Origin of the sequence: Clostridium pacaense, from assembly GCF_020709765.2 — a bacterium.
GTDB lineage: Bacteria > Bacillota > Clostridia > Lachnospirales > Lachnospiraceae > Enterocloster > Enterocloster hominis.
In genome coordinates this window covers 57,672-107,439 of the sequence record NZ_JAJFEB020000016.1, presented here as the reverse complement: position 1 = coordinate 107,439, position 49,768 = coordinate 57,672, and the positions used below count along the sequence as shown (strand labels likewise).

At 49.3% G+C, this 49,768-nt stretch carries 48 protein-coding genes (1 of these 48 running past the window's edge); 35 read left to right on the top strand and 13 right to left on the bottom strand.

The genetic code is table 11. The features are described from left to right. Positions 1-391 precede the first annotated feature (391 nt). Entirely contained in the window at positions 392-1,216 is an 825-nt protein-coding gene (locus LK536_RS51235) for an SDR family NAD(P)-dependent oxidoreductase (protein ID WP_130790368.1), read from the bottom strand. A 223-nt stretch (positions 1,217-1,439) separates the two neighbouring features. On the opposite strand from LK536_RS51235, the gene LK536_RS51230 reads away from it, so the two are divergent. The 3 genes from LK536_RS51230 to LK536_RS51220 all read left to right on the top strand — a co-directional run bounded on the left by LK536_RS51230 (position 1,440) and on the right by LK536_RS51220 (position 6,509). Further along, entirely contained in the window at positions 1,440-3,062 is a 1,623-nt protein-coding gene (locus LK536_RS51230; protein ID WP_330507700.1) for a C40 family peptidase, read from the top strand. A 115-nt stretch (positions 3,063-3,177) separates the two neighbouring features. After that, complete coding sequence (locus tag LK536_RS51225; protein WP_025485033.1) at positions 3,178-3,873, top strand: response regulator transcription factor; 696 nt, start codon at positions 3,178-3,180, stop codon at positions 3,871-3,873. A gap of 8 nt (positions 3,874-3,881) precedes the next feature. Next, positions 3,882-6,509 (top strand): sensor histidine kinase, encoded by a 2,628-nt coding sequence (locus LK536_RS51220; protein WP_227795600.1) that lies wholly within the window; start codon positions 3,882-3,884, stop codon positions 6,507-6,509. A gap of 143 nt (positions 6,510-6,652) precedes the next feature. On the opposite strand, the gene LK536_RS51215 is transcribed toward LK536_RS51220, so the two are convergent. The 5 genes from LK536_RS51215 to LK536_RS51195 all read right to left on the bottom strand — a co-directional run bounded on the left by LK536_RS51215 (position 6,653) and on the right by LK536_RS51195 (position 11,645). Continuing rightward, positions 6,653-7,402, bottom strand: coding sequence for a phosphotransferase family protein (locus LK536_RS51215; protein ID WP_008720753.1), 750 nt, complete (start codon positions 7,400-7,402; stop codon positions 6,653-6,655). A gap of 158 nt (positions 7,403-7,560) precedes the next feature. Then, positions 7,561-9,540 (bottom strand): 1,4-alpha-glucan branching protein GlgB, encoded by a 1,980-nt coding sequence (gene glgB / locus LK536_RS51210; protein ID WP_227795601.1) that lies wholly within the window; start codon positions 9,538-9,540, stop codon positions 7,561-7,563. Between the two features lies 1 nt (position 9,541). Beyond that, positions 9,542-10,891, bottom strand: a complete 1,350-nt coding sequence (locus tag LK536_RS51205) for an alpha-amylase family glycosyl hydrolase (RefSeq protein WP_227795602.1) — start codon at positions 10,889-10,891, stop codon at positions 9,542-9,544. Between the two features lie 75 nt (positions 10,892-10,966). Further along, on the bottom strand, positions 10,967-11,221 hold the full coding sequence (locus LK536_RS51200) for a YaaL family protein (RefSeq protein ID WP_025485038.1): 255 nt from the start codon (positions 11,219-11,221) through the stop codon (positions 10,967-10,969). A gap of 70 nt (positions 11,222-11,291) precedes the next feature. Beyond that, positions 11,292-11,645, bottom strand: a complete 354-nt coding sequence (locus LK536_RS51195; RefSeq protein WP_008720746.1) for an ArsR/SmtB family transcription factor — start codon at positions 11,643-11,645, stop codon at positions 11,292-11,294. 289 nt (positions 11,646-11,934) lie between these two features. Between LK536_RS51195 and LK536_RS51190 the strand changes: the two genes are divergently transcribed. The 14 genes from LK536_RS51190 to LK536_RS51125 all read left to right on the top strand — a co-directional run bounded on the left by LK536_RS51190 (position 11,935) and on the right by LK536_RS51125 (position 24,377). Further along, a complete protein-coding gene (locus tag LK536_RS51190) occupies positions 11,935-12,618 on the top strand; it encodes an A24 family peptidase (RefSeq protein WP_227795603.1) in 684 nt (227 codons plus the stop codon). Positions 12,619-12,624: 6 nt separating this feature from the next. Beyond that, positions 12,625-13,662 carry a P-loop NTPase family protein gene (locus tag LK536_RS51185; protein WP_330507699.1) on the top strand — a complete coding sequence of 346 codons (1,038 nt, stop codon included), beginning with the start codon at positions 12,625-12,627 and terminating at the stop codon, positions 13,660-13,662. 156 nt (positions 13,663-13,818) lie between these two features. Then, positions 13,819-14,952, top strand: coding sequence for a TadA family conjugal transfer-associated ATPase (locus LK536_RS51180; RefSeq protein WP_474912565.1), 1,134 nt, complete (start codon positions 13,819-13,821; stop codon positions 14,950-14,952). A gap of 7 nt (positions 14,953-14,959) precedes the next feature. Beyond that, the gene (locus LK536_RS51175; protein ID WP_506092210.1) at positions 14,960-15,787 is read left to right on the top strand and encodes a type II secretion system F family protein; all 828 of its coding nucleotides are present in this window, start codon (positions 14,960-14,962) and stop codon (positions 15,785-15,787) included. 48 nt (positions 15,788-15,835) lie between these two features. Next, on the top strand, positions 15,836-17,050 hold the full coding sequence (locus LK536_RS51170) for a type II secretion system F family protein (RefSeq protein ID WP_331472122.1): 1,215 nt from the start codon (positions 15,836-15,838) through the stop codon (positions 17,048-17,050). Positions 17,051-17,067: 17 nt separating this feature from the next. After that, positions 17,068-17,247 (top strand): Flp1 family type IVb pilin, encoded by a 180-nt coding sequence (locus tag LK536_RS51165; protein ID WP_008720736.1) that lies wholly within the window; start codon positions 17,068-17,070, stop codon positions 17,245-17,247. Next, positions 17,247-19,214 (top strand): DUF5702 domain-containing protein, encoded by a 1,968-nt coding sequence (locus LK536_RS51160; RefSeq protein ID WP_227795605.1) that lies wholly within the window; start codon positions 17,247-17,249, stop codon positions 19,212-19,214. Before LK536_RS51165 ends, LK536_RS51160 begins: the two co-directional genes overlap by 1 nt. A 253-nt stretch (positions 19,215-19,467) precedes the next feature. After that, complete coding sequence (locus LK536_RS51155) at positions 19,468-20,193, top strand: hypothetical protein (RefSeq protein WP_506092209.1); 726 nt, start codon at positions 19,468-19,470, stop codon at positions 20,191-20,193. Between the two features lies 1 nt (position 20,194). Next, positions 20,195-20,719: a hypothetical protein gene (locus LK536_RS51150; RefSeq protein WP_130790362.1), complete on the top strand. Its 525-nt coding sequence runs from the start codon at positions 20,195-20,197 to the stop codon at positions 20,717-20,719. After that, positions 20,716-21,114, top strand: a complete 399-nt coding sequence (locus tag LK536_RS51145) for a hypothetical protein (RefSeq protein ID WP_227795607.1) — start codon at positions 20,716-20,718, stop codon at positions 21,112-21,114. Before LK536_RS51150 ends, LK536_RS51145 begins: the two co-directional genes overlap by 4 nt. Then, positions 21,104-22,555 (top strand): DUF6382 domain-containing protein, encoded by a 1,452-nt coding sequence (locus tag LK536_RS51140; protein WP_227795608.1) that lies wholly within the window; start codon positions 21,104-21,106, stop codon positions 22,553-22,555. The genes LK536_RS51145 and LK536_RS51140 overlap by 11 nt, the downstream gene beginning before the upstream one ends. Positions 22,556-22,733: 178 nt before the next feature. Continuing rightward, complete coding sequence (locus LK536_RS51135; RefSeq protein WP_008720730.1) at positions 22,734-23,354, top strand: rhomboid family intramembrane serine protease; 621 nt, start codon at positions 22,734-22,736, stop codon at positions 23,352-23,354. A 44-nt stretch (positions 23,355-23,398) separates the two neighbouring features. After that, positions 23,399-23,815: an HIT family protein gene (locus tag LK536_RS51130; protein WP_025485050.1), complete on the top strand. Its 417-nt coding sequence runs from the start codon at positions 23,399-23,401 to the stop codon at positions 23,813-23,815. Between the two features lie 13 nt (positions 23,816-23,828). Further along, positions 23,829-24,377, top strand: a complete 549-nt coding sequence (locus LK536_RS51125) for an RNA polymerase sigma factor (protein ID WP_008720728.1) — start codon at positions 23,829-23,831, stop codon at positions 24,375-24,377. Here the strand turns inward: LK536_RS51125 and murG are convergent. Further along, positions 24,374-25,444 (bottom strand): undecaprenyldiphospho-muramoylpentapeptide beta-N-acetylglucosaminyltransferase, encoded by a 1,071-nt coding sequence (murG, locus tag LK536_RS51120; protein WP_025485051.1) that lies wholly within the window; start codon positions 25,442-25,444, stop codon positions 24,374-24,376. The genes LK536_RS51125 and murG overlap by 4 nt on opposite strands. A 138-nt stretch (positions 25,445-25,582) precedes the next feature. Here murG and LK536_RS51115 point away from each other — a divergent pair, with 138 nt between their 5' ends. Both LK536_RS51115 and LK536_RS51110 read left to right on the top strand, forming a co-directional pair. Further along, positions 25,583-26,416, top strand: a complete 834-nt coding sequence (locus LK536_RS51115; RefSeq protein ID WP_329602217.1) for a hypothetical protein — start codon at positions 25,583-25,585, stop codon at positions 26,414-26,416. A gap of 15 nt (positions 26,417-26,431) precedes the next feature. After that, positions 26,432-26,950, top strand: coding sequence for a DUF6147 family protein (locus tag LK536_RS51110; RefSeq protein ID WP_227795609.1), 519 nt, complete (start codon positions 26,432-26,434; stop codon positions 26,948-26,950). Between the two features lie 72 nt (positions 26,951-27,022). Here LK536_RS51110 and LK536_RS51105 read toward each other — a convergent pair whose 3' ends face one another. Continuing rightward, positions 27,023-27,265: a TIGR03905 family TSCPD domain-containing protein gene (locus LK536_RS51105; protein ID WP_008720724.1), complete on the bottom strand. Its 243-nt coding sequence runs from the start codon at positions 27,263-27,265 to the stop codon at positions 27,023-27,025. A gap of 154 nt (positions 27,266-27,419) precedes the next feature. Here LK536_RS51105 and LK536_RS51100 point away from each other — a divergent pair, with 154 nt between their 5' ends. Further along, complete coding sequence (locus LK536_RS51100) at positions 27,420-28,112, top strand: 5'-methylthioadenosine/adenosylhomocysteine nucleosidase (protein WP_008720723.1); 693 nt, start codon at positions 27,420-27,422, stop codon at positions 28,110-28,112. 370 nt (positions 28,113-28,482) lie between these two features. On the opposite strand, the gene LK536_RS51095 is transcribed toward LK536_RS51100, so the two are convergent. Further along, the gene (locus LK536_RS51095) at positions 28,483-28,758 is read right to left on the bottom strand and encodes a hypothetical protein (RefSeq protein WP_227795610.1); all 276 of its coding nucleotides are present in this window, start codon (positions 28,756-28,758) and stop codon (positions 28,483-28,485) included. Between the two features lie 691 nt (positions 28,759-29,449). On the opposite strand from LK536_RS51095, the gene LK536_RS51090 reads away from it, so the two are divergent. Then, positions 29,450-30,196: a hypothetical protein gene (locus LK536_RS51090; protein ID WP_506092208.1), complete on the top strand. Its 747-nt coding sequence runs from the start codon at positions 29,450-29,452 to the stop codon at positions 30,194-30,196. Between the two features lie 197 nt (positions 30,197-30,393). Next, the gene (locus LK536_RS51085; RefSeq protein ID WP_040380463.1) at positions 30,394-31,743 is read left to right on the top strand and encodes a glucose-6-phosphate isomerase; all 1,350 of its coding nucleotides are present in this window, start codon (positions 30,394-30,396) and stop codon (positions 31,741-31,743) included. Positions 31,744-31,849: 106 nt separating this feature from the next. Here LK536_RS51085 and LK536_RS51080 read toward each other — a convergent pair whose 3' ends face one another. Both LK536_RS51080 and LK536_RS51075 read right to left on the bottom strand, forming a co-directional pair. Further along, a complete protein-coding gene (locus tag LK536_RS51080) occupies positions 31,850-32,116 on the bottom strand; it encodes a hypothetical protein (protein WP_008720717.1) in 267 nt (88 codons plus the stop codon). A 189-nt stretch (positions 32,117-32,305) separates the two neighbouring features. Then, positions 32,306-33,340, bottom strand: a complete 1,035-nt coding sequence (locus tag LK536_RS51075) for a LacI family DNA-binding transcriptional regulator (protein ID WP_227795611.1) — start codon at positions 33,338-33,340, stop codon at positions 32,306-32,308. 321 nt (positions 33,341-33,661) lie between these two features. Between LK536_RS51075 and LK536_RS51070 the strand changes: the two genes are divergently transcribed. The 7 genes from LK536_RS51070 (at position 33,662) to LK536_RS51040 (ending at position 41,757) form a co-directional block, all read left to right on the top strand. After that, the gene (locus LK536_RS51070) at positions 33,662-35,107 is read left to right on the top strand and encodes a glycoside hydrolase family 32 protein (RefSeq protein WP_227795612.1); all 1,446 of its coding nucleotides are present in this window, start codon (positions 33,662-33,664) and stop codon (positions 35,105-35,107) included. A gap of 27 nt (positions 35,108-35,134) precedes the next feature. Beyond that, positions 35,135-36,454: an ABC transporter substrate-binding protein gene (locus tag LK536_RS51065; protein WP_025485061.1), complete on the top strand. Its 1,320-nt coding sequence runs from the start codon at positions 35,135-35,137 to the stop codon at positions 36,452-36,454. Between the two features lie 68 nt (positions 36,455-36,522). Beyond that, positions 36,523-37,425: a carbohydrate ABC transporter permease gene (locus LK536_RS51060; RefSeq protein WP_120058611.1), complete on the top strand. Its 903-nt coding sequence runs from the start codon at positions 36,523-36,525 to the stop codon at positions 37,423-37,425. A gap of 1 nt (position 37,426) precedes the next feature. Beyond that, positions 37,427-38,257 carry a carbohydrate ABC transporter permease gene (locus tag LK536_RS51055; protein ID WP_025485063.1) on the top strand — a complete coding sequence of 277 codons (831 nt, stop codon included), beginning with the start codon at positions 37,427-37,429 and terminating at the stop codon, positions 38,255-38,257. A 53-nt stretch (positions 38,258-38,310) separates the two neighbouring features. Next, positions 38,311-39,423 carry a glycoside hydrolase family 172 protein gene (locus LK536_RS51050; RefSeq protein WP_227795613.1) on the top strand — a complete coding sequence of 371 codons (1,113 nt, stop codon included), beginning with the start codon at positions 38,311-38,313 and terminating at the stop codon, positions 39,421-39,423. A 279-nt stretch (positions 39,424-39,702) separates the two neighbouring features. Next, positions 39,703-40,473 carry an SDR family NAD(P)-dependent oxidoreductase gene (locus LK536_RS51045; protein WP_008720703.1) on the top strand — a complete coding sequence of 257 codons (771 nt, stop codon included), beginning with the start codon at positions 39,703-39,705 and terminating at the stop codon, positions 40,471-40,473. A 174-nt stretch (positions 40,474-40,647) separates the two neighbouring features. Further along, positions 40,648-41,757, top strand: coding sequence for a hypothetical protein (locus LK536_RS51040; protein WP_008720702.1), 1,110 nt, complete (start codon positions 40,648-40,650; stop codon positions 41,755-41,757). 183 nt (positions 41,758-41,940) lie between these two features. Here LK536_RS51040 and LK536_RS51035 read toward each other — a convergent pair whose 3' ends face one another. After that, positions 41,941-42,108, bottom strand: a complete 168-nt coding sequence (locus tag LK536_RS51035; protein WP_008720698.1) for a hypothetical protein — start codon at positions 42,106-42,108, stop codon at positions 41,941-41,943. A gap of 176 nt (positions 42,109-42,284) precedes the next feature. Between LK536_RS51035 and LK536_RS51030 the strand changes: the two genes are divergently transcribed. Genes LK536_RS51030 through LK536_RS51005 form a run of 6 tightly spaced genes read left to right on the top strand, consistent with a single transcriptional unit; the run spans position 42,285 to position 48,713 of the window. Beyond that, positions 42,285-42,476, top strand: coding sequence for a hypothetical protein (locus LK536_RS51030; protein WP_025485066.1), 192 nt, complete (start codon positions 42,285-42,287; stop codon positions 42,474-42,476). Positions 42,477-42,513: 37 nt separating this feature from the next. Then, positions 42,514-43,881: an ABC transporter substrate-binding protein gene (locus LK536_RS51025; protein ID WP_227795614.1), complete on the top strand. Its 1,368-nt coding sequence runs from the start codon at positions 42,514-42,516 to the stop codon at positions 43,879-43,881. 35 nt (positions 43,882-43,916) lie between these two features. Continuing rightward, positions 43,917-44,888 carry a carbohydrate ABC transporter permease gene (locus LK536_RS51020; protein ID WP_227795615.1) on the top strand — a complete coding sequence of 324 codons (972 nt, stop codon included), beginning with the start codon at positions 43,917-43,919 and terminating at the stop codon, positions 44,886-44,888. Continuing rightward, positions 44,885-45,724 (top strand): carbohydrate ABC transporter permease, encoded by an 840-nt coding sequence (locus LK536_RS51015; protein ID WP_227795616.1) that lies wholly within the window; start codon positions 44,885-44,887, stop codon positions 45,722-45,724. The genes LK536_RS51020 and LK536_RS51015 overlap by 4 nt, the downstream gene beginning before the upstream one ends. A gap of 47 nt (positions 45,725-45,771) precedes the next feature. Further along, entirely contained in the window at positions 45,772-47,769 is a 1,998-nt protein-coding gene (locus LK536_RS51010; RefSeq protein WP_227795617.1) for a right-handed parallel beta-helix repeat-containing protein, read from the top strand. Further along, positions 47,769-48,713, top strand: a complete 945-nt coding sequence (locus tag LK536_RS51005) for an AEC family transporter (RefSeq protein ID WP_227795618.1) — start codon at positions 47,769-47,771, stop codon at positions 48,711-48,713. The genes LK536_RS51010 and LK536_RS51005 overlap by 1 nt, the downstream gene beginning before the upstream one ends. Positions 48,714-48,907: 194 nt before the next feature. Here LK536_RS51005 and LK536_RS51000 read toward each other — a convergent pair whose 3' ends face one another. Continuing rightward, positions 48,908-49,768: the 3' portion of an alpha-L-arabinofuranosidase family protein gene (locus LK536_RS51000; protein WP_227795619.1), read on the bottom strand. The gene runs 1,620 nt beyond the window's last position; only the last 861 of its 2,481 coding nucleotides appear in the window; its start codon lies beyond the right edge, outside the window; its stop codon occupies positions 48,908-48,910.

Here is a 49,768-nt window from a genome sequence, read left to right as displayed (position 1 = left end):
GTCAATGCTCTGATTTCCGTGAATCTGCGGCCGAACCGGCCATTACCGTGCATAAGCACGCCAGACTGCCATTGGGGGCAGTGAACCTTACTGTGGAAGGAATCCACAGGATATGGAATAGTCTAATATTCCTGTGAATCCAGTATAACACAAATAGGCCAATTGTCCATAGCTCCCCCTCCGGTTTTAGAAAGGGTTAATAAATAGACAGGTTATAAATAAAGAAGACCAGGATTAAGGATTACAGATTACAGGATTGTTAAGAAATATTTTAGTACCTTCATTTTCTTCCGGCCTGTAATGTGACAGCGGGTAATTGAATAAAACCTCTCCCTGACTTCCAGCGAGAGGTTTTTGTGGGATTATGAATGGCTCGGCGCGTATCCCTCCGTTAAAAGGAAGTCCATCCTCCGTCTGTCTGTACGGTGGCCCCGGTCATATGGGATGCGTCTGGGGAGGCCAGGAACAGGATGGATGCGGCCTGTTCCTCGGCAGTGGCTTCACGCTCCAGCATGGAAGTGTGTTTCTGGCCTGCCATGGACTGGGCTTTGGCTGGGTCCATACCGGCTTTGACGGCGGCGTCCCTGCGGGCTTTTACATATTCGAAGGCTTCTGCCACCATGGGTGTGGTGGTTGCCGCCGGATTCACGGAGTTGATGCGGATACCGTATTTTGCATAGTCCAGGGCCAGGTTCTTAGTCAGGCCGTTTACCGCGTGTTTGGATGCCACATAGGCCGGGTTGCCCGGAAGTCCGGTCAGCCCGGCGATGGAAGCGTTATTCACGATTACGCCGCCGTTTCCCTGCTTCATGAATTCACGAAGCTCCTGCCTGCAGCAGTAGAAGACGGAATAGAAATTATTGGCCATGGTGTAGTCCATCTGTTCCCGGGACAGTTCATGGAGCGGGCTGGGATTTCCCATGACCCCGGCATTGTTGATGGCGATATCCAGATGGCCGTAAGTATGGACAGCGGCCTGGACAAGCCTGGCTGCATTTTCCTCCGCTGAAAGGTCCAGATGGAGGAAGACGGCCTCCCCGCCAAGGGCTTTTAACTGGTCCAACACCTGTCCCCCTTCTTTCTCCAGGCGGTCGGCCAGAACCAGCCTTGCTCCTTCCTGGGCAGCCCGCAGGGCCGTGGCTGTCCCGATTCCCCTGGCAGACCCGGTGATTATCATGACTTTGTCTTTAAAACGGTTTGGATAAATCTGTTTCAAACTATATTTCCTCCTTCTGTTCTGTTTTCATTTTCTTTATATAGTCTTTACGATTCTGAAGAAAACATGTTACTTTTTAAAATGGTTAAAAAGTCTGCGGCGCACCCCTTTCAATTTTCTTACGACCTTAAAAATAATATCGCTATTCCTTAAGAAATGTGTTAGAATGAATTTGATTTTAGCGTTTAACACAGGAAGAAGTAAGGAAGGAAATGTACTTCACATGAATTTGAGGAAGCGATATAGAAAATACATTACATATACAGGCACTGCCGGCATGCTGGCCCTGTCCATGGCGTTGTCAGGGTGTTCCAAGGAAACCTCAGGGCCTGCGGACGGGAATGCCACCCCATCGGAAGTGACGGAGATACAGGCGGTTCCGGAGACCATTGCCCAGCTGGGACTTCAGGGGCAGATCCTGCCGGGGCTTAATGACGTTGACCTGCCGGATGCGGAGCCGGCGCCCGAGTATCTGAGGATTGGGGTGAGGCACGAGATTGTTAAGAAGCTGCAGCAGCGTCTTATGGATTTAGGCTTTATGGATAATGATGAGCCAACGGATTATTTTGGCGAGATGACCCAGATGGCTGTTAAGCATTTCCAGAGGCAGAATGAACTGCCCATGGACGGGATTGTGGGTAATGCCACATGGGATGCAATCATGGCAGAGGATGCCAAGTACTACGCTGTGTCCAAGGGGACCCAGGGTGATGATATACAGAGAATCCAGCAGCGTTTATATGAACTGGGGTATCTGGCCTCGGCGGACCTGGTTACCGGTAATTTCGGGGATTCCACAGAGGCTGCAGTACTGAAGCTTCAGGAGGTCAACGGATTGGACCAGGACGGCAAGGTGGGGCAGAGGACCATCAACCTGCTGTACAGTGATGAGATTAAACCTAACTTCCTGGCCTATGGCGAGAAGAGCGATGTGGTCCTGGAATGCCAGAAGCGCCTTAAGGACCTGGGATACCTTACCACGACGCCGGACGGGGCTTATGGCGAGGATACGGTTGTGGCCGTAAAGCAGTTCCAGGCCAGGAACGACCAGGTGGTGGACGGTTATCTTGGGCCATCCACAAGGATTGCCCTTAACAGCCCGGACGCAAGGGCCAACGGCCTGATGCTGGGCGAGAGCGGCGATGCTGTTACCAAGGTCCAGAAGCTGTTAAACAAGCATGGATACCTTGTATCCGGCAATGTGACCGGATACTTTGGCGAGGCAACTGAGCGGGCAATCAAGAACTTCCAGTCCAGGAACGGACTGACATCAGACGGCCTGGTAGGCGTCCAGACCATGGCCAAGCTGACCAGTGATAATGTAAGGCGTCCCGCGGCAGGATCCACCAATACGGGCGGCTCCACAGGTGGAGGCGGTACAGGAGGCGGCGCCCAGGGCGGCAGTAACGGAGGTTCAACCGGAGGCGGCACAGGCGGCTCCGGCAATGCAGGCAATACCCCGCCGCCAGTGAGCAAGCCGGTTGGACAGGGTGCTTCAGCCCTTATATCGGTTGCGTCCTCCAAGCTGGGAAGCCCATACGTATGGGGCGCAAAGGGACCGAATTCATTCGACTGTTCCGGCTTTGTGTACTGGTGTCTGAACCAGGTAGGGGTTAACCAGAGTTATCTTACCTCCTCAGGCTGGAGAAATGCCGGAAGATATACAAAGATTACCAACTTCAACGATATCCAGGCCGGTGATATCGTGGTTGTAAGAGGCCATGTGGGAATCGCGGCAGGAGGCGGAACCGTTATCGATGCTTCCTCCAGTAACGGGCGTGTGGTACACAGAAGCCTGAGCCAGTGGTGGGCCAACAACTTTATCTGCGCATGGAGGATTTTCTAGGGCGTGCCATGTGCGGCCCGGGAAGTTTTAACAGGTTCTGGTAAGCGGGTCCAGTGATGGGATATCCATTATGGAATATTGATTACAGGTGTTCATTATAATAAGGAGGGCGAGGATGCAGACAATACTGGTATGTGATGATGATAAGCAGATTGTGGAGGCAATAGATATTTATCTGACAGGAGAGGGGTTCCAGGTAATCAAGGCGTATGATGGTTATGAGGCTTTGGAGTACCTGGAAGGCAATCAGGTGGATCTGCTGATTGTGGACGTGATGATGCCTGGACTGGACGGTATCCGGACCACGCTTAAGGTGAGGGAGAACAGCAGTATTCCCATCATCATCCTTTCTGCTAAGTCAGAGGATGCGGATAAGATACTGGGACTTAACATCGGTGCGGACGATTATATTACCAAACCGTTTAACCCCCTGGAACTGGTGGCCAGGGTCAAGTCCCAGCTGCGCCGCTATACCCAGCTGGGCAATATGAACCAGCAGGCGGAGGGGCAGGTCTTTAAGTGCGGCGGGCTTCAGATTAATGATGATAATAAAGAGGTCACGGTGGACGGGGACCCCATTAAGCTGACCCCCATTGAGTATAATATCCTCCTGCTGCTGGTTAAGAACGCAGGCAAGGTGTTCTCCATTGATGAGATTTATGAGCAGATATGGAATGAGGAGGCCATTGGGGCGGATAATACCGTTGCGGTCCACATCCGTCATATCCGGGAGAAGATTGAGATTAACCCAAGGGAGCCGAAGTACCTGAAGGTTGTGTGGGGTGTGGGTTATAAGATTGAGAAACAGTAGGTGTCCATATGACAGAAGAAAGAAGACGGTTCAGGCGTAAGAAACAGGCCCTGACCCTGGCCCACATGTTTTTTGTCCTCATAGCCGTGTTTGGGATCAGCGCCATGTACCTGAACTCAAACTATGGCAAGGGCATTAAGTGGGTTTTTGAGGAAGCGTATGAGGATTCCCCCCAGTTTACCAGCCAGCTGAGCAATGACATCGGCCGTATATTCACATATGTGGGATATAAAGGCATGTTCGAGACGGACGGCGCCCTGGATATGAACAAGGTGATTGTGGGTGTGCAGAACGGACCTGGTTACCAGGAAGAGTATACCCTGGATTATATTGTCCGTTATCTGAAGCGCAGAGGTTATTATCTGGATGAGAATTTCTCGGTTCAGGGCTCGCCCCTTACCATGGACGAGGATGATGATGAGATTACGGTTGATTTCCAGAAGTATAACCCGGATTTCCTGGATGCAGATGAAAGCGGGGAACGGATGACGATGGAGGATCTGGCCTTTGACATCGTGAATCATCTGGGGGAATATTATATAATCCGTAATAATTATATTGAAAATAAAACCAATCTCCGGTTCCGCATTGTTTACAGGGATGACCAGGGAAAAGAAAATATATTTACCAATGCAGATGGCATGGGCCTGGAGGATTTGAAGGGTTCAGGCAAATACGTCTATATTCCCGGCGACAGCATTAAGATGGAGAGCAACATACCATCCGTGCCGGAAAATGCGGCCACACTGCTGGAAATCTGGAACCCTAACAATAATGATAATTATTACATGGTGGTCTCAGTGGATACCTCTTATCCTGAAACGGACACATACTCCACAGCGGCGCAGGAGTACAGCAGCGCCAGACGCAATTTCATCCTGGGCATAGGCGGCGTGCTTGTGGGCCTTATGGGCTGTCTTGCAACCCTAGCATTCCTTATGCTGGGTTCAGGGCATATGACGGAAGGCAGCGAGGATATACGCCTGTTCCCCATTGACGAGGTGCATACGGAACTGAGCCTGGTTCTGTGGGCGGCCGCCACGGCCCTGTTCCTGTATGTGGGGCGATACGTGGGAATCCGCCTGTTCAGCCTGTTTGTGGCCGAAGGCCAGTGGCCTTACTGGAATAAGGTAATCAAGGCAGTAATCCTTTACGGGAGTTCAACCCTCTGTGTGTTCAGCATGCTGAGACGTTATAAGGCCAGGACCCTGTGGAGCGGTAGCCTTGCAAAGAAGGCCATTGATGCGGCAAAGCTTTATGTGGGCCATATATCCTTTGCGGCCGGTGCCGTATTCTGCTATACGTTATTTGTATCAGCCAATGCCGCCATGCTTTGGGGAATCATTTTCCTTTTTGCATACAGGGAAGATTCACTGAGTTACAGGATATTGTTATATGCCCTGATTGCCTTCTTTATCGGGCTGGACGGGTACATTTTCCATCAGATGTTTAAAAAGGCGATGCAGAGGGATGTGTTGGACACAGCAATCAGCAGCATTGCCGGGGGCAATACCCACTATAAGATAGAGACGGTCCGCCTCAGCGGCAAGGAAAAGGATATGGGAGAGCATATCAACAATATCAGCAGCGGACTGGACACAGCCCTTGTGCAGCAGGTTAAGAGCGAACGTCTGAAGGCGGATTTGATAACCAATGTATCCCATGATATCAAGACGCCCCTTACATCCATCATCAATTATGTGGATTTGCTGAAGCGTGAAAAGATACAGGACCCCAAGATAGCGGCTTATCTGGAGGTCCTGGATCAGAAATCCCAGCGCCTTAAGACCCTGACCGAGGATTTGGTGGAAGCTTCCAAGGCCAGTTCCGGCAACATGAAGCTGGAGATGTCGGATATTGACCTGGTGGAACTGGTACAGCAGACCAACGGTGAATTTGAAGAGCGGTTTACCATGCGCCGCCTGGACCTGGTGTGCAGCGTGCCGGATGAAGTGTTGATGATACGGGCTGACGGACGGCGGCTGTGGAGGGTTCTGGAGAATCTGTATACCAATGCCTTTAAGTATGCCATGGAGCACAGCCGGGTGTACGTGGATGTGCTGGAGGAGGAAGGCCAGGCCATCTTCACCATTAAGAATGTGTCTGAGAATCCGTTAAACATTAAGCCGGATGAGCTGACCGAGCGTTTTGTCCGGGGAGATGTGGCCAGGACCACGGAAGGCAGCGGCCTGGGCCTCTCCATTGCAAAGAGCCTGACCGAGCTTCAGGACGGTGTGTTCGAGGTCGTGATTGACGGGGATCTGTTTAAGGCCATGGTGTCATTCCCGATTATGCGGGCAGAGCATAAGCTGGAGCGTGGGACCTTGGGATTGGCTGAGGCTGGGGCGGATGGAACCGGGACTGCCGGAGAGAGGATGGCTGTTGCAGAGGATGCAGAGGCCATGGCTGCCGGAAGCGGGACGGATGGAACTGGGACTGTTGGAACGGAGACTGTTTGGACGGGGGGTGTCGGAGCTGGGACTGCCGGAACTGGGACTATCAAATCTGAGACTGTCCGATTCAAGGCTGAGGAACCGTCCGGGACACAAGCCGATGCTGTAAAGGAAGATGAGGCCGGTTTTTCAGTGGAAGTGGAAGCGGACGTAATGACTTCATATACAGGCCTAAAAGAATGATAAAATTTTCACGAAAAATTTGACAATTACTACAAAAATGTAAAAAATATACAATTACAATTGTCTATTATGCCATTCAAAAAAGCCCTTGGGAATTGCTTCCCAAGGGCCTTTTTGAACCTTAAATAATGTGTAAGCAGATTTTATTGGTAGTCAAATACGTTAATCCAACTCTCCAACAGTTCCTTTTCCTCCGGACGTTTATAGTACAGCTGGGCGGCAGCCACGATGGGCAGCCATCCCTGTACATAGCGTTTTTCCGTGCCTGTTTTCTCACAGAACATATCCATGTACATCTCAGCTTTCTTTTTGTCCTTTAAGGAGAGAAGAAGGTAGGTCCTGGCAACATCGGCGCTTGCGTTGCCCTGGGAAGCATGTACCCAGTCAACTACATACCACTTGCCGTCATTACCTACAATGATATTGCTTGGATCAAAATCGCCGTGGCACAGCTTGGTGTGCTTTGGCATCCCGTCCAGTCTGGTCATCAGTTCATAACGCAGGTTCTCGTCCAGCTGAACCTCTGATTTTAAAGCGCGCATGGTTTTTTCCTTTAACTTGTTAAGGAGCGGGCATGCCTGTGCATGGATTAAGATATGCAGGTCTACCATCTGCTCCATGTACTCCTCAAGTTTGTCAGGATTCTCATCCATCAGCTGCTGCAGGGTCTTGCCTTCCACCAGTTCCCTGATTATGGACCATTTGCCGTCCACAACTGCTACCCCCAGGACCTTCGGGACATTAAGTGCTTCGATGTCCTCGACACGTGCGTTGCACAGTGCTTCATTGAGGACTTCGGCCTTTGGAAAACCTTCACAGAATTCCTTGATGGCAGTATTTCCGTCGCGGTAGACGGATTTGGTTGCACTACTGGAAATTAGTTCTTTTGCCATAATTATACTCTCCTTCCACACATTATAAACGGTGCTGCGACGAAGTATCCATCGCACTGCCTTTATTCTACTACAACCAGGACAAAAAGTACATACCCAATTTGATAAATTTTTAACGTACTTTTGCCTTTCCAATCACCATTTTTTCTTTTAATTTCCTAAAAACGGAAAATAGCAGTACCGTAAGCAGGAAGGGGATAGGAAAATGAATAGGGCTGTCCATCACACTCGCCTTTGGCAGATGAAAAGCCAGGCGCTTCGCTGGCCTTATAGGCGCCATGGGTGCTGTCTAAAAGCAGGGTGTATTTGCCCCGCTTGGGAACCCCAACCCTGTAATCCGGGCGTTCCACCGGCGTGAAATTGATTATGAACAGCAGGTTCTTTTTGCCTGTCTCATCCCGGCGCAGGAAACTGAAGATACTCCTGTCCGCGTCATTGGCATTAATCCACTGGAATCCGTTCCAGTCATTGTCCTGGCGGTAAAGGGCGGGATACTTTTTGTATAAATGCAGCAGGTCCTTTACATAATCCTGCAGGTCCTTGTGGTCATCCTGGTCCGCCAGATACCAGTCCAGTGAAACCTTTTCATCCCATTCATGCAGCTGTCCGAAATCCTGGCCCATGAACAGCAGCTTCTTGCCCGGATGCCCCATCATGAAGGTGTATCCGGCTTTGAGGTTGGCGAACTTGTCCTCCCCAAGGCCCGGCATCTTGTTGATCATGGAGCATTTTAAATGTACCACTTCATCATGGGACAGGACCAGGATATAGTTTTCACTGGTAAAATAAGTAAGGCCGAAGGTCATGCGTTGATGGTTGTATTTGCGGAAATAGGGGTCCAGCTTCATGTATTCCAGGAAATCGTGCATCCATCCCATGTTCCACTTAAATGTGAAGCCAAGGCCGTCCTGCTCCGGGTGGGTTGTGACCTTGGGCCATGCGGTGGATTCCTCGGCAATGACCAGCGCGCCGTGGTTGCGCCCTTGCACCACGGTATTTAAATGCTTAAAGAATTCAATGGCCTCCAGATTCTGGTTGCCTCCGTCCTTATTGGGAACCCACTGGCCTTCCTGGCGTCCATAGTCCAGGTAGAGCATGGATGCAACGGCATCCACCCGCAGGCCGTCCACATGGTACTGCTCCACCCAGTAAAGGGCGTTGCTGATCAGGAAATCCTTTACTTCATTTTTGCCGTAGTCAAACACCTTGGTGCCCCAGTCCGGGTGTTCGCCCTTGCGGGGGTCAGCGTATTCGAACAGGGGCTGTCCGTCAAAATCAGCCAGTCCATGGGCGTCCTTGGGGAAATGGGCCGGAACCCAGTCCAGGATGACGCCGATTCCGGCGCGGTGGAGATAATTCACAAAATACATGAAGTCCTTTGGCGAGCCGTACCTGGAGGTGGGTGCAAAATATCCGGTTACCTGATAACCCCAGGAACCGTCAAATGGATGTTCTGCGATGCCCATCAATTCAACATGGGTATAACCCATCTCCTTCACATAGGCCGCCAGTTCATGGGCCGCCTCGGAGTATGTATAGAACCCGTCCTTTTCTTCCCTGTTTTTCTTGCGCCACGAACCAAGGTGTACCTCGTAAATGCTCATGGGAAGCTTCTGCACATCCTGGGCGGTACGCTTGGTGACCCAGTCGCTGTCCGTCCAGTTAAAACCCTCAATATCCGCGGTCACGGAAGCAGTACCCGGCCGGTATTCGGCGCTGAATGCAAATGGGTCGGCTTTATAGAGTATCTTGCCGGATTCGGTGGTGATGGCGAATTTATATAGCTCGCCCACCTTCATGCCTGCATTGAAATACTCCCATATGCCGGAATCCGGTATCTTAACCATGGGATTGGCCTCAGGATTCCAGCCGTTAAAATCCCCCACCAGGTGCACTTCCCGGGCGTGGGGGGCCCAGACCGCAAAATAGATGCCGTCCTTTCCCTTGTATGTCCTGGGATGGGCGCCCAGTTTCTGATAAATATCATAGTGTGTCCCGGCTCCGAACAGATAACAGTCCAGGTCGGAGATATATCCCGTGGTCCGGGCCTTTTTCTTTTTGGTCCCGGCATCTGTTGCGAGCGTGGATTTCGCATTTGCCCTGGCTTTTGTACCCGAATTGCGTTTGTTTACAGCCATATCAGTTCTCCCCCTTTAGTTTTAGGACAGCGCCCCGGTTGCCCCTTAATTTTATATGGACCTTTCCGTCGGACACAGGCAGGACGGCTTCGCCGGATCCATCCTCCAGCAGGCTCACCGCCTCCCTGGCCGGGACTGGTACAGGTACATCAATCTCCACCTCATTGTCATCATTGTTTACCGCGGTGATGATGACCGAGTCCTCCCCATGCCGTGCGAATGCATACTGGCGGTTGGTCAGCAGCAGTTCCTGGTAGCGGCCGCCGTGAAGCGCCTCATTCTCATCGTGGATGCGGCCAATGGCGGAGATGAATTCCGTAAGCTCACACTTGAGTCCATCTGACTGGCTGATGGAAATGGCTGGGCGGAGCGCCTCGTCGCTGGTATTGGTCCTCTTTCCCTCCACGCCCCATTCCCCGCCGTAATAGATGGATGGGATACCGGGCAGGGTAAAAAGGCAGAGATAAATGGGAATCAGGTGCTCCTTCAGCTTCAGTTTGCTGGCAATCCTGTCCTCGTCATGATTGTCAACAAAGGTATAAAGCTGCCTTCCGATTGCTTCCAACCGTCTTACATTGTGGGCAATTTCAAAGAAATTGTGGTCATTAAAGCCGGAGTAGAGGCTCTTGTGCAGCTCGTAGTTGGTCACGGAGTGAAGCATTTCCGGGTTGACCCACCGGCTGTAATCGCCGTGGATCACCTCGCCCATAAGCCAGAAATCTTCCTTCATCCGTGCGGTTTCCTGACGCATCTCCTTCATGAAATTAAAGTCCAGCACATTGGCGCAGTCCAGCCGGATACCGTCAATATCAAATTCGTCAACCCAGAACCGGATTACATCAAACAGATAGGCCCGGACCGCCGGGTTAAAAAGGTTGAGACAGGGAAGTTCAAAATGTCCCTGCCATGCATCATATCCGAACGGATCCCCGCATGGACTCTGCCAGTCAAAGTTAACCCCTCTGTACCAGTCCCTGTAAGGGGAATCCCACTTCTTCTCCTGGATATCCTTAAATGCAAAAAACTCCCGTCCCGTGTGGTTGAATACCCCGTCTACCACCACGCGGATACCGCTGTCATGGCACTGCTCCACAAAATCCTTAAAGGTCCCATTATCCCCCAGGCGTCTGTCGACCAGCTTGTAATCCCTGGTATCATAGCCGTGGCTGGTGGATTCAAACAGAGGCCCTATGTATACGGCGTTGCATCCAAGGGAGCGGATATGGGGAATCCACTGGGATAATTCTTCAAAACGGTCGGTTACTTCTGTGGCGTCATTGTGTTTAGGGGCTCCCGTCATCCCCAGGGGATACATGTGATAGAAAACTCCCCGCTCATACCAGGTGCTCATGTTGTTGTCCTCGCAATCTTTTCGTTTTATTTTTAATGCTTATGATGTTTTATATGTGTTGATGCCGGGAGGGGGTTAATCCTCCTGGCTTTTGAATTTCCGAAGCAGGAACTGGTAGCGCAGCTGCGCGGCGTTCAGCTCATAGATATAGCAGTCAATGAGGGTGGGATCAACCGCCTGCTCAAAATGGTTCCTGGCAGCATCGATGGCGCACTTGGTGCGGTCGATTTCGAATTTCAGATGGATAAGTTCAGGACGTATCCTTCTTGCAGCGGCAGCGCCTGTCCTTGAAGCAGCTGTCTCCCTGACCGCTTTAAAAAAATCAAACATGCTTTTCATCTCCCAGATATTGATAGAAATAGTATATCTGGAAAATGCGGTCTTATGCATATACTGGAATTTAATATATAAATTCTTCCAGCCGGTACCCAAGTTCCATCAGCTTGCGGTTGGATTCCCTGAGGGTCAGGTAATAATAATTGGCAGTGCCTTCCTGGCGGATGTCCACGATGCCGGCTTCCTTCAAAATCTTCAGATGATGTGAAATCGCAGGCCGGGAAAGGCTGGTGCGCTTTGTGATCTCATTGACATTGAGGGCATGGTCTTCGAATATGATTGGCCCGGCCTGCCGTCCGCGGTCCATGGCTTCCGCTGTCAGTACTTCAATGATGGACAGACGCATCTCATCGCCCAAGGCGATGAAAAGAGGCATACATTGATGAAACCGTTCCTTAAGTTCCTGGGCAGTTGTCATCTGCCATTCCTCCTTTGGTTTAAAAATTTGAACCAATATCATTTTACCATTTATATAGGAGGAGGTCAAGGAAATCAGAAGGGAAATATATAAAATTCACCCTTGACATTTATGCCCAAATCCTTCATAATGGAAAAACATTCAAGATATTCTTTTTTTATAATTCTAAACAGTAAGACATTGTTAATTGCCTGAATCAGGCAGGAATCTCCAAGTGAAGGAACGTAACTCATAAGGTTGTAAATCGGGGAACAGGATAGAACGATGGGAAGGAGGAAGGATTCTGTAATTGTCTGAATTTATATTGCTTACCGTACTTGCATTATGCGCTGCCGCAGATGTGAGGACACACCGGATACCCAACCGGTATGTGGGGTGCGGGGCTGTTGCGGAGCTTTTATGTATTTGTCTGGAGCAGGTGTATGGGATGGGACTTGGAGCTGGGGTGGGACTTGGAGCCGAGGTGGGACTTGAGGCCGGATTAGGACTTGGAGCCGGGGTGGGACTCGGTGCCGGGATGGAACTTGAGGCCGGATTAGGACTTGGAGCCGGATTGGGTCCTGGAGCCGGACTGGGAGCAGGGCTGGTATGTATCCTGACTGCTGCAGTTGGATTCGCAGCCAGGATGGCCCTTGTGTGGGCATTGGGGTTCCCGTTTTTTGTCCTGGGTATGACCGGGGCAGGGGACATTAAGATGGCAGGACTTATTGCCGCGTCCCTGGGAATCAGGGACAGTGTGACGGCCGTTATGGCCGGATTGGTTCTGGGAGCTGTTCTGGCTCTTGGAAGGATGCTGCATCAGGGCAGTATCTGTCAAAGATTTTCGTATTTATCAGCCTATATCAGGCGCACGGTTCAAACCAGGAAAGCAGAAAAGTATTACTGTCCCCAGCGGGACGGTTATGGGTGTGTCATTCCCTTTGGGGCCTGTCTGTATGCGGGGACGCTGTTAACGGTCTTATGGAGAGGATAGCTGGATGTGGAAATATTAAAGGAGGTGACAGAGGGTTTCATGATGAGGGTTTTAGCGGTGTATGGGATTGATTCCTCATATGGGGAACGCTTTGCCGATTATGTCAATCAAAAGGAGAAGATACCTTTCACCGCAATGGCATTTTCCAATCTGGAAAAGCTTTTGCAGTACAGTGAGGAACATACGGTTGAAATACTTCTTGTGGATGAGGAGGCCAGGGAGCAGGTCAGGGATGTAAAGGCAAAACAGGTGATGGTGCTCTGCCAGGGGGAACTGGTGGAACAAAAGGAGGAGCTGCCGTCCATTTACAAGTATCAGTCGGGAGACTGTGTCATGCGTGAGGTGATGGCCCGCTACTGCAGTCAGCCAGTGGAACCGGGACTGGCCCTGCTTGGGACCAGGGCGGTAGTCATGGGTATATACTCGCCTGTGAACCGGTGCTTTAAGTCCTCCCTGGCATTGACTCTGAGCCAGCAGCTGGCCCGGGATGAATCCGTGCTGTATATGAACCTGGAAGAGTATTCCGGATTCTCAAGACTGGTAAGCAGTGATTATGAGATGGATCTGTCGGATGTCCTGTACCTGTATAAACAGGGCGCTTATAACTGGATGCGGCTTAAATCCATGGTATATAACTGGGGCAACATGGATTATATCCCGCCTGTCAGGTATGCGGAGGACCTGAGCCAGGTGTCACCGGATGAGATGGCCATGCTGATTGACAGGATTTCCAGGGAAAGCGGTTATGACAAGGTGGTTGTGGATGTGGGACAGATGGGACGGGGCGCCCTTCCGGTACTTTCGGTCTGCGATGTGGTTTATATGCCGGTAAGGGAGGATATGGTGTCCGCGGCCAAGCTGGAGGAATTTGATGAATATCTGGAGGAGGCGGATGACGGTTCTGTGCGGGACAAGATACAGAGGCTGAAGCTTCCGTCCCCCGGCAGGATCGGAAGGCGCGAGGGGTACCTGGAACAGCTCCTGTTTGGGGAAATGGGGGATTATGTCAGGCAGCTGTTAAAGGGCAGAGGACCGGAACATTGACAGCGGGTATGGGGAGTGAAGATGAAAAAGGAACATGAGGGCAGGATGCTGCAGGAGAAAAGAATTAGGATCCAGCAGGAAAATGAAGGAAACAGGGAAGGAATCCGTTCCAGGCTGCGCCGCCGGATTATGGAGGAACTGACAGAAAGCCGTAACATGGACGATGAGCAGCTGCTGGAGCGGATTGACACTGCTATCCGTGATATGGGGCAGGGAATCTATCTTCCTTTGAAGGAGAGGATATGGCTGAGAGGAAGCCTGTTTGACAGCTTCCGCAGGCTGGATATCCTGCAGGAACTGGTGGATGACAAAACCGTGTCGGAGATCATGGTCAACGGTGCCGGGAAAATATTCATAGAACGCAATGGAAAAACAGAAGTATGGGAAAGGCGGTTTGAGAAACCGGAGCAGCTGGAAGACATCATCCAGCAGATTGTGGGCCGGGTCAACCGGGTGGTCAATGTATCCTCGCCCATTGTAGATGCAAGGCTGGAGGATGGTTCCAGGGTACATATCGTGCTTCCGCCGGTGTCCCTGAACGGGCCGGTGGTAACCATCCGCAAATTCCCTGAGCCAATTACCATGGAGAAGTTAATACGTTTCGGGGCCGTAACCGGGGAGGCGGCTGGCTTCCTGAAGGAACTGGTGGGAGCCGGATACAATATTTTTATAAGCGGGGGCACCAATTCAGGCAAGACCACATTCCTGAATGCCCTGTCCTCCTGGATACCGCCCCATGAGCGTGTCATCACCATTGAGGATTCCGCGGAACTGCAGATTACCCAGGTGCCCAATCTGGTACGCCTGGAGACAAGGAACGCCAATACGGAAGGGGAAGGCGAGATAACCATGAGCCAGCTGATACGGGCGTCCCTCCGGATGAATCCCAATCGGATAATTGTAGGGGAAGTCAGGGGACGGGAGACCCTGGACATGCTGCAGGCCATGAATACCGGGCATGACGGTTCCCTCTCCACGGGCCATGGGAACAGTGCCCGGGATATGCTCAGCCGGCTGGAAACCATGGTGCTGATGGCAGCAGATCTTCCGCTGCCCGCAATCAGAAGCCAGATTGCATCTGCCCTTGATATCATGGTGCATCTGGGACGCCTCAGGGATGGGAGCAGGAAAGTACTTAGTATTGCAGAGATTGGGGGATGTACGGATGGAGAAGTGGAGATGGAATCCTTATATGAATATGACAGGAAAACAGGGAGACTGGAAGCAAAGAGGCGGCTTAAGAACAGGGAAAAGCTTGGAGCTGCAGGATATTGCCAGGGGCGGGAATAGAGGAAGTATGGCTGTTAGGGGAAAGCGGAGAAGGGAGATGAAAACGGGCAGGACATCGGGACCAGCCCAAAAAGCCGGCCCCGGACCGCCTGACATAAGGGATTACCGTGTTTACCGGCTTTCAACCAGGGAGTGGATTTTATATGGGTGCATGGGAATCGGCGCCTGCGCCGTTGTAGCTTACACATTTTACAGGAGTTTGATAGCCTTCCTGCTTATGATGCCGGTTGGAATGCTCTATCCACTGTATAAGAAAAGGGATTTAAGACAGGAACGGATCCGGCAGCTGCGGCTGCAGTTCAAAGAGGGAATCCTTGTGCTGGCCTCCTATCTTGGGGCAGGATATTCGCTGGAGAATGGACTTGCCATGTGCACGGGGGAACTGGAGGGAATCTATGGAAAACAGGGGATGATTACAGAAGAATTCGCCACCCTGACCAACGGCGTCAGGATGAACCGGCCAGTGGAGCTGCTTTTGATGGAATTTGGGGCCAGAAGCGGTCTTGAGGATGTGGACCATTTTGCCCAGGTATTTGCAGCGGCCAGAAGAAGCGGCGGCGAACTGGTTGGGATTATCAATTATACAGCCGGAATCATACGTGATAAGGTGCAGGTACAGGAGGAAATCCATACCATGACAGCGGCCCGGGTGTTTGAGCAGAAAATCATGAATGGCATCCCATTCCTGATTGTACTGTACATAGACCTGACATCGCCGGGATTCTTCCGGGTAATGTATGAAACCATGATGGGCCGGGCTGTCATGACCATATGCCTGGCAGTGTATCTTGGCGCCTGGATGCTTTCCAAAAAGATACTTGAGATTGAGGTGTAGCAGGAAATGGGATGTAAGCAGGGATGGTGGAGCGCGCGGTGGAAGAAATTGAAATGGAAAAAACAGATTGGATGTGTGGCAATGGGCGTAATCCTGGGAGCCGCGGCCCAGGTCCAGTCCGGAGCAGGACAGGGATTTGGGCAGGATTATGTGCTGAAGAGAAATGGATATGGGCAGGGTGAGGCTTTTTACCAGATTAATGTAGAAGGTCTTGAGGAGGAGACGGTTTCCTTAGATATCAAGCTGTCGGAGCGGATTTACACAAAGGAGGAGGCCCATAAGGCATATGAGGCTGTCATGGAAGATCTTCCCCGATATATTCTCGGGGATAATGAATCATTAACTGAGGTAAGGACCAGCCTTAACCTGGTGACATCCCTGAACCAATATGGAATACGTCTCAGGTGGGAGTCCGATAATCCGGAGCTGGTGGATTCTTTTGGTCAGGTAAATAATAGGGGAGTAGAAGAATCCGGACACGAAGTATGTCTGAGTGTACGGATGACCGATGGTACATGGCCTGAGGAATTTATCATACCGGTTATGGTAAAGCCGCCTTTGCTTACAGAAGAGCAGATACAGCAGGATCATTTCCTTAAAATGCTGTCCATGGAGGATGAACGGCAGAGATCTACGGAGATTATGAAGCTGCCCGAATCATTCCAAGGCAGGGAACTGCGCTATCACATGAAGGATGACCCGGTTTTCCTGCCGCTGGCAGGCCTGGGCGCGGTGTTTGCTGTTTTACTTACCTTAAAAGACCAGAGTGATATTAAGAAGGGGGAGAACAAAAGGAAACACCAGCTGTTACTGGACTATTCGGAAGTCCTGTCCCGGCTCATCATCTTCCTTGGCGCAGGTATGAGCATCAGGACTGCATGGGATAAGGTTGCGTTTGGTTATCAGAAGCTGGTGGATGACGGAAAACAAAAGCCCAGGTATGCATATCAGGAGATGTATGAGACCAGCTGCCAGATGCGGGGAGGCGTACCGGAGGGAAGGGCTTTCATGGATTTTGGAAGGCGCTGCAGTCTGCAGCAATATATGAAGCTCGGCAGCCTTTTGGAACAGAACCGCAAGAACGGGTCAAAGAACCTGAGGGACACATTGAAGGTTGAGATGGCAGAGGCCTTTGAACAGCGCAAGCATCAGGCAAGAAGGCTGGGGGAGGAAGCGGGAACGAAGCTGTTGCTGCCATTGTTCATGATGCTGTCCGTTGTCATGGTTGTGATTGCGGTTCCGGCGCTGATGGAGTTTGGATAGGAAAGAGAGGTGAGTACATGGAATTAAGGAATGAATGGAAGGCATTCATGGAGGAGGACCAGGGCGTGGGGGTCATAGAATTGGTATTGGTCCTGGTGGTCCTCATAGGCCTGGTGATTATTTTCAAAAAGCAGATAACCACCCTTCTGGAGAACATTTTCAAGGAGATTAACAGCCAGTCGAAAGAGGTGTACTGATGGACAGGAAAGGGGAGATAACCATATTCCTGGCCATGATACTGGTAAGTGTCTGCGCCCTGCTGTGCGGACTTGCGGAATCAGTCCGGACCGCAGGGGCCAGATGCTATCTGCGGATGGCCGCGGATTCAGCAGTGGACTCCCTCATGGCACAATATCACAGGGAACTGTGGGACAAGTATCGCATCCTGGGACTTGAATACGATAGCCAGGAGACCCTTGAAAAGGAAATGGAAGGATTCCTGGCCCCCTATATGGAAGCCGGTAACTGGTATCCCATGAAGCTGTCAAAGGCCCAGGCAGAGGATGTGGTGACACTTACGCAGGGGGATGGGAGATATCTGGAACAGGAGATACTGGATTATATGAAGTACGGACTGTTTGATACGGATTGGGATGAACTGGATGAAGCGGGAGCAGGGGAACTGCTTGAGACATGGAAAGAAGGAGGAAGCGTAAACCGGCTGTCAGACCTTTACTCAACTCATTCCAAGGAGGCTGTCCAGTTAGAAAAGGCGCTGGAGAATATCAACAGCAGGCTGGAATTGCAGAAGGAGTACTGGACCCAGGCCGGACAATGTCTTCAATCCCTGGATGGACAGGGCTTTATATCCCGGGCCGGAAAGGTTGTAAAGGAACTGGAGAGGCTTCCTGCACTGGTGGGGATATATGAAAACAAAGCAGACCGGCTGCGGGAGCGTCTGGAAGAAAGCAGGGAAAGATATGGGGAGGAGCAGGGAAACTTAAGCCAGGAGGTACAGGATGCCCTGGAGGATGAGATTGCCCAGTATGAAGCTTATGTGGATAAGGATGGGCAGAGAAGGCAGGAGGTTGTAAGACTCAGGGAATATGCGCCGGATAGGATTTCATGGATTCAGGATGTCATCAGGGAAGCAGAGGATGTAATGGATTATATTGATAACTGGGAACCGGATGATGAAGATGATGAACTGGATGAGGCCTCACTGTGGGAGCCGGTGGAACGGCGATGGTCCGGTTACGGCATGCTTTCACTGGGAATTGAGTTCGGGGTAAAAGACAAGGAAAAAGAAGGATTCCTGGAACGGATTGCCGGCATGGTGACGGGCGGATTTCTGGAACTTGTACTGCCGGAAGAGACAACGGTTTCAGGCAGGAAGCTTAAGCTTGACTCAGTGCCTTCAGCTTCCCTGGGTGGCGCGGGGAACCAGGGCAGCGGCCTTGAGGGAACCGGAAACCTTGTATCACGTATACTGGTAGGAGAATATAATATACGTTTCTTTCAAGGTTTTCAGAAAGAAATGGGGGAAGGGGAATTCTATGAATTGGAGTATCTTATCCACGGCGGGAATCAGGACAGGGATAATCTGGCAGGCGTCGTGTCACATCTGATTGCGCTAAGACAAGGTCTGAATCTGATACACATCCTGTCAGACCCAGGAAAACGGGAGGAAGCACGGAACCTGGCCCTTGCCATCGTGGGAGGCACCGGAATCCTTCCATTGGTATCTGTAACAGCATTCCTAATCATGACGGTATGGGCTTTGGGTGAAGCGCTGGCAGATGTGAGGGCGCTTTTGGACGGAGGAAGGGTACCCTTCCTTAAGACCCGGAATCAATGGAAAATGAGCCTGGACCAGCTCCTTGACATAGGGAGGAATGGGCGCCTGCCGGATGGTGAAGCTGCGGATGATGGGGGAAATGGGCTGAGCTACAAAGGTTATCTCCGCATCCTCATATTCGGGGGATATGGGACCGGCATGGTATACCGGATGATGGATATCATGGAGGTTAATATTGAGAGGGGGCAGAATGGGTTTTCCATGGGACGCTGTGCCTGCATGGTGGATACAGAATCAACAGTCAGTGGAAAACATGTATTTTTTTCAACGGGATTGTGGAAAAAACAGATGGGAGACAGGGAGTTTGATTATGAAACCCGTATTGGGGCATCCGGCAGCTACATGGATGATTCCAGAAAACGTTAATAACAGTAGGAAAGGAGGTTCATGACCATGCCCTTTTACATGCGGAAAGGATATGCGGATACATAAAATGAAAAAGAAATCAAATATAAATATCGCACCTCTCCAGGTACAAAAAAGCTGCTTTTATCCATCTGCCATATCAGCCCGTCATGATAAAAGGGCATTGTCATGCACCTCCTGTTCTGTAAGTGGAAGCCTGTCTGTTGAGGCGGCCATGTGCCTGTCCTTATTTCTCTTTTTATGTGTATGTCTGATGATGCCTATGAAGATGATGGACAGGCAGAGACAGATTCAGGCCGTTGTGGAATCAGTGGGGGAGGAATTGAGCCAGTACGCCTATGTGGAATACTGCCTGCGTTCAGGAAGTGAGGCATCTGTGGATACGCAACGGGCAGACGGTGAGGATGCAGGTTCACTTCTGGCCGCAGGTTATGCCGTGGCACGGATACTGGGACAGGTTGATAACAGCTGGATTGAATCTGTTTCCTTTGATGGTACGGACATTGGCACGGATGATATGGTAGTGATTGTCATGAAGTACAGGATGAAACTTCCATTCTCCATACTGGGGCTTAACAGCGTACCGGTGCAGCATGTCTGCAGCCGGAGGATGTGGAATGGAGCAGACGGGGAACGGTTCGGGCAAGGGGGAACATCAGAGGGTACGGAAGAGGAAATTGTTTATATAGGAAAGAACCCCACCCGCTATCACAGGCAGAGAACCTGCCATTATCTGTACAATGACTTAAAAGCCGTGTCTGCCGGTGAGGTGGAGTCCATGCGTAACCAGTCCGGGGGAAAGTATGCGCCATGTAAAACCTGTGGGACAGGAAATGGCAATGGAACTGTGTACATCATGCCGTATGGAGGCAGTTATCACACGGCAAGGACCTGTCCATCCATCATTGCATATGTACAGGCAGTGGCTTTATCACAAGTGGAGTATCTGGGAGCGTGTTCTTATTGTGGAGGTAAATGATATGGATAATATAAGCGGCTGGATGAATGTAAATGAAGTTGTCCTCAGAGGCGGATTCCTGATATTCCTGGCAGCGGCCAGTTATCAGGATTTTAAGGACAGGAGGATACATGTATGTCTGTTCCTGGCATTCGGCACTGCGGGGGCGGCGCTGAGGGGAATACAGATCATGCTGGAACTGAGGTCATATATGCCTGGGGACGGAATGGAGGCAGCATGGATACAGGCAGGAAAATGCATTAGGGATACGGGTATGGCAATGGTGATTGGAGGTGCGCTCCTGGCATTGTCCGCGGCTACCGGGGAAGCCGTGGGCAGGGGGGATGGATGGTTTTTCGTGGTATCAGGCATATATCTGGATTTTGCCAGGAATCTTCTGCTGCTGTGCGGGGGCCTGATTTTATGTTTTTTGGCCTGCGCCATACTTTTCATGAGGGGCGTGGGAAGCGGCAGGAATGTAAGGCACATGCGCCTGCCGTTTCTGCCGTTCCTTGTACCGGCCGGGATGGGAGTGATGTTTCTGTGAAGGGAGGAAGATCTTATGTCAAAGGCAGTTTTACGGTTGAAGCGGCCTGCATCATGGCGGCAGTCCTGTTGTCCATATCTGTGATGATCCATCAGGCTGCACATGTCCGTGACGATGCCGTAGGCGCCATGGGACTTCATGAAGCAGTTGAAAAAGGCAGGCATGAAAAAGGAGCAGAACTTCATGTTATCTCATCAACGGTACAGGATTACATGGGGCATCCCATGACATTTTCCAGTTATCAGATACAGTTGAAAAGCAGCTGGAACCGCATATCAGGAAAGGCGCAGGGCACGGGATGGAATCATGAGATTGAAGGAAAGCGGTTCAGGCCCGAAGCATTCCTGCGGAAAGTCACATTAATCGAGGGGCTGGGAGAATCAGATGGAGATTAGTTACAGGAGGGAAATAAAACACAATTACCTGGTCATAACACCTGATTGCGGAACCATTCCAGGTTATGAAGCACGTATGCTTGCCGGCAATGAGATTCAAGGGCTGCTGCGCATGCATATCCGGTATCAGGATGGGAATCCCCTTTACTATTATGATATTACATCCAGGCAGCCTTTAAAACGTCTGCTGGACGCGCGTTTTATAAGCAGGGATGAAATCTGCCAGATCCTGATACAGGTTCATGTTGCATTGATGCGGATGGAAGAGTATCTGTTGGGGGATGGAGGCATCCTGATGGACCCCGGCCTGATTTATATGGACCCGGAACTGTTCCAAATAGGCCTGTGCCTGGTACCGGGACAGGCCGGGGTATTTCCGGAAGAGCTGAGCCATTTTTTACAGTATATACTTAAATGCGTTAATCACAAGGACAGGGAGTGCGTGGTCCTGGCATATGGGGTATATCAGGAAAGCCTGAAGGATAATTATGGCCTGGATGACATTTTAAAGTTTATTGTTTCAGATAATGATAAACGTGAGCCGGAAAAGCAGAAGGAACAACATGCTTCCTGCTCCGGGTATAAGGATAGATATGAACCTCAGGCAGAAGGGGGACCGGCACCTGACAGGGAATATGAAAGTGGATGGCATGGGATAAAAGAGGATGAGGTGCCGGTCCGGGATATCCATAAAGACAACGCTGAGAAAAGTGGCATAAAAAAGGAACTTGCTTCCATGGCAAGGCTGGCCGCGGTGTGGATGGCGGCAGTTGTTCTGGTTCCGGCTGCAATCTGGCTATTTGGCGGAAAGAGCAGACTGGTTTCCATGAAGGTTACCCTTATCTGGCTGGATGCAGGACTTTTCCTGTTCCTGGCTGTCTTTGATATCCTGCGGATGCTATTATCCCGAATAAAGGAAAGACATGGGGAGGTCACGGAGCGGGGGCCGGAGCCAACGCTGGGAGCGGAGCAGGATTCCTGGAGAATCCTGTATGATGATGACGATAAAGAGGAAATATGGTCTTCGGAAACAGATAAAACCACAATGGAACCTGCTGCCAGGAATGTCCCGGAGGTAAAAAGCAGTCCCGAACCATTAGATGATGAGGTTTTCAGGACCACACTTTTATGCGGAAAACCTTCAGGTGAGGGAGTCCGCCGGCTAAGGGCAATGGATGAAGATTGTGAGGATATCATTCTTCCATATTATCCGTTTGTAATAGGTAAAAATAAGAATCTGGCAGATTACACGCTGCAAAAGGATACGGTAAGCCGTTTTCATCTGAGAATTGATAACGAAGGAGAGATATATACGGTAACAGACCTTAATTCCACCAATGGTACACGGGTGAACGGGAAGGCGCTTGACGCCAATGGAACATCTGTAATAGAGACAGGTGATGAATTGTATATAGCAGATGTAGGATTTGTATTTGAATAATAGCAGGCAGATACATTAAGTTGACATAAAAATGCGTCTTTTGTGTCAAAAAATGTGATATTTTACAAAAAACACATGGGAGGGGGACGATAAAATTAATTATATTGTAACTTACCCACTTAACAAGAACTTGAAAGTATGCTAAGATAAGATATCATTGATGATGTGAGGAAGGCCGATGAATGCTTATAAGATAAGGGATAAGGCATATGTTAATATAGCGTTGATTGCTGTAAATGTGCTTATTTTTCTTTATTTTGAGTTAATCGGTGACACGGAAGATACAATGTTCATGATAATGCACGGAGCCGTCTATGAACCGCTTGTTGTCTTACGTGGTGAGTATTACCGGCTGTTTACTTCCATGTTCCTGCATTTTGGGGCCAGTCATTTAGTGAATAACATGCTGGTCCTCTTTGTGTTGGGCGAGAGAATGGAACAGGTCCTGGGACATGTAAAATATCTTATATTTTATATTGTCAGCGGAATTGCTGCTAATATCATATCCATAGCGGTTCATATGGGTTCGGCATATGCAGCGGTATCAGCAGGGGCTTCGGGAGCCATTTTCGGTGTGGTAGGCGGCCTGGTCTATGTGGTTGCTGTTAATCATGGCCAGTTGGACGGTCTTACCAACCGGCAGCTGGGGTTCATGATTATCCTGAGTCTGTACCATGGCTTTACTGCATCGGGAGTAGACAATTGGGCCCACATAGGAGGCCTGTTTTCCGGCTTCATCTTAAGTATCTTTCTGTACCGGAGGAAACATACTGCCAGGATCTTTGGTACAGGAAGGTAGAAACTTACAGCTGTGTAAACCGCAGCAGAAGGAGGACTTTCAATATGACAGATGACAATTGTATTTTTTGTAAAATAGCAAACGGGGTAATTCCGTCAACAACCCTGTACGAGGATGAGCAGTTCCGGGTAATCCTGGATTTAGGTCCGGCTTCCAGAGGACATGCACTCATTCTGCCGAAACAGCATTTTGCAGATGTATGTGACCTGGATGAGGAGATTGCGGCAAAGGTGCTTCCACTGGGTGCTAAGATTGGCGCTGCAATGAAGAAGTCCCTTGGATGTTCCGGTTTTAACCTGGTTCAGAATAACGGTGAGTCAGCAGGACAGACTGTGTTTCATTTCCATATGCATATAATTCCCAGATATGAGAATGGACCATCGATAGTAAGCTGGACTCCCGGCACGGCATCACCGGAAGAACTGGCCCAGATTGCAGAAAAAATTAAGAGCAGCTTGTAAAGATGAAGTGACTATGGAAAAGAAAATGGATGCTGATAAGAAAAAGAAGTTTGAGGAAATGTACCTGGATTTCCAGCTGATACTGAGAAAGATGGCCTATGTCAATGACATTCCATATGATTATATTGATGATGTGGTACAGGATACATTTGTCTCATATGCCCACTATGATTATTCACTTGACCTGCCATTGGATAATACCAAGATGCTGTTAATAACCATTCTCAAAAGCCGCTGCATGGATTTTCACCGTAAGATGAAGCACAGAAGCTATGGGGAACTGGATGAAGAAGCATATAACAGTGAAAGTTATCCATCTCATGACAGGTCGGGCAGTCTTCCTGATTTTGTGGTAAGTAAAGAGAAGTGTCAGGCCCTTCTCAAGGAGATTGAGAAACTGCCTGAGAACTGGAGACAGGTGGCTGTCTTAAGATTAATAGAGGGACGGCCGACCAGGGAAGTGTGCGAGATCCTGAACATTACAGAAAAGGCATGCTATTCCCGGGTCAGCCGTATCAGAAAATATCTGGAGATATTGTTAAATGATGATAACTGGCCTTAAGATGATTTTACACATGATTCAATGAGGGACATGACGGTCTCAACTGCATTGTTAAGACGGCTCTGTTCCATGGCCTGTATATAGGCGGCCCTGTTCTGATACAGGCCGTCAATTGCTTGAAACAGGTTCTCATTTGTTATGGACTCCTCCTCCAGAACCTTGCTGAATCCCTGTTTTGCAAAGGAATTCGCATTGAGGATCTGGTCGCCGCGGCTGGCAGAAGCGGACAGGGGAATCAAAAGGTTTGGCTTGCGCAGCGCCAACAGCTCACAGATGGAATTGGCTCCGGCTCTGGAGATGACGATATCGGCTGCTGCGAACAGATGCCTTAATGGGGCATCTACATATTCATACTGTACATATCCGGCTGTACCAATCAGGCTTTCGTCCAGATTGCCTTTGCCGCAGATATGTATTACCTGGTAATTGGCAAGAAGACGTGGAAGGATACTGCGTACGGCCTGGTTCACTGTGACAGAGCCAAGACTTCCGCCAATAATCAGGAGAACAGGTTTATCTGCACTGAGGTGCGTATAAGACAGACCTGACAGGCGGTCACCCTGAAGCAGTTCTTTTCGGATGGGGGAGCCTGTAAGGATTGCCTTGTCTTCCGGGAGATACTTCAGTGTCTCGGGGAAGTTACAGCAAACCTTAGAAGCAGAAGGGATGCAGATTTTATTAGCCAGTCCAGGAGTCATATCTGATTCGTGGATAATGGTGGGGATTTTATAATGTCTGGCAGCCAGTACCACAGGGACTGCGACGAATCCACCTTTGGAAAATACTACATCCGGCTTATAACGTCTGATGAGACGCAGTGCTTCTCCATAACCCTTAATGACACGGAACGGGTCAGAAAAGTTCTTGATGTCAAAATACCTGCGCAGCTTACCAGAGGATATGCCATCATAGGGAATACCTGCATTTTCAATAAGCTTGCGCTCCATGCCCTGATAGGAGCCAATATAGCGGATATCATAGCCTGCTTCCCTGAGGGAAGGAATCAAAGCCAGGTTGGGAGTGACGTGTCCGGCAGTACCGCCGCCGGTAAGAATGATTTTTTTCATGAAAACCTCCTGAAGGTTATGTTATGATGGGGAAAATCCCGGATCATAAACGTCTACTATTATAGTAAGCATTAAACGCAAAAAGTCAACCCTAAAGGCAAAGGTAACTTTAGGAGATTTTGTAAACAGAGGTGTCACGTGGGAGATTATAACAAAGATTCAGAACAGGACAAGGACAAATCAATAGACTTCCTGCTTCGGGAAATGTGTGATTGTTCAAGGGAAGACCTTTTAGATGAATTTGAGGCAGCCAGCAATACAGATATTCCCCTGCCCATTCCTGAACCAGCTGCAGATGAATTTGAGAAAATCTGGTCCAGGATACAGGAAGAAAGGGCTGAGTCAGCGGATACAACTGAACTGGCCGAATCCGAAGAACCAGAAGAGGACAAGGTAGTCCGGGTCCGGTTTGGATGGAAGCGGCTGGCCGCAATTGGGTTGATTGCATGTTTGATAGCTGGTAGTGGTAGTATTGTGTCGATGGGGCGGAAGTCTTATTTTTTCCGGGAGCGGAAGGATGAGCTTGCTGATAATGGTAAGGTGTTAAATAATGATATGAATAAGGTAGCTGCTAATGGAGAAGAAGAGGCATATGCGTTAATTGAAAAAGATTTAAGTATTAAAGCTTTGAGGCTTGGCTATATACCTGCTGACATGGAATTTTCGGAAGTATTAACTGGTGATGGAATAATATATATTAAGTTTCTTTATAGCGATAGTACAATATATTTTGCACAGTCAAAATATGATAAAAGAGTATCTTACAACTTCAAGTCTGATGCAAAAACGAAAAATACATATGAAGTATATAATAAATGGCTCAGGCAAACTTTGGTAATAAAAGAAGAATACTTTGAAGATGGTAATATGGCACTTGAAACATCCGTTATTGTGGATGGAGCATACTATAGCTTATTAGGGACAATGGATATTTTGGAATTTCAGAGGATAGTAAAGGATTTATCATTTTAAATACGGAGGAAGAATATGAAGAGAATAAAATATACTGCTATAGTTACTGTAATGCTGGTGATTTTTATGACACTTAATGTATTTGCTAGTCCCTATAATTTAGGCCAGTATACTTCAGTTAATGAGGTATCAAAATTGTTACCTCCAGGGGTTAAACAAAGTAAGGTATCTGAGAGTGCAAGGCCGCGTGGAGTTTTTTTTGCAAGAGCAGATTTGACGATTTTAGATAATGGAAATGGAGAGGTGGGAGCAGTTGCTGTATCTCTTTTCCGAGTTCCTGTAGATGAAGCGTATATCACCATTTATTTAGATCGTTGGGATGAATCTGCAGAAAGATGGTATCAGGTTGACTATTATGAGGCTGAGTTCTATGCTAGTGATTATCCAGATGGATTAACCACACCAAACATAAATGTTTCCTTTATAAATCAGAAAAAAGGATGTTATTATCGGTTAAGAGGTGCGTTTGGTGCGCTTCTTAATAATGAATATGAAGGTTTCAATCCAGTCACTGATGGTATCTTATTAGATTGATTAACCTAACCAAGCAAAATAAAAGGCAGGTCCCCCGACCTGCCTTAACTTTACTCTTATATATAACCCCTACTACTGTGCCTTATACTGCTTCAAAGCCCGGGCTAACTGATCCGGACAGGATGTGGGCCTGGGGCCGCAATGGATGCCGTCCAGTCTTGTGATTGCATCGTCTATGTCCATTCCTTCTATCAGTCTGGACAGGCCCTGGGTGTTGCCGGAACATCCGCCTACAAACTGGACATTGGTAAGTTTGTTATCTTTTACTTCAAAGGATATCTCCCGTGAACAGACTCCTTGTGTTTTATACCTCATGTATATAGCCTCCTGCTTGAATCATTCATGTATATCAGATTATGCCTTATGAAAATGGGAATGTCAAGTGCGAATAAGCTTTATACTTGAAAAACTGTACACTTTCGATATAATAAAGGATAGGTGCCCTACAGGGGACAAGAAGGAGGTTTTTATGTTAGGAATTATCGGAGCCATGGATGAAGAAGTATCCAAGCTTAAGGAACAGCTGACAGATGTACAGGTAGAGACCAGGGCGGCTATGGATTTTTATAAGGGCAGACTGGATGGAAAGGATGTAGTGGTGGTGCGCTCCGGCATCGGAAAGGTCAATGCCGCCATGTGTACACAGATACTGGCAGATATATATAATGTTGAGGGAATTGTGAATACAGGTATAGCTGGTTCGCTTAAGGCGGAGATTGATATCGGAGATATTGTCCTGTCTAATGATGCGTTGCAGCATGATGTGGACGCCTCTGGTTTTGGATATGCTGTAGGGCAGATTCCACGTGTGGATACACTTGCTTTTGAGGCAGATGGGAAGCTGGTTCAGCTGGCCAGGGAGTGCTGTGCCAGGGTGAATCCGGATATACACACATTCGTGGGCCGTGTTGTGACAGGGGACCAGTTTATTTCGGATAAGGATAAGAAGCAATGGCTTGTGGAGACATTTGCCGGATATTGCACTGAGATGGAAGGGGCCGCTATTGCACAGGCATGTTATTTGAATTCCATCCCATTTTTGATTGTAAGGGCTATCTCGGATAAGGCGGACGACAGCGCTACGGTTGATTATCCTGCTTTTGAGGCAAAGGCAATCACGCATTCAGTAAACCTGCTGACGGAGATGATACGTTCTTATTAAGCAGTAATAGAGCACTTTTTAGAATCAGGGACCTCTTTGGTATCATTCCAGGAGGTTCTTTACATTTAAGGGACTATTTCCGGTAATTGTTTCCTAAACCAATGGTAATGTTGCGTATGGATTGATACCCAAAGTCAATCGCAAAACCATTCATGGAGATAAACATAGGTCAAACCCACATCCGGATATCAACGAGGTACCTTGTAACAACAGAAAATGGGAAGAGATTCCAGGTTATGCCCCAGCGATTTGAGCGGGAGCAAAGGTAGGGCATCTGGAGAGTTCCACTATATTTATAGAAGGGAACCGCATAAAATCATAAATAAACAGAGCGCTAAAGCACTGTTCCCCTGCCAATCCAACTACCGATTCATCTACCAATCTCCCCAAAGCCAATCCCCCAAAGCCAATCCTCCCAAAGCCAATCCCCCAACGCCAACCCCTTCCAAAGCCAATCCTCCCAACGCCAATCCCTCCCAAAGCCAATCCTTCCAAAGCCAATCCTCCCAAAGCCAATCCCCCCAAAGCCAATCCCCCCAAAGCCAATCCTCCCAAAGCCAATCTCCCCAAAGCCAATCCCTTCCAAAGCCAATCCTCCCAAAGCCAATCCCCCCAAAGCCAATCCCCCCAAAGCCAATCCTCCCAAAGCCAATCCTCCCAACGCCAATTCCTCCCAACGCCAATCCTCCCAATTTCAATCATCCCAACGTCAATCCCCCTAACATCAATCTGCCCCCACCCAATTCCGACCCTCCCCTACGTTCCGGCCCGTCCGTATTCCCGGCTTCCATAAAACCAGGGACAGATTCCTGCGGTCATCTGCCGCCCGCAGCGTCCACAGTACAGATAGGATGCGCTGCGCTTACCCCCCTGCTATATACGGCCCAGTTTTTTCAGTGATGCCAGGCGGGTCCGGCTGACACCTGAACCTTACGTTTGGCCTCTCAATTGCTGGGTTAAGCAGATATATCATATCTCATGGACAGGGGATGGAATTTAAACTATATGTTCCAGCAGGCATGATTATTGACCGGATTGGGAGAAGGAGTTTGTCAGGGAAGGAGGAGACAGGGCCTTAATATACAGGCTTTTTAAGGGATATCTTACCTTTCAGGATCGTTTTTTAGGAGAATTTGGCGAACGATTCTAGGCTTTCTCAACTTCCCAAATCAAAATCCGTTGCTATAATAGACTTTACCGGGAAACGCCTGACTGCAGGGGCATTTCCCAAACGACGGATAATGGCGCCTGCGGCAATGCGGCCGCCAATCAGATACCGTCAATAATAGTATAGTAACTGGAAGGAATCCGGGAAGAAGAAAGGGGCTTTTACAATGATGAGCTTTTTACAAACAGGAAAGGCACTGTATGTGCTGGCAGCAATCTGCCTGGCGGGGGTATTCAGCCGGCTGATGGCGGGAAGCTTCTACAAACGATTAATTAAAGAGAGTACCAATATGGCATTGACCAAGAACAAGTGTCTGCGTAATTTGAAACAGAATGCAGAGGATACATATAGAATTAATCAGGGTATGAGCAACACACGTGTTTATCTGGAACGCCAGATGTACAGCCTCCGTACGGCAGGAATGACTGCAAGAGGACTGGACAACCTGTCAGGGCAGCTGACACTTCTCTGCTTCCTGGCAGGCGGCGGGGCAGCATTTCTCTCTTATTGGTATAGAAGTGATAATTATTATATTGTTCTTTACGGCTCCATCGGTATCCTGGCAGGCATGTTCACCATGCTGGTGGATTATGGGGTGAATCTGGAGGCCAAGCGCCAGCAGCTTCTCACCTGCTTACAGGATTATATGGAAAATGTGATGTGGCCGAGAATGAACCGCGAGGGCAGTGCGGAGCATGTGCCTGCCGTTACAGCAGAGGAGGAGCGCAGGGAACCGGCGCCTGTACGCTCCATTGGAAGGGAACGCCGTTCAAATAATAACAACAGACGCGGGCTGGAGCAGACAGCTGCCAGCAGGGAGAGACAGGAGGACAAGTCCAAGGATAACTGGCTTCAGGATCTGAATCCGGACCAGAAGCGGATGCTTGGGGAATTGTTAAAGGAGTTTATTTCATAGAAAGATTTCCAGGAAACCATTTTCAGAATAAGTCCTGAAAATGGAACTTGAAAATCGAATCCATAAATTAGAAAGAAATAGAATTATAAGACGGGATATGGTATAATTTAAACGATAAGCGGCTTTACCGCAATAGATAGAGGCATGGATCGGCTTGGATGTCCGTCCATGGACATAAGAAAAGGAGAGCGCGAATTATGGTAAAGGAAGTAACATTTGATTATTCCAAGACAGCGGGAGTCATATCTGCTGAGGAGATGGCCAACTTTAAGACCACGGTAATGAGTGCAAAGGAAACCTTGCTCAGTAAGACGGGAGCAGGCAGCGATTTTCTGGGATGGATTGACTTGCCTGTGGATTATGACAAGGATGAGTTTGCAAGGATTAAGAAGGCGGCAGCCAAGATTCAGAGTGATTCTGATGTCCTTTTAGTAGTGGGAATCGGCGGTTCCTATCTGGGAGCCAGGGCGGCCATTGAATTTCTGTCACATAGCTTTTATAATGTGTTACCTAAGAGCGTTCGTAAGACACCTGAGATTTATTTTGTGGGCAACAGCATCAGCAGCAAGTATATCCATGATTTAAAGCAGGTATTGGAAGGAAAGGATTTCTCCATCAATATCATTTCCAAGTCAGGCACTACCACTGAACCGGCAATCGCATTCCGTGTATTTAAGGAGATGCTGATTGAAAAGTATGGCAAAGAAGAGGCTAACAAGCGCATCTACGCAACCACAGACAAGGCTAAAGGCGCCCTTAAGAATCTGGCGGACGAAGAAGGATATGAGGAATTCGTTGTACCGGATGACGTAGGCGGGCGATTCAGCGTATTGACAGCTGTAGGCCTTCTGCCAATCGCGGTCAGTGGAGCGGATATTGATAAATTGATGGAAGGCGCTGCTTCAGGAAGGAAGAAAGCGCTGGAGACCCCATATGAGTCCAACCCTGCCCTGCTTTATGCAGCAGTGCGCAACATCCTGCTTCGCAAAGGCAAATCAGTTGAGATCGTGGCCAACTATGAGCCAAGCCTTCACTACGTGTCCGAGTGGTGGAAGCAGCTCTATGGTGAGAGCGAGGGCAAGGATCAGAGAGGCATTTTCCCGGCAGCAGTGGATCTGACCACGGATCTGCACTCCATGGGACAGTTCATCCAGGACGGAGCACGTATCATGTTTGAGACAGTGATCAATGTGGAGGAATCTCCGGAAGAGATTCTCCTGAATAAAGAAGACGTGGATACCGACGGAATGAATTACCTGGCTGGGAAGAGCGTGGATTTTGTTAATAAGAGTGCCATGAACGGCACGATTTTGGCTCACACGGACGGCAATGTACCGAACCTGATGGTTAAGGTACCGGAGCAGAATGCGTTCTATCTGGGAGAACTGTTCTACTTCTTTGAATTTGCCTGCGGCGTAAGCGGTTATATTCTGGGTATTAATCCGTTTAACCAGCCGGGGGTGGAGAGCTATAAGAAAAATATGTTCGCACTGTTAGGCAAGCCTGGATATGAGGAGCAGAGGGAAGAGCTGCTTAAGAGGCTGTAATGGACTGTTTGGCACGGTAAATCCATAAAGGATAAAAGGCCGTCCTGCTGATGATGTAAGTCAGCAGGGCGGCTTTTCAATTGCAGTATCAAAAGACTGGTTTCATCTACTCTTCAATAACCTGTATCTCAAGATAATCAAAGTCAATGGATTCGATAAAATTATCCTGTGAAAAACGGGCTTTATCGTGGTATTTAAAATCCTTTACAGTAGAGTCCAGCCACATGGGCTTTTCCAGATTGAACTCGTAGCAGATGGAGTCCAGGGAGTCAAAAACCATCTGGGTCCTGGACAGGGAGTAGTCTGATATGCATATCACGGTATCCTGTAACAGATGGTTGTCCTTCATTAATTTTCCCCACATTCTGAACATAAGGCTTCTCCTTCTTTCTTATATTTACCTGCTGTATCAGGCAATGCTTCTGTGAGCAATTTTGCGTCTGAGGTTTAGTATATCATTTAATTCCAGGTTTTAAAAGGATTTATATTTATTTCCCAGCAATTTAAAGGTTCAGGTAAAGGTTCAGGTAAAGGTTCAGGAGAAAGATTCAATGGCGGCAGGTCATATATCTGTGGACTCCCTTATGATCAGCTCCGTGGAATACTGGGAGAAGACGCAGGGTGTCCTGGGTGTCCTGATTCTGGTCAGCAGGCAGTTGGCGGCCGCTATGCCAAGCTGCTCCTTGGGTGTGTGTATGGTTGTCAGCGGAGGATTACATTTGGCTGACTGGTTGATGTCGTCAAAACCCACAAAGGCAACCTCCTCAGGAATGCGGTGTCCAAGGAACTGTATGGCGTGCATGACCTGTATGGCTGTCCAGTCATTGCCGCATATATAGACATCAGGAAGCCCTTCCATGGACTTGAGCTTATTGACAAGATAGGGAAAATCCATGTACTGGTTATTGGTTTCATAGAGCAGGGAGTGGGCCTGGTCAAGGGGAAGTTCCAACTCATTCAAGGCTTCGCAGAGCGCGTCAAAACGTTCCTGGAATCCGCGGCCCACATTATAGGAGTATATATCTCCGGCAAAGGAAAAACGGCGTTTTTCCTTATCTGCCAGAAGCTTGACAATCCGCTTTACATTGGTCTTATTTTCCATGGTGATGATATCCAGCCTGCCAATCAGGTTCTCATATTCTTTGGGCATGTCCACGGTCACACATGGGATGCCTGTTTCGATTAATGTCTGGCAGGCCTCACGGCTGCATATCTCAACCATGATGATGCCCTGGATGGAGGTATCATAGACAATGGGAGGGAACTGTTTCTTTTCCAGCTCTTCATCCGTGATGATGCCCAGGGTAAGGGTGTATCCGCAGGGGGTAAGCACGGATTCAATCCCTTTCATGACATTGACCCAGAATTCAGAGTAGTCTGCCGATGCCTTTGTAAGGAAAAGAATGGTTCCCTGGGAGGATGAGGATGCAGGGACGGATGTTTCATTTAAGATATTCCTGTAATTCATTTCGCGGGCTTTTTCGAAGATTAACCGTTTGGTTTCCTCCGAAACCCCGCCTTTTCCATTAAGGGCTTTTGAGACCGTGTTTCGTGATATGTTTAATTCATGGGCAATGTCCTGTATGGTACAGTTCATATGACAACCTCCTGAAGTTATTTATAAGCATATTATAATGTGCATTTGGGGAAAATGCAAACAGTTTTTGTGTTCAAATGTAACATTGCAAGGAATGGGATATATAAAACAGAAGGTGTGCAGCGATGGGTGCAAATGCACACATAAATTTCATTAATATAACCACAGACATTGTGTTAAATTCATAATAAACCACAGGATTCACTGTATATGTATACGAAATTCATAGAGCAGCACCCTAAATACATTGACAATAATGTGTGCATTAACTAAAATAAAAGTGCAAATGAAAGAAAAATGTAACTATAAAGGATGGGGCAAATGGATAAATTATTCTTCAAACCAGACAACGCATGGGTAGGTGACCTGATACCATATTACGAAGACGGCACATACTATGCATACTACCTGCATGATCCCAGGGTTAACCCGGGCGAGTTCGCAGAAGAGACAACCTGGCACCTGGCCACGACAAAGGACTGCAGGAAATTCCAGTACCAGGGCGAGGCCATAACAAGAGGAGGGGATGACCGTCCCAATAAGAACATTTACACAGGTTCCGTGATTAAGAAGGGTGAAAATGAATATTATGCGTTCTATACTGCGTTCAATGCGGATATCCAGATTCATGGCAAGAGCGTGCAGTCCGTAATGAGGGCGTTCAGCACGGACCTGATCCACTGGGAGACGGATGAGGATTTTCTGTTTGTGGCAGATGACAGTATGTATGAGTCATTTGACTGGCGGGATCCATATGTATTTAAGAATGAGGAAGAGGGCAATTACTGGATGCTGCTGGCTGCCAGGAAAAAGGGCGGCGGCGCCCACCGGGGCGGCTGTACGGCCCTGTGCAAATCAACGGACCTGGTCAACTGGACCTATGAAGAACCGTTTTACGCCCCGGAGATGTATGTGACAATGGAATGTCCGGAGGTTTTTCAGATGGGCGGCTGGTGGTACCTTGTATTCTCCACATTTTCAGACCGCTTTACCACGCATTACAGAATGGCCAGGACGCTGGACGGGCCGTGGGGGATTCCGGACGATGATGTGTTTGACACCAGGGCGGATTACGCAATCAAGACTGCTTTTGACGGTCAGAAGCGGTTTGCATTCGGATGGATTGCAAGTAAGGCCGGGAATAATGATTACGGTCCCTGGGAGTGGGGCGGCACCATGGTCGCACATGAGATTGTCCAGGAACCGGACGGGACATTAAGCGTGAAACCCACGGAGGCAATGAAGGATTTCTATAACCAGGTACTGCCCGTCAATGATTTATGTTATTATCATTGTACCGCCAGAGAAGAGGCGGGGAAAACCATCATCCAGTCGGAAACCCTGGGCGCCGTGCTGTTTCCGGTTCCGGAACAGGGATTTGAACTGGATCTCACCATTACCCCCGGTCAATCCGCAGAGACAGGTGTGGCGCTGCATACGGATACGGGAATGGAAAACGGTTATTTCCTCAGGATGGACCTGTCGCGGCGCACGGCTGCATGGGATATGTGGCCAAGGTCGGGCCAGGGCGTTTACCAATGGCAGATTAAGGGCGATATCCCATGCCAGATTGAGACTTCAAGGAAGCTTCCGGCAGCAGATACATACCAAATAAGGATTTTCCGGGAGGATGACCTGTGTGTGCTATATGTGAATGACCGAATGGCCATGTCCACCAGGATGTACGACCATAAAGGCGGCCTTGCCGGTATCTATACAGTGGGGGGTACGGCGGCTGTCAGCGGATGTCAGATAAAAGTCAAATGATCATAATGCAGAGAAGGAGAAGAGAATATGAAAAAAAGAATGTTAGCAATCGTATTAACAGCAGCAGCCATGCTGACCATGGCGGCATGCGGCCAGGGGACGCCGTCAGGCAGTCCGTCCGGGGCTTCTGAGAATGGGAAAGGGAACGCGGACAGCGATGTGACCGTGGTCAAATGGTTTGCCTCCAGACCTGTGGACGGGGAAATAGACCTGACCATGAGGGAGATTGCCGAGCAGTACGGCAAGGAAAAAGGAGGAAAATGGAAGATAGAGGTTGAGACAACGGCGGACAGGCCCTCCTACCTCCAGAAGCTTAAGACCCTGATTGCAGGCGGACAGATGCCGGACATCATTGATATTGACGCAGACCCTTACTGCCAGGAACTTGTGGATGCAGGATATCTTGTGGACGTGAAGAAGTTCTTACAGGATGAAGGTCTTTATGACAGGTTCTATCCAACCGCCCTGCGCTATCAGGAATTTACGGATGGTTCCATGTACACCCTGCCGCTGGAATATCATGTGGAAATGATCTGGTACAATAAAGATATATTTAAGGAAAATGGCGTCGAGGTGCCAAAGACCATGGATGAATGGCTGGATGTCTGCAGGACTCTTAAGGATAATGGAATTACGCCGATTTCCGTAGACGGAATCGACCGGTGGCCGGTACAGCGCTACATTGCAATGATGCCGTTCAGGATGACCGGGAATGAGTACATCATTAACCTGAGGGACGGAAAGGCCTCCATGGGGGATGAAACCGGCAGGCAGGCCGTGGAATTCTTACAGGAAATCGGACAATATTTTAATGAAGGCTTCGGGGCAACGGATTACGCAACGGCCCAGTCCATGTTCCTGGACGGAAAGTCAGCCATGTATTATATAGGGGATTGGGAGCAGGCCGCCATGCTTGAAGCGTACAACGCAGGCAAGGTTGATTACTTCTATCTTCCGACCGCAGAAGGCGCAAAAACAGGAGCCAATGAGTTCTGTGTCAATTCAGGAATCGGCATGGCGTTCAACACACAGACCTTTGACGCTAAGACCAAGGACTTCATAAAGTATGTGATTGAGAATTACGGTAAGATTTATGCCGGACGCATGCAGATGTCGCCCATCAAGACAGAACTGCCGGGAGACATCCAGTTTACGGACCTGTATTTACGGATCCGGGAAGACATGGAAAAGACAGGGGAAAATTTCCTGAAGCCATGGGATACGTATCTGGATGTTGACACAAATACCGTGATGCAGGATAACATGCTTTTGCTGGCAGCTGGCGACATGACAGTGGATGACTTTATAAAGATTGTGGATGATGCCATTGCTTCCAATGTTAAATAGAAGGCTTGCATGGCTGCCGCGGGTATCTGGGATTCCCGGGGCAGCCGGTATGGAAAGGGGAATGGGATATGGGCATTTTAAGGGACAGGAAGGCGTTCTGTGTATTTCTTCTGCCAGGCTTATTGTTTTATATACTGGCTGTGTTTTATCCGATTGAGGAGTCAATCCGGCTGAGTTTTATGGAATGGGGAGGCATTGGCGCCAGAAAGTTCGTGGGCCTTGATAATTACATCCATATGTTCAGGGACCCTGTCTTCTATACCGCCTTTGTGAATAACCTGATATACCTTGTCATCGTGGTGTCCATGCAGCTGATGATAGGGCTTATATTTGCAGTGCTGCTTACCTATATGACAAAGCACGTTGCCCTGATTAAAACCTTATATTATGTTCCGTGCATCATTACTACGGTGGCTGTTACCCAGCTGTTCAGAAGCATGTATGCCACCGAACCCGTGGGCCTGATTAACCAGATATTGAATGTTTTTGGCATCCGCAGCATCAGCTGGCTTACAAATATCAAGACGGTCCTTGCAGCCGTATCCCTGCCGGAGGGATGGCGGTTTGCCGGGATGTATATGGTTATCTTCTATGCAGCCCTGATTTCCCTGGATAAGGAAGTCATGGAGGCGGCCAGGGTGGATGGGGCAACGGACTGGCAGCTGCTGATTAGGATTAAGCTTCCCATGATCCGTCAGATCATCCTTCTCACCCTGACCATGTGCCTGACCGGCGCCTTGAGGGGATTTGACATACCGTTCCTCCTGACCAATGGAGGCCCGGGCAATGTCAGCGAGCTGATGTCCACCTATATGTATAAGAAGGCATTTTCCAGCAACCAGTATGGTTATGGAAGCACGCTGTCCGTGTTCATCATCATAGAAAGTATCCTGGTGGTTGCCCTGCTCCGGGCGGTGATGTCGGAGGAAAAGACATTCATAAAAAAGAAAAAGCATGCGGGGGGACATTGACATGGCTAAAAAGAAGATTGGAAAAGTAATATTCCTGGTTGTTATATGCCTGTTTTTGGCGGTGCAGCTATATCCTGTGCTGTGGCTGTTCCTGGCAAGCATCAAGCCCACCACGGAGTTGTCCGCAGCACCGTTTGCCCTGCCGAAATCGCCTACCCTGGCAAATTATATTAAGATATTCTCAGATGGGAAAATCCTGGGGTACATGTGGAACAGCTTTAAAATCACGGCGGTTTCCATTGTCCTCATCGTTTTCCTGAGCGCCACGGCGGGGTTTGCGATTTCTAAATTCAGGTTCAGGCTCACGGGCAGGATTTATGCGTTTTTTACGTTCGGAATCATGATTCCGGTCCAGATAACCCTGATTCCCCTGTTTATCTTTTACAGCAGGATGCACATACTCAACACCAGCTTTTCGCTGATCCTGCCCCAGGTGGGATTTGCGCTGCCCCTGTCCGTCATGCTGTTTGTCAGCTTTTACAGCTTCATTCCCAATGAGCTGATAGAATCTGCCATTGTGGACGGCTGCTCCCCATACCGCACCTTTACCTCCATTGTTTTCCCGCTGGCCAAGAATACGGTGATTACGGTGGCGTCCATGCACAGTATCTTTATATGGAACGACTTCATATTCGCCAACACATTCATCAGCGAGCAGGCGGCCAAGACAGTGGCCCTGGGCCTTAAGGATTATGTGGGGGCCTTTGGGAATGTGGACTGGGGTTCCACGTACGCGGCCATTGCCGTATCAATCCTTCCGCCCATGATTGTGTATTTTGTGCTGAATAAGTGGGTGGCAGAGGGCATGACGGCCGGAGCGGTGAAGGGGTAGGGGAAAAGACGGGAGCGGATTTTCAAACACGCTCTAAGGACAGGGAGGATACAATGTTTGAATATTCAATGACAGGTATGCTGGGCGCCCTTCCCATGTTACGGCATGGAAGAAGCAGGGCCATTAACGCGGAGAACCCAACAGGGGAAAAAGGAAAAGGGGGCATGGCCGCAGGGCCGCTGGGGCCGTCCAGGAAGGGCAGCCCATGCCTTAAGGATATACAGCCGGGAGAGAGCGTGGTCCTGGGGGAGATAGAAGGCGCGGGCGTGATCAACCATATCTGGATGACCGTGGACCGGAAAACATCCGATGCTGAGCGCTATGTGCTCAGGGACCTGGTACTGCGCATGTACTGGGATGATGAGACCGCGCCTTCCGTGGAAAGCCCTTTGGGGGACTTTTTCTGCTGCGGCTTTGGGACGGATTACAGGGTGGACTCTGTCCCGGTCACGGTGGCCCCGGCCAGGGGATTCAACTGCTATTTCCCGATGCCGTTCCGGGCAGGCGCGCGGATTGAACTTGTGAACCAGCACGCGGATCCGGTTCCGGCCTTTTTTTACCAGATTGATTATTGCCTTTATGACCATATTCCGGATGACACGGCGTATTTCCATGCCCAATGGAGGCGTGAGAGAATCACTTCCCCCGGAAAGGATTATGTCATAGCGGATCATATCAGGGGAAGGGGACATTATGTAGGGACCTTCATTGCATTAAGTACCCTGGAGCGTTACTGGTGGGGGGAAGGGGAAGTGAAATTCTACATTGACGGGGACAGGGAATACCCCACCATATGCGGGACCGGGATGGAGGATTATTTTGGCGGTTCCTGGAGCTTTGCACGCCAGGAGGACGGCCGGACCGTGGAGACGAACTATAACTCCCCTTTTTTAGGATATCCTTTTTATTCTGCCCATGATGCGGATATCCGTAATCCATACCATAATGACGACTGTCCTCCCATGCGTTCCTTTTACAGGTGGCATCTCATGGATCCGGTTATCTTTGACCATGACCTGCGGGTTACGGTCCAGCAGATCGGGGTCAGTGACCGGGGACTGTTTGAACGGCAGGACGATTTATCTTCCGTGGCCTACTGGTATCAGACGGAACCCCACGGTGCGTTTGAGGCGCTGCCCTGTGCCAGGGAGCGCTGGCCTAGATAAAACTCAAAAAAATTGTTAAATATATCTACAATCTGAAAAATTTTTAGTAAAAATCTAGGAGAAAATGGGTGAATTTACATCCGTATAATTATAAAAAGTCTGAATATATAAGGAAACATTTAATGATAAATAATTAATTAACGAAAAAATATGATGTTGACAAAAAAATATTCTCTTCTATAATGGTAATCACGATGAGTTTTCTGAAAATTGGTTTTTGGGGCACGCCCGGCAATCTGTCCTAGCCTGCCCCGGATTATTAAGAAGGAGGATATGTTTATGCAGCATTTAAGAAGAATGGAAGACCGTGTTGTACTGCTTACCGGAGGCGGCGGCGGAATCGCCCGGGGCGTGGCCAGGGCGTTTGCAGATGAGGGGGCCAGCATGATCCTCACTGATATCTTCCCCGGAGGCATGGAAAAGACAAAGGCTGAGCTGGAGAAGGATTTTGGCACGGATGTGGTAATCTGTGTGGCGGACGGTTCCAATGAGGACCAGGTCAAGGCTGCCATTGAAAAAGGCGTGGAGCATTTCGGCAAGCTGAACGTGCTGATTAACAGCGCCCAGACCTCGGCTTCCGGACTTACCCTGGTGGAACACACCCAGGCGGATTTTGACAAGGCCATCTATTCCGGGTTATACGCAACCTTTTTCTATATGAAGCATGCATTTCCATATCTGAAGGAGACCCATGGCTCGGTCATTAACTTCGCATCCGGCGCAGGAATCTCCGGCAAGCCCGGACAAAGCTCCTACGCAGCCGCAAAGGAAGGAATCCGCGGCCTGTCCAGGGTGGCCGCCAATGAATGGGGACCATATGATATTAATGTGAACGTAGTCCTTCCTCTGGTCATGACGGATAAGCTGGCCCAGTGGGGGCAGGAAAATCCGGAGATGTTTAAGAAAAACCTGGATGAGATTCCTCTTGGACGGTACGGGGATGCGCAGAAGGATATCGGTAAGGTATGTGTGTTCCTGGCCAGCTATGATGCAAAGTATATAACAGGGGATACCCTGTTTATCCAGGGCGGCGTGGGGATGAAGCCTTAACCCCATCCGCAGGGCAGTTTCCAGACACCCCACAGTGTCCTGAATCCCTGAAAATCCTCCTTTTGGCGACATATTTCTGTCATATTTGAACTTTTTGTAACATCCCTTGCCCGAAGGGGTGATTTGTAGTAAGCTATACATAGTTACAAAAGTTCCCATAAGGAGGAAATGCAGGTGGGACAGGCAATTACGGATTATGTAAAGTTCCTGGCAGACGCCAGGGATGCGGTGTACCGTCTGGACTGTGACCAGAATACGGCGGGTCAGCTGGAAGCATTGGAAGAGGAGCAGGAACGGGAACTGGAGACAGCAGGCAGGGCTGTTACGGATGCTGTTAACCAGACCGTTAAAAAGCGGCTGGAGGAGATCAGTTCCAGCTATGATAAGGAGATTGCCAAGGGGCAGGAGCGGCTGAAAAAAGCAAGGGCAAAACGCGAGAAGGCCAAGAGCCGGGGAATGAAGGAGCGGATAGCCGAAGAGACCAGTGAGCTAAGGGAGCATAACAGGGATTTAAAGGTGCAGATGAGGACCTTGTTCCAGAAGGAAAGGGTGCCGTCATTCTGTAACAGTACATTTTACTATGCGCTGTATTATCCGGGAGGCCTGAAGGAAATCATGCTGTTCCTCCTGACCCTGACCGTTTGTTTCCTGGCAGTGCCCTGCGGGGTATACTTTTTCCTGCTGCCGGAACGCCAGATGTGGTACCTGGCCGCGGTGTATTTCCTGGACGTGCTGCTGTTTGGGGGATTGTATGTGCTGGTGGGGAATAAGACAAGGCTCCGCCACCAGGACGCCTTAAAGCGGGGACGGGCCATACGCAACACCCTCCGCTCCAACCAGAAGAAGATTAAGGTCATCACCCATACGATCCAGCGGGATGGCAATGAGGATATCTATGACCTTGAGAAATATGATGATGAGATAGCGTGCGTGGAACAGGAACTGTCAGAGATTACCTCTAAGAAAAAGGACGCCCTGAACACCTTTGAGAACGTGACAAAGAACATCATCACGGATGAAATAATAGCCAGCCACAAGGCGCGCCTGGACAGCCTTAAGGATGCATTGGACGGCACATCAAGGGCTTTGAGGGAGCTGGAGGGCAGCATCAAGCAGCAGAATATACGGATTACCGATACCTTCGGCCCTTATCTGGGCAAGGAGTTCCTGGAGCCGGACAGGCTTTCTGAACTGTCCAGGCTTATTCAGGGCGGGTCAGCTTCTAATATTACGGAGGCGATTGAGGTATATAAGGAGTCAAGGCAGGCGCAGCAGCGCGTGTGATGGCAGCGGAAGTTGAAGGAGGGGGACGCCCGGACATCCGGTTGGATGATCTGGCGCCTCCTCTTTTTATGGATAAAATGAATCCTGCTGTACAGGAGCGCCCATGCATCATCGGTTAAATGATGGTGCATGGGCGTCTTTTGATGTCTATTCTGGATTATGTCCGGTATCATGTCCTTCCGCTTACTTTTGTTCCTTCTGTTCCCTGCGCAGCTGTTCAATGCCAAGGCGGATCAGTTCCAGTGTGGCGGCGGAACGGCTTGGAAAGCGGTTTTCAAAGCGGAAATCATCAATTTGTTTTAATAAATCATTATCAACAATAATCGTATAGCGCGGCTTCTCTGTAGGCATGATTCAATCCCTCCTTAGTTCATATGATACCCAGGTTCATACGTTCTGTCAAGCAAAAAAGGATACTAAAAGAGACAAAAAAGTGTACGCCAAAAGCCTTGACAGGTTCAGAACCTATGAACTATAATTAATACAGGTTCATTGGTTCTGAACCATCGATAATGGAGGTGATATTCATGGATTCCGGGCGGAAGAAATTATCTTTTGTAGTGACGCCTGATATTGAAGCCATCCTGGACAGGGAAAAGAAAGAATGGTTCTATGACCGTTCACGGTCCTGTATGATACGTGAACTTGTCATGGCCGGCTTAAGAGCTTTGAAGGAAGAATCTGAGGTGGCGGACGGGAACCATGAAGGGAACACATAGGGACATGATGTGAGCAAATGAAAAGGAGAGGGACATTATGAGGAAAAGACTTGCGGCAATGGTGATGGCAGCGGTATTGGCGGGCAGCAGTATGATGGGGTGTGCGGGCAGCGGGGAACCTGCCTCCACAGCGGCAGTGGAACCCCAAGAAACTGCACCTGCAAAGGCGGGGGAGGACGGATCCCGGGAAGCGGATCCCGGTATTAAGAGTGATGTGACATACACCCTGAGTTTCTGGCACGGCGCGACCGATGATGTGCGCCAGCAGATGTATGATAACGCAATCGCCCGTTTTAATAAGGCTTATCCGAATGTAACGGTGGAGCAGACCCGCCTTGACAGCGATGCGTACAAGACTAAGATTAAGACAGTAATGGGCGCAGGGGCGGCCGACATCCCGGATGTGTTCATGAACTGGGGCGGCGATGTGTTAAAGTCCTATATTGAATACGGATTGGTGGCGGACATCACTGATTTAATCGCGCCCTATAAAGATGAGTATTATGATTTTGAATTTGGGATTTCCACCTTTGATGACAGGATTTATGGGATGGGTATCGGGATTGCGCCGTCTGTTGTATTCTATAATACGGAGATTTTTAAGGACCTTAACCTGGATGTGCCCAGGACATGGGAAGAACTGGATACGGTATGCGCGAGGCTGAAGGAAGCAGGATACATCCCCTTTGCCTTAGGGAATAAGAACAAGTGGCCCGGTCTTCTGGAATACACCATGCTGGGTGTGAACCTGGGGGGAGAGGAGATGTCAAAGGGGCTTTCGGACCGTACCATGTCCTTTGATAATGAGTATTTCATAGAAGCCGGCCGGCGTCTTGCGGATTTTTCCAGGAAGGGCTATTATCCGGACGGGACCAATGGTATTGACCATAATGCGGGCGGCAGCCGTATGCTGTTTTATAATGAAGTTGCGGCCATGTTCATCATGACCAATGGATTCTTAAGCAACTGTGTGGCAGAGGACGCTGAGTTTTATGAAAAGGTGGGCACATTCCCATATCCGGCCTGTAATGACTCGGGGGAAGTGGGCATTGTTGCCGGGGGCAACGTATTCTCCATATCATCCCGGTGTGAGTATCCGGAGATGGCAGCGGACTTCCTGTATTACCTGACCAATGCTGATTTCAGCCAGGACTATATCGATGCAGGCAACAGCTTTACAGGTGCAAAGGATGTAAGGATTGAGGACCCGCTGGTCCAGGAGCAGTTTGACAACCTGATTAAGGCTGACTGGACCCAGAACTTCTATGACCAGCAGTTTGTTGCAGAACTGGGTGAGGCATTCAAGGACTATACGCAGGCCCTTTATGGCGGGACCATGACCCCGGAGGAAGTGGCTGCAAGCCTGGAACGGGCAGCTGTTGATTGTTACGGACCGCTTAAATGATAGTTCATTCATATGTATAAGGCAAAGGAGGGCCTATGTCTGATAATACGGAGACAACAGGGCTTTGCATCCCTGTTCAGGATAAGGGCAAGCCTATATCTGCCAGACGTGTTCTGACCATCCTGGTGTTTATTGCGCCGACCCTGTTGTTCTATGGTTTTTATAATGTGTTTGCCATTGCCAAAACAATCTATTTCAGCTTTCTGGACTGGAATGGCATCATGTCCACTGGTTGGGCAGGGTGGGATAACTGGATCCGTCTGGTCCATGACCCCAATGTATGGCATGCCCTTAAGAATAATCTGGTGTTAATGGTAACATCCATCTGTATCCAGCTGCCCGGGGCCTTGATACTGGCGCTGCTGATTAATTCCAGGCTGAAAGGCGTGCGTATTTTTAAAGCACTCTGGTTTTTACCTGTCCTGCTTTCCACTTCGGCCACAGGTATATTATGGAACCTGATATATGACCCTAATTTCGGTCTTCTTCAGGCTGTCCTGCGCGGGATTGGAAAAGGCGGCATGGTTAAAGGGTGGCTGGGAGAGCCGGCCTATGCCCTGCCATGTGTGCTGATTGTGATCTGCTGGACCTTCATTCCATTTTATATGATATTGCTGAAGGCCGGCCTGACCAATGTGCCAGGCGAATTGATGGAATCAGCCATGCTGGATGGGGCCAACAGCTGGCAGTGTTTCTGGAATGTGACCTTTCCCCTGCTGCTGCCCACCATACGTACGGCTGCCCTTCTGAATATTGTAGGTTCCTTAAAGTATTTTGATTTAATCTGGATCATGACGGGAGGCGGTCCGGGAGGCGCCAGCGAGTTAGTTGCAACCTATCTGTATAAGCAGGGAATCCAGGGCTGGAACATGGGCTATGCCAGCGCCATTGCCAGTTTCCTGTTCCTGTTCTGCGGTACGTTTGCCATTGTGTACTATGGTGCAACCGCGGCATTTGGGGATATTGGCAGCGGGTCCGGCAGGACAGGGAGGAGGAAGGCTGGATGAACGGTAATGCAGGTCTTTTAAAGGGGATATTCCGTGTGTTTCAGTACTTTTTATGTCTGGCCATAACAGTTGCCACTGTATATCCATTCATATTCATTGTCATGACATCCTTTAAAACCCAAAAGGAGTATTTTGGAAGCGCATGGGGACTTCCGGCGTCCTTCTGCCTGGACAATTTCAAGCTGGTCCTTACAGGCGATTTTTTACGGTATTTCCTCAACAGCATCATTGTGTGTGTTTCAGCGGTGTGTCTGGTTGTCATCTGCTCCACCATGGTAAGCTTTGCCATATCCAAGCTGCGTTTTAAGGGGGCTGAATTATTATTTGCAGTCATCATGATAGGTATGATGATTCCCGTACACACAACGCTGATACCGATTTATGTCATCTCCAAGGATTTGAATATTTACAATCATCTGATTGCCCTGATTGGTCCGTATGTAAGCTTCAGCATTCCAATCTCCACGGTTATAATAACCCAGTTTTTCAGGGACATACCCCATGAGATAGAGGAAGCGGCCATCATAGACGGGTGCGGACCGTTTTCACTGTATGGACGGATCATCATGCCGCTGGCCAAACCGGCTGTATCCACGGTCATTATTTATGATATCCTCCATACATGGAATGAGTTCATATACGCAATGACGCTGGTTGACAGCAAGGACAGGATGACGCTTCCTGTTGGCCTTAAGAACTTTTACGGAGAAGCAGCGGTTAACATACCTGCCATCATGTGTGCTGTATTCATCAGCTCCCTGCCGGTCATAATCGCTTATTTTTCCGCCCAGGAGCAGATATCCAACGGTTTGACACAGGGAGCGGTCAAGGGATAGGCGCGCTGCTGCGCAATAGTCAGTACTACATTGAAGGAGGGTATGTTATGAATTATTATGTATCTGCAGACGGACCGTTATGGGGTGACGGTTCCCAACAGGCGCCTTTTCGCAGGATCAGCCAGGCCGCAGAAGCTGCCCGGCCCGGTGATACGGTCATTGTGGCTCCGGGAATATACCGGGAGTGTGTGAACCCTAAAAATGGCGGAACCTCTGACCGGAACCGAATCGTATACCGTTCCCAGGCGCCGGGGGCGGCGGTCATCAGCGGGGCAGAGGAGATAAGGGAATGGGAACATGTCAGGGACGATATATGGATGACAAGGATACCTGGCGGTTTTTTCGGCGGTTACAATCCATATACTACCCAGGTTGGGGGAGACTGGTACCGGGGGCTTGGGAGGATAAACCATACAGGGCAGGTATACTTTAATGGACAGGCCCTTTATGAGGAGGACTGCCTTGATAAGCTTTGGAATGATGAACCATTAGAATGGGCGTGGGACAGGGAATATTCCAGGAAGCACAAGTGGTATACGGAGCAGGATGGGGACGTCACTGTCATATATGCCAGGTTCCCGGACGGGGCGCCCCATGGAAATCTTGTGGAGATTAATGTGCGTCCCAGGGTATTCTTCCCGGAGCAAACGGGGATGGATTATATCACGGTGTCCGGGTTCACACTCAGGCAGGCGGCAACCCAATGGGCGCCGCCCACTGCATTCCAGGAGGGGCTGATTGGCCCGCATTGGAGTCTGGGGTGGATTATTGAGGACTGTGTCATTTCAGATTCCCGGTGCTCGGGCATCAGCCTGGGCAAGTGCAGGCACCCATCAGATAACCGTTGGACAAAGGAACGTGTTAAATCAGGAACCCAGCTGGAACGCGACCTGGTACATTATGCGCAGCATACAGGATGGAGCAGGGAGACGGTGGGTTCCCATATTGTCCGGCGCAACCGGATATTTAACTGCGGCCAGACCGGTATCGTGGGCCACTTGGGGGGAATCTTCTCCCTGATTGAGGGCAACGAGATCCATCATATTAATACATATGGGGAGTTCAGCGGTTCTGAACTGGGCGGGATTAAGCTGCACGGTGCGATTGACACAGTGATACGCCGCAACCATATCCATCATTGCCACAGGGGGATATGGCTGGACTGGCAGACCCAGGGAACACGGGTCTCCTGCAATCTGTTCCACGATAATCATGGGGAGGAGGATACCCGCACCAGCGAGGATCTGTACATAGAAGTAAGCCATGGGCCGGCCCTTGTCGATAATAACCTGTTCCTTTCCCGGTTTGCGCTCAGGGAACGCTCCCAGGGCCTGGCCTTTGTCCACAATATAATTGCGGGTCCCATTGATATCGGAAGCTCTGAGGGAAGGTTCACACCATATCATTTCCCCCATGAGACAGATATAATGGGGTGTATGACTATCAATAACGGTGATGACCGGTTCTACAACAATATATTCATCCAGCCGGACCTGCCTCAGGAGAAAAGACAGGTCAGGAATCCTGAGGTGGCCAGGCTGGTTGGGATGAACCCGCAGGTGAATATTGAAGCTGGTCTGCATATCTATGATGATTATCCGCTTCATGATGAGTATTATCATCAGTTTACGGATGAAGGGACACCGGACACTTCCTGGGGGCGCCGTTATGATTATAACAGTCATCTGCCCGTATATATCAGCGGTAATGCATACTTTAACGGAGCCAGGCCTTACGTCAAGGAACAGCTGAATCATGTTGATACGGAGAACCGGGTCTATTTTAACTTGATTGAGAAGGAAGGTTCGTATTATTTCAGCACCAATCTCTATGATTATCTGCCACGGATGGAGACGGAATTTATTTCCACATCCATGTTAGGAATGTCCTTTGAAACAGAACAGCCATATGAGAACCCGGATGGCTCGCCAGTGAGGATAGATGAGGATTTCTTAGGCAGAAAGCGGGGGCAGCATCCAACGCCGGGACCGTTTGAATGTACCGCAACGGATTCAGGACTAAGTGAAATGAGGCTGGTATTGTAATGGAACATTTAGCTTTCAGCCTTAATTCAGTCATACCTGTATTCATGGTAATGGGCATCGGTTTCTATTTGGGGCGGCACAGTATATTAACAGGGGATTTTGTGGGACAGGCCACGTCATTGGTCTTTTATACCGCGCTTCCGGCTAAATTATTCCTGGATGTATCCCGCAGCAACTTTTCCGATTGCCTGGACGTGGGATTTACTGCCTATTTATTACTCTGTACCTGTGCGGCTTTTGCAGGGGCCTGGATTTTATGTGTTTTTTTAGTCAGGGACAAGACGGCTGTCAGCGCTGTTGTCCACAGTGCGTTCAGAGGGAATTTTGTGTATCTGGGACTTCCTATCTGTCAGAGCATACTGGGCAGGGAATCCATTCCCTCCACCATTATGGTGGTTACCTTTGTACTCCCCTTTTACAATGTACTGGCCACCATTGTCCTGTCTTACTATGACCCCTCAGGCAGGAAGGTCAGCTGGAAGAGGATGCTTAAGGATATTTTAACGAATCCCATGATTGTGGCCATTCTCGCAGCCCTGCCATTTTCACTGCTGGGAATCAGGCTTCCGTCTGTGGCTGAGAAGTCGCTATCCTACCTGGGGCAGATGTCAACGCCCATGGCCCTTATATTAATCGGAGCAGGTATCAGGCCCTCGTCCTTTGCAGGCAGAGGGACATGGATTGGGTTTGGAGCGATTTATAAAGTGGTGGTCACACCCCTTGTATTTGCAGTCCCAATGCAATGGATGGGATTCAGCACGGAGCAGATTGTAACGGCATTTGTGATGTTTGCAGTCCCATCGGCCATGAATGTATATATTGTAACCAAGAAGATGGGCGGGGACGGAGAACTGGGGGCGGCGATTATTACGGTTTCCATGCTGCTTTCAGCGGTTACACTTCCGGTGGGGATATGGGTGATGAAATCCTTGGGGGTCATATAGGGGATGGGTTATCCTGCAGTTGATAAACTGGTACAACCGCTGGCTTTTAACAGCAGGTTGACTGGATTCATGATATAAGAAGATAAGGGGAGGGGACATCAGGAAAGGGATGGCGATGAACAGGAACCAGCCGGTTAATGGTAAACATTAACTGACTGGTTCCTTTATATCACAATAAACCAGGATATCAAATCTTAAATACAACTAGAACCTGCTTTCCTAAGTTTTAGTACCGAGAAGGAATAAGCCGGGGCAAGATAGGTGAAAGAACCAGCTCCATTGCTGAAGGTACGGGAAACAGGGCAAATCTTATCCGGTTCATCCAGGGAATTCGTGTCTTTTGGATGTCCGGTCAGCAGCTCCGCCTCGTATACGGCATCAATGGGACAATCCAGACATATGTTTACGGCTTCCTCCGTCTTACCAATGTTGACGATTTTTACATAGATAAAGGTATCGTCCTCTGATGCAAGTTCAGCCACCATGGGATAAGGTACCATCTGGGCTGTCTGTACTAACTGGCCGTTGAGATAGCAGTCAAAGCCCCCGTGTCTTGTAATTACCTGGAAACGGTTGTATTCCCCATAACGTATGGGAAGCTGGCATTCTGTCCCAAAATAGCTGTAATTAAAACGGTTGACGGATGCGAACCGCCCAATTCCCTGTTTGATGGACCAGACATACCGGTCAGTATAAACAGGATTCCAGGATGTATAGAAGGGGTTGGTCTCATCCCTGGAGAAGAGCATGGGCGTACTGTGAACCCATACGGCAATGTCAATATCCTGTTCCGGGGACTGAAGCAGTACCTCAAGTTCATATGTGCTGCTGTGTTCCTCTTTATCGCCAAAGGTCACAAATGCAGTATGCATGGGGATGTGTCCCATATTAGGGTATCCTTCCAGTTCATCAATATAATCTGAGGTGAGTTCCAGGGCGCCGTCTTCATGACTGTGGACACCTCCGATGATTCCGTGGGAAAACCCGGCCGCTTTCCCATTTACCTGAACATTTTTCACAAGTATGCCAGACTGGTAGGCAATAAGGCCGTTCAG

Coding starts and splice junctions, on each gene's coding strand:
- LK536_RS51110 (WP_227795609.1), top strand. CDS start 26,432: ATGAAGAGAATAAAATATACTGCTATAGTTACTGTAATGCTGGTGATT.
- LK536_RS51030 (WP_025485066.1), top strand. CDS start 42,285: ATGGATTCCGGGCGGAAGAAATTATCTTTTGTAGTGACGCCTGATATT.
- LK536_RS51125 (WP_008720728.1), top strand. CDS start 23,829: ATGGAAAAGAAAATGGATGCTGATAAGAAAAAGAAGTTTGAGGAAATG.
- glgB (WP_227795601.1), bottom strand. CDS start 9,540: ATGGCTGTAAACAAACGCAATTCGGGTACAAAAGCCAGGGCAAATGCG.
- LK536_RS51180 (WP_474912565.1), top strand. CDS start 13,819: ATGGACGATGAGCAGCTGCTGGAGCGGATTGACACTGCTATCCGTGAT.
- LK536_RS51175 (WP_506092210.1), top strand. CDS start 14,960: ATGGCTGTTAGGGGAAAGCGGAGAAGGGAGATGAAAACGGGCAGGACA.
- LK536_RS51135 (WP_008720730.1), top strand. CDS start 22,734: ATGAATGCTTATAAGATAAGGGATAAGGCATATGTTAATATAGCGTTG.
- LK536_RS51085 (WP_040380463.1), top strand. CDS start 30,394: ATGGTAAAGGAAGTAACATTTGATTATTCCAAGACAGCGGGAGTCATA.
- LK536_RS51025 (WP_227795614.1), top strand. CDS start 42,514: ATGAGGAAAAGACTTGCGGCAATGGTGATGGCAGCGGTATTGGCGGGC.
- LK536_RS51055 (WP_025485063.1), top strand. CDS start 37,427: ATGGCTAAAAAGAAGATTGGAAAAGTAATATTCCTGGTTGTTATATGC.
- LK536_RS51130 (WP_025485050.1), top strand. CDS start 23,399: ATGACAGATGACAATTGTATTTTTTGTAAAATAGCAAACGGGGTAATT.
- LK536_RS51195 (WP_008720746.1), bottom strand. CDS start 11,645: ATGACAACTGCCCAGGAACTTAAGGAACGGTTTCATCAATGTATGCCT.
- LK536_RS51205 (WP_227795602.1), bottom strand. CDS start 10,891: ATGAGCACCTGGTATGAGCGGGGAGTTTTCTATCACATGTATCCCCTG.
- LK536_RS51090 (WP_506092208.1), top strand. CDS start 29,450: ATGAGCTTTTTACAAACAGGAAAGGCACTGTATGTGCTGGCAGCAATC.
- LK536_RS51070 (WP_227795612.1), top strand. CDS start 33,662: ATGGATAAATTATTCTTCAAACCAGACAACGCATGGGTAGGTGACCTG.
- LK536_RS51065 (WP_025485061.1), top strand. CDS start 35,135: ATGAAAAAAAGAATGTTAGCAATCGTATTAACAGCAGCAGCCATGCTG.
- LK536_RS51225 (WP_025485033.1), top strand. CDS start 3,178: ATGCAGACAATACTGGTATGTGATGATGATAAGCAGATTGTGGAGGCA.
- LK536_RS51215 (WP_008720753.1), bottom strand. CDS start 7,402: ATGGCAAAAGAACTAATTTCCAGTAGTGCAACCAAATCCGTCTACCGC.
- LK536_RS51105 (WP_008720724.1), bottom strand. CDS start 27,265: ATGAGGTATAAAACACAAGGAGTCTGTTCACGGGAGATATCCTTTGAA.
- LK536_RS51005 (WP_227795618.1), top strand. CDS start 47,769: ATGGAACATTTAGCTTTCAGCCTTAATTCAGTCATACCTGTATTCATG.
- LK536_RS51100 (WP_008720723.1), top strand. CDS start 27,420: ATGTTAGGAATTATCGGAGCCATGGATGAAGAAGTATCCAAGCTTAAG.
- LK536_RS51220 (WP_227795600.1), top strand. CDS start 3,882: ATGACAGAAGAAAGAAGACGGTTCAGGCGTAAGAAACAGGCCCTGACC.
- LK536_RS51020 (WP_227795615.1), top strand. CDS start 43,917: ATGTCTGATAATACGGAGACAACAGGGCTTTGCATCCCTGTTCAGGAT.
- LK536_RS51075 (WP_227795611.1), bottom strand. CDS start 33,340: ATGAACTGTACCATACAGGACATTGCCCATGAATTAAACATATCACGA.
- LK536_RS51140 (WP_227795608.1), top strand. CDS start 21,104: ATGGAGATTAGTTACAGGAGGGAAATAAAACACAATTACCTGGTCATA.
- LK536_RS51015 (WP_227795616.1), top strand. CDS start 44,885: ATGAACGGTAATGCAGGTCTTTTAAAGGGGATATTCCGTGTGTTTCAG.
- LK536_RS51165 (WP_008720736.1), top strand. CDS start 17,068: ATGGAATTAAGGAATGAATGGAAGGCATTCATGGAGGAGGACCAGGGC.
- LK536_RS51010 (WP_227795617.1), top strand. CDS start 45,772: ATGAATTATTATGTATCTGCAGACGGACCGTTATGGGGTGACGGTTCC.
- LK536_RS51080 (WP_008720717.1), bottom strand. CDS start 32,116: ATGTTCAGAATGTGGGGAAAATTAATGAAGGACAACCATCTGTTACAG.
- LK536_RS51200 (WP_025485038.1), bottom strand. CDS start 11,221: ATGTTTGATTTTTTTAAAGCGGTCAGGGAGACAGCTGCTTCAAGGACA.
- LK536_RS51160 (WP_227795605.1), top strand. CDS start 17,247: ATGGACAGGAAAGGGGAGATAACCATATTCCTGGCCATGATACTGGTA.
- LK536_RS51045 (WP_008720703.1), top strand. CDS start 39,703: ATGCAGCATTTAAGAAGAATGGAAGACCGTGTTGTACTGCTTACCGGA.
- LK536_RS51230 (WP_330507700.1), top strand. CDS start 1,440: ATGAATTTGAGGAAGCGATATAGAAAATACATTACATATACAGGCACT.
- LK536_RS51155 (WP_506092209.1), top strand. CDS start 19,468: ATGATGCCTATGAAGATGATGGACAGGCAGAGACAGATTCAGGCCGTT.
- LK536_RS51060 (WP_120058611.1), top strand. CDS start 36,523: ATGGGCATTTTAAGGGACAGGAAGGCGTTCTGTGTATTTCTTCTGCCA.
- LK536_RS51150 (WP_130790362.1), top strand. CDS start 20,195: ATGGATAATATAAGCGGCTGGATGAATGTAAATGAAGTTGTCCTCAGA.
- LK536_RS51050 (WP_227795613.1), top strand. CDS start 38,311: ATGTTTGAATATTCAATGACAGGTATGCTGGGCGCCCTTCCCATGTTA.
- LK536_RS51035 (WP_008720698.1), bottom strand. CDS start 42,108: ATGCCTACAGAGAAGCCGCGCTATACGATTATTGTTGATAATGATTTA.
- murG (WP_025485051.1), bottom strand. CDS start 25,444: ATGAAAAAAATCATTCTTACCGGCGGCGGTACTGCCGGACACGTCACT.